The sequence below is a fragment of the Phytohabitans aurantiacus genome, from assembly GCF_027923225.1.
Taxonomy (GTDB): domain Bacteria; phylum Actinomycetota; class Actinomycetes; order Mycobacteriales; family Micromonosporaceae; genus Phytohabitans; species Phytohabitans aurantiacus.
The window spans coordinates 1-56,657 of sequence record NZ_BSDI01000045.1; the positions used below are offsets into that span (position 1 = coordinate 1).

General features: G+C 70.3%; 54 protein-coding genes and 1 pseudogene (1 of these 55 running past the window's edge). 31 read left to right on the top strand and 24 right to left on the bottom strand.

Annotated features, from left to right (window positions below; genetic code table 11):
- Positions 1-217: serine hydrolase (locus tag QMG73_RS33545; protein ID WP_281902485.1), on the bottom strand; the 217-nt coding region annotated here is incomplete at its 3' end.
- Positions 218-269: 52 nt separating this feature from the next.
- Here QMG73_RS33545 and QMG73_RS33550 point away from each other — a divergent pair.
- Complete coding sequence (locus QMG73_RS33550; RefSeq protein ID WP_281902487.1) at positions 270-866, top strand: TetR/AcrR family transcriptional regulator; 597 nt, start codon at positions 270-272, stop codon at positions 864-866.
- Positions 867-872: 6 nt separating this feature from the next.
- Here the strand turns inward: QMG73_RS33550 and QMG73_RS33555 are convergent, their stop codons facing one another.
- Positions 873-1,343 carry a hemerythrin domain-containing protein gene (locus tag QMG73_RS33555; protein ID WP_281902488.1) on the bottom strand — a complete coding sequence of 157 codons (471 nt, stop codon included), beginning with the start codon at positions 1,341-1,343 and terminating at the stop codon, positions 873-875.
- 91 nt (positions 1,344-1,434) lie between these two features.
- Here QMG73_RS33555 and QMG73_RS33560 point away from each other — a divergent pair, with 91 nt between their 5' ends.
- On the top strand, positions 1,435-2,391 hold the full coding sequence (locus QMG73_RS33560; RefSeq protein WP_281902490.1) for a LysR family transcriptional regulator: 957 nt from the start codon (positions 1,435-1,437) through the stop codon (positions 2,389-2,391).
- Between the two features lie 6 nt (positions 2,392-2,397).
- Here the strand turns inward: QMG73_RS33560 and QMG73_RS33565 are convergent, their stop codons facing one another.
- From QMG73_RS33565 to QMG73_RS33575, 3 genes are all read right to left on the bottom strand, one after another.
- Positions 2,398-3,027 (bottom strand): hypothetical protein, encoded by a 630-nt coding sequence (locus tag QMG73_RS33565; RefSeq protein WP_281902491.1) that lies wholly within the window; start codon positions 3,025-3,027, stop codon positions 2,398-2,400.
- 293 nt (positions 3,028-3,320) lie between these two features.
- On the bottom strand, positions 3,321-3,719 hold the full coding sequence (locus QMG73_RS33570) for a hypothetical protein (RefSeq protein ID WP_281902493.1): 399 nt from the start codon (positions 3,717-3,719) through the stop codon (positions 3,321-3,323).
- A gap of 58 nt (positions 3,720-3,777) precedes the next feature.
- Positions 3,778-4,497: an SDR family oxidoreductase gene (locus QMG73_RS33575; RefSeq protein ID WP_281902494.1), complete on the bottom strand. Its 720-nt coding sequence runs from the start codon at positions 4,495-4,497 to the stop codon at positions 3,778-3,780.
- 59 nt (positions 4,498-4,556) lie between these two features.
- Here QMG73_RS33575 and QMG73_RS33580 point away from each other — a divergent pair, with 59 nt between their 5' ends.
- From QMG73_RS33580 to QMG73_RS33610, 7 genes are all read left to right on the top strand, one after another.
- A complete protein-coding gene (locus QMG73_RS33580) occupies positions 4,557-5,144 on the top strand; it encodes a TetR/AcrR family transcriptional regulator (protein ID WP_281902496.1) in 588 nt (195 codons plus the stop codon).
- A 49-nt stretch (positions 5,145-5,193) separates the two neighbouring features.
- Positions 5,194-5,514 (top strand): PadR family transcriptional regulator, encoded by a 321-nt coding sequence (locus QMG73_RS33585; RefSeq protein ID WP_281902630.1) that lies wholly within the window; start codon positions 5,194-5,196, stop codon positions 5,512-5,514.
- A gap of 24 nt (positions 5,515-5,538) precedes the next feature.
- Positions 5,539-6,639: a hypothetical protein gene (locus tag QMG73_RS33590; RefSeq protein WP_281902498.1), complete on the top strand. Its 1,101-nt coding sequence runs from the start codon at positions 5,539-5,541 to the stop codon at positions 6,637-6,639.
- 84 nt (positions 6,640-6,723) lie between these two features.
- On the top strand, positions 6,724-7,449 hold the full coding sequence (locus QMG73_RS33595) for a response regulator transcription factor (RefSeq protein WP_281902500.1): 726 nt from the start codon (positions 6,724-6,726) through the stop codon (positions 7,447-7,449).
- Between the two features lie 71 nt (positions 7,450-7,520).
- On the top strand, positions 7,521-10,355 hold the full coding sequence (locus tag QMG73_RS33600) for an ATP-binding protein (protein WP_281902501.1): 2,835 nt from the start codon (positions 7,521-7,523) through the stop codon (positions 10,353-10,355).
- A 172-nt stretch (positions 10,356-10,527) separates the two neighbouring features.
- A complete protein-coding gene (locus QMG73_RS33605) occupies positions 10,528-12,072 on the top strand; it encodes a discoidin domain-containing protein (protein WP_281902502.1) in 1,545 nt (514 codons plus the stop codon).
- Positions 12,073-12,090: 18 nt separating this feature from the next.
- Positions 12,091-12,711 carry a DUF6928 family protein gene (locus tag QMG73_RS33610; protein ID WP_281902504.1) on the top strand — a complete coding sequence of 207 codons (621 nt, stop codon included), beginning with the start codon at positions 12,091-12,093 and terminating at the stop codon, positions 12,709-12,711.
- On the opposite strand, the gene QMG73_RS33615 is transcribed toward QMG73_RS33610, so the two are convergent.
- Positions 12,708-13,775, bottom strand: coding sequence for a Gfo/Idh/MocA family protein (locus tag QMG73_RS33615; protein ID WP_281902506.1), 1,068 nt, complete (start codon positions 13,773-13,775; stop codon positions 12,708-12,710). The two genes, QMG73_RS33610 and QMG73_RS33615, sit on opposite strands and share 4 nt — an antisense overlap.
- A gap of 417 nt (positions 13,776-14,192) precedes the next feature.
- Here QMG73_RS33615 and QMG73_RS33620 point away from each other — a divergent pair, with 417 nt between their 5' ends.
- Together QMG73_RS33620 and QMG73_RS33625 are read left to right on the top strand one after the other, a co-directional pair.
- Positions 14,193-14,894 (top strand): 4-carboxy-4-hydroxy-2-oxoadipate aldolase/oxaloacetate decarboxylase, encoded by a 702-nt coding sequence (locus QMG73_RS33620; protein WP_281902507.1) that lies wholly within the window; start codon positions 14,193-14,195, stop codon positions 14,892-14,894.
- Entirely contained in the window at positions 14,891-15,916 is a 1,026-nt protein-coding gene (locus tag QMG73_RS33625; RefSeq protein WP_281902509.1) for an amidohydrolase family protein, read from the top strand. Before QMG73_RS33620 ends, QMG73_RS33625 begins: the two co-directional genes overlap by 4 nt.
- On the opposite strand, the gene QMG73_RS33630 is transcribed toward QMG73_RS33625, so the two are convergent.
- The gene (locus QMG73_RS33630) at positions 15,891-16,904 is read right to left on the bottom strand and encodes a Kelch repeat-containing protein (RefSeq protein WP_281902511.1); all 1,014 of its coding nucleotides are present in this window, start codon (positions 16,902-16,904) and stop codon (positions 15,891-15,893) included. The two genes, QMG73_RS33625 and QMG73_RS33630, sit on opposite strands and share 26 nt — an antisense overlap.
- 123 nt (positions 16,905-17,027) lie before the next feature.
- Between QMG73_RS33630 and QMG73_RS33635 the strand changes: the two genes are divergently transcribed.
- The 4 genes from QMG73_RS33635 to QMG73_RS33650 all read left to right on the top strand — a co-directional run bounded on the left by QMG73_RS33635 (position 17,028) and on the right by QMG73_RS33650 (position 20,282).
- Positions 17,028-18,113 carry an S-(hydroxymethyl)mycothiol dehydrogenase gene (locus QMG73_RS33635; RefSeq protein ID WP_281902513.1) on the top strand — a complete coding sequence of 362 codons (1,086 nt, stop codon included), beginning with the start codon at positions 17,028-17,030 and terminating at the stop codon, positions 18,111-18,113.
- Complete coding sequence (locus QMG73_RS33640; protein ID WP_281902514.1) at positions 18,110-18,745, top strand: MBL fold metallo-hydrolase; 636 nt, start codon at positions 18,110-18,112, stop codon at positions 18,743-18,745. Before QMG73_RS33635 ends, QMG73_RS33640 begins: the two co-directional genes overlap by 4 nt.
- Before the next feature lie 228 nt (positions 18,746-18,973).
- The gene (locus tag QMG73_RS33645; protein WP_281902516.1) at positions 18,974-19,588 is read left to right on the top strand and encodes a dihydrofolate reductase family protein; all 615 of its coding nucleotides are present in this window, start codon (positions 18,974-18,976) and stop codon (positions 19,586-19,588) included.
- Between the two features lie 145 nt (positions 19,589-19,733).
- Positions 19,734-20,282, top strand: coding sequence for a SigE family RNA polymerase sigma factor (locus QMG73_RS33650; RefSeq protein ID WP_281902518.1), 549 nt, complete (start codon positions 19,734-19,736; stop codon positions 20,280-20,282).
- A 148-nt stretch (positions 20,283-20,430) separates the two neighbouring features.
- Here QMG73_RS33650 and QMG73_RS33655 read toward each other — a convergent pair whose 3' ends face one another.
- Both QMG73_RS33655 and QMG73_RS33660 read right to left on the bottom strand, forming a co-directional pair.
- Positions 20,431-21,648, bottom strand: coding sequence for a WD40 repeat domain-containing protein (locus tag QMG73_RS33655; protein WP_281902520.1), 1,218 nt, complete (start codon positions 21,646-21,648; stop codon positions 20,431-20,433).
- A gap of 2 nt (positions 21,649-21,650) precedes the next feature.
- Positions 21,651-22,160 carry a SigE family RNA polymerase sigma factor gene (locus tag QMG73_RS33660; RefSeq protein WP_281902522.1) on the bottom strand — a complete coding sequence of 170 codons (510 nt, stop codon included), beginning with the start codon at positions 22,158-22,160 and terminating at the stop codon, positions 21,651-21,653.
- 128 nt (positions 22,161-22,288) lie between these two features.
- Between QMG73_RS33660 and QMG73_RS33665 the strand changes: the two genes are divergently transcribed.
- From QMG73_RS33665 to QMG73_RS33695, 7 genes are all read left to right on the top strand, one after another.
- The gene (locus QMG73_RS33665) at positions 22,289-22,954 is read left to right on the top strand and encodes a Pr6Pr family membrane protein (protein ID WP_281902524.1); all 666 of its coding nucleotides are present in this window, start codon (positions 22,289-22,291) and stop codon (positions 22,952-22,954) included.
- 218 nt (positions 22,955-23,172) lie between these two features.
- Positions 23,173-25,443 (top strand): rhamnogalacturonan lyase family protein, encoded by a 2,271-nt coding sequence (locus tag QMG73_RS33670; protein WP_281902526.1) that lies wholly within the window; start codon positions 23,173-23,175, stop codon positions 25,441-25,443.
- A gap of 67 nt (positions 25,444-25,510) precedes the next feature.
- A complete protein-coding gene (locus QMG73_RS33675; RefSeq protein ID WP_281902528.1) occupies positions 25,511-27,421 on the top strand; it encodes a PQQ-dependent sugar dehydrogenase in 1,911 nt (636 codons plus the stop codon).
- An 84-nt stretch (positions 27,422-27,505) separates the two neighbouring features.
- Complete coding sequence (locus QMG73_RS33680; protein WP_281902530.1) at positions 27,506-29,053, top strand: GDSL-type esterase/lipase family protein; 1,548 nt, start codon at positions 27,506-27,508, stop codon at positions 29,051-29,053.
- Between the two features lie 25 nt (positions 29,054-29,078).
- A complete protein-coding gene (locus QMG73_RS33685) occupies positions 29,079-30,482 on the top strand; it encodes a GDSL-type esterase/lipase family protein (protein ID WP_281902533.1) in 1,404 nt (467 codons plus the stop codon).
- A 25-nt stretch (positions 30,483-30,507) separates the two neighbouring features.
- Complete coding sequence (locus QMG73_RS33690; protein ID WP_281902536.1) at positions 30,508-31,779, top strand: SGNH/GDSL hydrolase family protein; 1,272 nt, start codon at positions 30,508-30,510, stop codon at positions 31,777-31,779.
- A 62-nt stretch (positions 31,780-31,841) separates the two neighbouring features.
- The gene (locus QMG73_RS33695) at positions 31,842-32,801 is read left to right on the top strand and encodes a PaaX family transcriptional regulator (RefSeq protein WP_281902538.1); all 960 of its coding nucleotides are present in this window, start codon (positions 31,842-31,844) and stop codon (positions 32,799-32,801) included.
- 7 nt (positions 32,802-32,808) lie between these two features.
- On the opposite strand, the gene QMG73_RS33700 is transcribed toward QMG73_RS33695, so the two are convergent.
- The 4 genes from QMG73_RS33700 to QMG73_RS33715 form a co-directional block, all read right to left on the bottom strand.
- Positions 32,809-33,261 (bottom strand): nuclear transport factor 2 family protein, encoded by a 453-nt coding sequence (locus QMG73_RS33700; protein ID WP_281902539.1) that lies wholly within the window; start codon positions 33,259-33,261, stop codon positions 32,809-32,811.
- Positions 33,262-33,303: 42 nt separating this feature from the next.
- Positions 33,304-33,918 (bottom strand): FHA domain-containing protein, encoded by a 615-nt coding sequence (locus QMG73_RS33705; RefSeq protein WP_281902542.1) that lies wholly within the window; start codon positions 33,916-33,918, stop codon positions 33,304-33,306.
- Between the two features lie 8 nt (positions 33,919-33,926).
- Positions 33,927-35,438, bottom strand: coding sequence for a serine/threonine-protein kinase (locus tag QMG73_RS33710; RefSeq protein ID WP_281902544.1), 1,512 nt, complete (start codon positions 35,436-35,438; stop codon positions 33,927-33,929).
- Between the two features lie 90 nt (positions 35,439-35,528).
- Entirely contained in the window at positions 35,529-36,461 is a 933-nt protein-coding gene (locus QMG73_RS33715; protein ID WP_281902547.1) for a hypothetical protein, read from the bottom strand.
- Between the two features lie 167 nt (positions 36,462-36,628).
- Here QMG73_RS33715 and QMG73_RS33720 point away from each other — a divergent pair, with 167 nt between their 5' ends.
- Positions 36,629-38,074 (top strand): aldehyde dehydrogenase, encoded by a 1,446-nt coding sequence (locus QMG73_RS33720; RefSeq protein WP_281902550.1) that lies wholly within the window; start codon positions 36,629-36,631, stop codon positions 38,072-38,074.
- Positions 38,075-38,084: 10 nt separating this feature from the next.
- Here the strand turns inward: QMG73_RS33720 and QMG73_RS33725 are convergent, their stop codons facing one another.
- From QMG73_RS33725 to QMG73_RS33750, 6 genes are all read right to left on the bottom strand, one after another.
- Entirely contained in the window at positions 38,085-39,161 is a 1,077-nt protein-coding gene (locus QMG73_RS33725; RefSeq protein ID WP_281902552.1) for an ABC transporter permease, read from the bottom strand.
- Entirely contained in the window at positions 39,158-40,093 is a 936-nt protein-coding gene (locus QMG73_RS33730; protein WP_281902554.1) for an ABC transporter ATP-binding protein, read from the bottom strand. The genes QMG73_RS33725 and QMG73_RS33730 overlap by 4 nt, the downstream gene beginning before the upstream one ends.
- Positions 40,094-40,174: 81 nt before the next feature.
- Positions 40,175-40,831: a response regulator gene (locus QMG73_RS33735; protein WP_281902556.1), complete on the bottom strand. Its 657-nt coding sequence runs from the start codon at positions 40,829-40,831 to the stop codon at positions 40,175-40,177.
- Positions 40,828-42,108 carry a sensor histidine kinase gene (locus tag QMG73_RS33740; RefSeq protein ID WP_281902557.1) on the bottom strand — a complete coding sequence of 427 codons (1,281 nt, stop codon included), beginning with the start codon at positions 42,106-42,108 and terminating at the stop codon, positions 40,828-40,830. Before QMG73_RS33740 ends, QMG73_RS33735 begins: the two co-directional genes overlap by 4 nt.
- Before the next feature lie 46 nt (positions 42,109-42,154).
- Complete coding sequence (locus QMG73_RS33745) at positions 42,155-42,370, bottom strand: hypothetical protein (RefSeq protein ID WP_281902558.1); 216 nt, start codon at positions 42,368-42,370, stop codon at positions 42,155-42,157.
- 179 nt (positions 42,371-42,549) lie between these two features.
- Entirely contained in the window at positions 42,550-42,963 is a 414-nt protein-coding gene (locus QMG73_RS33750; protein WP_281902560.1) for a BP74-related protein, read from the bottom strand.
- Positions 42,964-43,026: 63 nt separating this feature from the next.
- Here QMG73_RS33750 and QMG73_RS33760 point away from each other — a divergent pair.
- A pseudogene (locus QMG73_RS33760) lies at positions 43,027-44,173 on the top strand (FAD-dependent monooxygenase).
- A 15-nt stretch (positions 44,174-44,188) separates the two neighbouring features.
- Positions 44,189-45,823, top strand: coding sequence for a methyltransferase (locus tag QMG73_RS33765; protein WP_281902563.1), 1,635 nt, complete (start codon positions 44,189-44,191; stop codon positions 45,821-45,823).
- Between the two features lies 1 nt (position 45,824).
- Here QMG73_RS33765 and QMG73_RS33770 read toward each other — a convergent pair whose 3' ends face one another.
- The gene (locus QMG73_RS33770) at positions 45,825-48,554 is read right to left on the bottom strand and encodes an exo-rhamnogalacturonan lyase family protein (protein ID WP_281902564.1); all 2,730 of its coding nucleotides are present in this window, start codon (positions 48,552-48,554) and stop codon (positions 45,825-45,827) included.
- A 101-nt stretch (positions 48,555-48,655) separates the two neighbouring features.
- On the opposite strand from QMG73_RS33770, the gene QMG73_RS33775 reads away from it, so the two are divergent.
- On the top strand, positions 48,656-49,660 hold the full coding sequence (locus QMG73_RS33775) for a LacI family DNA-binding transcriptional regulator (protein WP_281902566.1): 1,005 nt from the start codon (positions 48,656-48,658) through the stop codon (positions 49,658-49,660).
- On the opposite strand, the gene vanX is transcribed toward QMG73_RS33775, so the two are convergent.
- Genes vanX through QMG73_RS33790 form a run of 3 tightly spaced genes read right to left on the bottom strand, consistent with a single transcriptional unit; the run spans position 49,653 to position 52,252 of the window.
- Positions 49,653-50,261: a D-Ala-D-Ala dipeptidase VanX gene (gene vanX / locus QMG73_RS33780; RefSeq protein WP_281902569.1), complete on the bottom strand. Its 609-nt coding sequence runs from the start codon at positions 50,259-50,261 to the stop codon at positions 49,653-49,655. The two genes, QMG73_RS33775 and vanX, sit on opposite strands and share 8 nt — an antisense overlap.
- Positions 50,251-51,297 (bottom strand): D-alanine--(R)-lactate ligase, encoded by a 1,047-nt coding sequence (vanA, locus tag QMG73_RS33785; protein ID WP_281902572.1) that lies wholly within the window; start codon positions 51,295-51,297, stop codon positions 50,251-50,253. Before vanA ends, vanX begins: the two co-directional genes overlap by 11 nt.
- Positions 51,290-52,252, bottom strand: a complete 963-nt coding sequence (locus QMG73_RS33790; protein ID WP_281902574.1) for a D-isomer specific 2-hydroxyacid dehydrogenase family protein — start codon at positions 52,250-52,252, stop codon at positions 51,290-51,292. The genes vanA and QMG73_RS33790 overlap by 8 nt, the downstream gene beginning before the upstream one ends.
- A gap of 80 nt (positions 52,253-52,332) precedes the next feature.
- Here QMG73_RS33790 and QMG73_RS33795 point away from each other — a divergent pair, with 80 nt between their 5' ends.
- From QMG73_RS33795 to QMG73_RS33815, 5 genes are all read left to right on the top strand, one after another.
- The gene (locus tag QMG73_RS33795) at positions 52,333-53,163 is read left to right on the top strand and encodes a helix-turn-helix domain-containing protein (RefSeq protein ID WP_281902576.1); all 831 of its coding nucleotides are present in this window, start codon (positions 52,333-52,335) and stop codon (positions 53,161-53,163) included.
- A gap of 52 nt (positions 53,164-53,215) precedes the next feature.
- Positions 53,216-53,359, top strand: a complete 144-nt coding sequence (locus QMG73_RS33800) for a hypothetical protein (RefSeq protein WP_281902578.1) — start codon at positions 53,216-53,218, stop codon at positions 53,357-53,359.
- Positions 53,356-54,276, top strand: a complete 921-nt coding sequence (locus tag QMG73_RS33805; protein ID WP_281902580.1) for an NAD-dependent epimerase/dehydratase family protein — start codon at positions 53,356-53,358, stop codon at positions 54,274-54,276. The genes QMG73_RS33800 and QMG73_RS33805 overlap by 4 nt, the downstream gene beginning before the upstream one ends.
- 341 nt (positions 54,277-54,617) lie before the next feature.
- Positions 54,618-55,856: an HNH endonuclease signature motif containing protein gene (locus tag QMG73_RS33810; RefSeq protein WP_281902581.1), complete on the top strand. Its 1,239-nt coding sequence runs from the start codon at positions 54,618-54,620 to the stop codon at positions 55,854-55,856.
- Between the two features lie 376 nt (positions 55,857-56,232).
- On the top strand, positions 56,233-56,385 hold the full coding sequence (locus tag QMG73_RS33815; RefSeq protein WP_281902583.1) for a hypothetical protein: 153 nt from the start codon (positions 56,233-56,235) through the stop codon (positions 56,383-56,385).
- Between the two features lie 20 nt (positions 56,386-56,405).
- On the opposite strand, the gene QMG73_RS33820 is transcribed toward QMG73_RS33815, so the two are convergent.
- Positions 56,406-56,657, bottom strand: partial view of an alpha/beta fold hydrolase gene (locus QMG73_RS33820; protein WP_281902585.1) — the end only. It continues 624 nt past the right edge of the window; the window shows 252 of its 876 coding nt (coding positions 625-876); its start codon lies off the right edge, out of view — the gene reads right to left on this strand; it ends in the stop codon at positions 56,406-56,408.

Here is a 56,657-nt window from a genome sequence, read left to right on the forward strand (position 1 = left end):
GTTTGGAGGTGGAGGCCATCCGGAAGATGGTGTCGCGGCGCATCGGCGGGCCACCGTCACGGTGCATGGTGCCGAGCGTTTCCACATGTGTCTGACCGTTTCGGCTGACCAAAGCGACCAGGCCGGGGATCGTGCCGGAGTCGACATGCCCAGCCAGCACGTCATGCAGTCTGCGCAGCCCCGCCTCGGAGAAGCCGCTGTTGCCGTGTCCCACCATGAACTCCTTACTGTTAAGACGAGACGTTTCGCCTCGTGTACGATGTGTGACCGTGAGTCGTCGACCGGATCCGAGCCGCCGCAGCGAGCAGTCCCGGCAGGCGATCCTGGCCGCGGCGGCCGACCTCTGCGTCGAGGTCGGCTTCGCCGCCACCACGATCGAGGCCATCGCCGCCCGCGCCGGGGTGGGCAAGCAGACCATCTACCGCTGGTGGCCCTCCAAGGCGGCCGTGCTGCTCGAACAGATGCAACGCGTCCGCGAGGCGTCGGCCGACTTCCCCGACACCGGAGACCTGCGCGCCGACCTGCTCGCCCAGACGACAGCGTTGGAGGGCCTGCTCGCCACGAACGACGGCGCCATCTGGCGCGGGCTGCTCATCGCCGCACAGTCCGACGACGTTGCCGCCGACGGCGTACGGGCACTGCTCGAACGAGCCGTCACCGATGCCAAACAACGCCTGGCGAAGGCGCAGGCAAGCGGTGAACTACGGGCCGACGCCGACCTCGACATGGTCGTCGAGATCATCTACGGGCCGCTGTACCACGCCTGGCTCCTGCGCGTCCGGCCGCTGCCGCCGGGGTACATGAAGGAGATCTTGACCCTGGTCTTCGACGGGCTGAAGCCGGCGACGGGCGGCGACGCTCGGTAGCCGTATTCATCGCTCGACCTCGTGGGCCCGCTCGAAGGCCGCCCACTGAGCCGCTGGAAGCACGCGCTCGATGAGGGGAATCGCCGTCGCCTCCTCGTGCGTGAGGTGCCCGGCCAAGCCGGTGACCAGGGAGTCGGTGAGGTCGCCAAGCCGGAGCGGGTCGGCTTCGGGTTCGTCCAGCAGCTCGTCGATCATCGTGATGAGCTGGTCGATGGCGGCGTGCTCGGCCTCCAGCGCTTCCAGTACCACCGCCTCGTCCGGCTGGTCGGCCAATTGCCGCCGCAGCTCCGGCCAGAGCAGGTCATCCTCGGCCCGCTGATGGGCCCGTAGGGTCTGCTTGAACCGCTCCCAGCCGGGCGCCGTGCGCAGGACATGCCTGGGGTCCTCGTCGATCCGGACGGTGACGCCGGCGATGAGCTCCAGTTCCCGGCGCAGCGCGCGGTGTACGACGTGCATCGCCGCCAACTCCAAGGACATGCTCATACCCTGCTGCGGCGCCGAATCTCGATCAACGATAACTTCGGGCGCCTACCGATAACGCCCGGGTTATCAAGCCGGGTGGGACACCATGATCGCCTCCCGTATCCTGTCGGATGGTTGGCCGACCGAACCGCAGATCGAGGCATGCATGGAGTTACGCGACATCGAGATCTTTCTGGTCCTGGCCGAGGAGCTCCACTTCGGCCGGGCCGCTGAGCGGTTGCACGTCTCACAGGCACGGGTCAGCCAGTCGATCAACCAGCAGGAACGCCGCTTGGGCGGTGCGCTGTTCGACCGCGCCAATCGCCGCCGGATCGTCCTCACGCCACTCGGTCGCCAACTCCACGACGACCTGCGGCCGGTCTACGCCGGCCTGCGCGACAGCCTCGAACGGGCTCGGCTCGCCGCTCAGGGCATCACCCACGTCCTACGCGTCGGCCTGAACCCCATCAACGCCCATGACCTGCGCCCCTACTGGGACACCTTCCGCACCAAACATCCACAGTGGAAGCTCAAGCTCCAGCAGGCGTCCTTTGTCGACCCGTTCGCGGCGCTGCGCAACGGGGAACTCGACATTCTTGTCACCTGGCTTCCGGTCGAGGAGCCCGACCTCACCGTCGGCCCGATCCTGTTCGCCGAGCCCCGCGTACTGGCCGTAGCCGCCGACCACGAGCTGACCCGGCGCACGTCGGTTTCGCTGGAGCAGATCGGCGACTTTCAACATGTGAACCTTCCCGCCGCTCCGGAGTACTGGCTCGACGGCTACCTTCCCTCCCACACGCGCGACGGGCGGGTGATCGAGCGCGGCCCGCTGGTCCGGAGCGTCGAGGAGATCCTCATGCTGACCAGCGTCCGAGAGGTCGTGACCCTGTTCCCGAGTCACATGCGCAGGTACGCGGCCCGGCCGGACATCGCCTACGTACCCGTGCGCGACCTCGGCGCCCTGCCGTACGTGCTGGTCTGGCGCAGCGAGTCGGAAAACGACCTGATCCGGGCTCTCGCCACCACGGCGCGCGATCTCGGCCCGATGCTGACGCCGGACTGACCCCCGTCAGGAACGCCGGTGACGCCCGACGGGACCGGCCGCCGCCGGCACGCGGTGACGGCGTTGCGCGATGAGCAGCGCGAGGCCGCTGAGGACCAGCACGCCGCCGAGGGTCGCGACAGCGTCCGCGGTCGGCCCGGAGCGCGACGAACCAGTCAGCGGAAGGCTTCCACCGGCCGGGCAGGTCTGTGCCAGGTCGAAGGTGCCGCCCGTACCGGTGACCTGCGCGGTCGCGGCGGTGAGGTTGTGCGGGTTCACCAGTTCGCCGGTCGCGGTCGCACCCGCCGAGGTCCTGATCCACGCCTTGTCGCCGGCGATCGCGCGGTCGCCCGCCGCGCTGGTCGTGATGGTCTGCGTCACAGGGCCGCCCTCGGTGGCGAACGTCAGCGTCAACGACGTGAAGCTGCCCTGCCCCGGCGTACGCAACGCGAAGACCCACACGTCGTCGCCCGCGAACGGGCCGCCGCCGAGCGCCGCGACGCACTTCTGGGTCGCGAACGCGGCCGCCGTCGTGCCGGTGTCCGCCGGATCGATCGTCGCCGTCGCGGCGGCCGCGGCCGGCGCGCTGAAGCCCAGGCTCAGGATGGCGGCCACGGCGGCGGCACCGCCAAACCGGGTCGAGGAACGGATGTCCACTGCATCACCTCGATTACCTGCGTCGAGGCCGCGACCATGGCGTGCCCCGACCCTCAGACAAGCACGACCGTCCCTTCCGAACGGCGAGAATCGCGCTCTTCACCCGGAACGGGAAATATCAGCTACGCTGCCGCTCCCATCGACCCCGCGGCCTCGCCCTCCGCGGCTGCGTTTGAGACGACGGGGATTTTGTCGGGATCTTGAGCGTGACTGGACGCGGAGGGTGAGGCCGCGGGAGCGACGGCCTGGAGCGCGACGAGCGTCGCGGTAGCTCAGATCCATGGTTTCCGGGCTTACCCCGCTTGCAGCCCGCGGCGTGGTCGTAGGAAGGCGCCCATCGCGGCGACGCCCGCGGCACCGGCCGCCGAACCGATCGCCACCAACGCCGCGCCGATCGGCCACAGCCCGTCGGCGTCCGCGTCGGTCGCGGCGTCGACGGCGAAGCAAATGGTCAGCACCGCCGAGATCGTCACGGTCGCCACCCACGGGTAGCCCCGCCGACCCGCGCCGAAGGCGAGGCCGGCCAGCAGCACGCCATACCCGACGACCTGCCATGCCTGGTACGGCCCGGACGCGTTTCCGGCGGCGTCGACGTCCTTGTGCTGGTCCCAACCCAGGAAGGCCAGATAGCCCGCCACGACCCCGGCGGCGAGCAGTGCAGCCGCGGTGGCCCGGCGCGATGTGCGATGCATACCGTCCACCCTGCCAGCGGCACGGCGTTCACGCCTGAGTGACGGTACTCATGGATGGTCAGGTCATGGACACCAGGCGTGCGCCGCCGTCGGTTTCGAGGATGGTGCCGGTGATGTTGGGATTGGTCGCCGCCAGCACCACCGCCTCGGCGACGTCGTCGGCCGTGGCGATGCGTCGGGTCGGCAGCGCCTGCGCGGCCTGGGTGAAGTATGCCTGGCGGGCCTGGTCGGGAAGCCCGCTCCACCAGGGCGTGTCGACCAGACCGGGTGAGACGCCGTTGACCCGGATCGGGGCCAGCTCGGCGGCCAGTGGTTTGACGAGGGCCTCGACGGCTGCGTTGATCGCGGCGATACCCGCGGTGCCGGGCATGGCCGCGCGGGCGGTGACCGCGCCGAGCAGCGTGATCGAGCCGGTGGGCGCGAGGTGCGGCAGGGCCGCCTGGATGGTGGTGATGTGACCCCAGAACTTGGCGTCGAAGGCGCGCCGCAGCATGCCGAGGTCGAGATCGGCGATCGGCCCCGGGCCCTCGCTGCCGCTGAGGGTGATGATGAGCCAGTCGATCCGGCCGATCGCTTCGGTCACGGCGGCGATCTGGCGAGGGTCGCTGCCGTCGGCGGCGTGTCCGGTGAGTGCCGGGTCGGTGGCGGCGACGTTTTCCAGGCGCTGCTTGTCGCGGCCGACGATGTGGACGGCCGCTCCAGCGCGGTGAAGCCGGCGGGCGGTGGCCAACCCGATGCCGGAGGTACCCCCGACGACGAGGGCGGTGTGGTCAGTCATTGCTGTCTCCCTAAATCGAACCGAACCGTCTCGGTTCGATTTACGCTAGCATGGGTACCGTGACGGACCAACCCACTCCGGCGCGGCCGGGCCGCAAACGCAGCGAGGCGAGCCGACAGGCGATTCTGGCCGCGGCGACCGAACTCGTCGGCGAGGTCGGCTACGCCGGTCTGACCATCGAGGGAATCGCGACGCGATCGGGAGCCGGCAAACAGACCATCTACCGCTGGTGGCCATCCAAGGCCGACGTCCTGCTCGACGCGCTGGCCGCCAAAGCCGACCTGCACGTGCCGATCCCCGACGAGGGCAGCTACCCGGGCGACCTACGAGCGTTTCTGACCGCCAGCTTCATGCTGGGCCGCAACAGGCACGTCATCGAGGTACTCCGTGCTCTCATGGCCGAAGCGCAGATCAACGCCGAGTTCGGCGAACGGTTTCGCGCCTCGTTTCTGCAGCGCCGCCGAGAGGCGCTCGGCGTCATCGTCGACCGCGCCCACGCCCGAGGCGACCTCCCATCGACGCCGACCTCCGGCACGGTGGCCGACATCGTCTTCGGCGTCGTCTGGTACCGGCTGCTCGCCACCGGCCAGCCCCTCGACCAGCGGCTGGTCGACGAACTCGTCGCCACGCTCGCCAGCCGGAGCTGACCAGCTTCCCATGTATTGATCATTTGACTATGATCGTGCCGTGTCACCGATGCGCGAACCGACGTACCTCATCCTGACCGCCCTGGCCCCCGGGCCTCGATACGGCTACGCGATCATCCAGGACGTCGCGGAGCTGTCCCAGGGCAGCACGTCGCTGCTGCCCGGCACCCTCTACACCGCACTGGACCGGCTCGCCGCCGAAGGACTCGTCGAGCTCGACCGCGAGGAACGGGTCGAGGGCCGGCTGCGGCGCTACTACCGCCTCACCCCTGACGGCGTCACCGCCCTGGAGACCGAGACCGCCCGGATGCGCCGGCTCACCACCGCGGCCGAGGCTCGGCTGCGCACCCTTCGACCCCACACGGCCTGACCGGCCACTTTCGAAAGGCAGACGATGCCGGTGACATCCGACCCGCTGGCGCGCCGCTACCGGCGGCTGCTGGTGTGCTATCCCCGCGCCTACCGTCGCGAGCGCGGCGAGGAGCTCGTCGCCACGCTGCTGGAGGCGGCGCCGCCCACCCGGGTCCGGCCGACCGCGCGCGAGACCACCAACCTGATCGGTCACGGCCTGCGCGCCCGGCTCGGCAGGCCGACCAGCCGCACGGTCGTGGTCTGGGCGGCGCTGGCGGCGGTGGTCTGCGGCCTGTTCACCGCGTCCCTGGCGACCCGGCTGGCGTGGGAGACCTCCCGGCCCATGCCGGACCGGGCCGAGGCGGCGGCGATCCTGGCGGACGTGTTGCCCGGCCATGAGGTCGACGGCATCTACGTCCCTTCTGGACTGTTCGAAATGTACGGTGAGCCGCTGAGCCTGAATCATGTGGACCTGCTGATGTTCGGCGAAGGCAACGAGTACGCGCTGAGCGCGACCACGGCGTCGCGCAACGGACCGCCGCCGGTGCCGGTGGAGCAGGCGGCCGCCGTGGCCCAGCAGCGGCTGCGAGACGGCGGCTGGACGGTGTATCCGGTGACCCACAACGACATGTACAGCTGTGCGGGCCCCCCGTGCGACCCGACCGCGATCCCGCGGGACACCCAGCTGTTCGCCAAGCGCGGCGACACCGTACTCGAGGTGAACCTCTATCCCCAGCAGTACGCCGACAGCACGTACCTGGCCGTCAGCCTGAGCAGGGCGACACCGGCCGCGGTCGCGCCGGCGGCCATCGCCGCCGGGTTGTTCGGAGCGGTCGCGGGCTGGCTGCTGTTCGGCTGGGCGAGCCGCCGCACGCAGGCGCCGCACCCGGCCCGGCGAGCGGTCAACGTATTGTTCGGCGTCACGATGGTGCTGTGGTGGTCGCCGATCGCCTTCACCGCGCCGTTCGCGGTCCCGCACCACCTGGACGCGCCGCACCCCCTGCCGCATCCACTGTGGGAGTGGCTCGGCCAGCCGATATTCTCGCTGTTTCTCTTCACCGGTTGCGCCACCGCGCTGCTCGGCCTCTCGCTCGCGGCGCTGCCCTCACGGAAAGCACAGCCACGACGCGTAGCCGCTGCCTGAAACACGGGACTACCGAAAACGAAACATTGGCGCTGCAGGCTGCCTGGTAGCTGGACTGATCCGGCTGGCCGAAAGGTGGGACGCGTGGAGATTCTGGTACTGACCGCCCAGTCCGCCGGGGAGTCCGCACGACCGGTGCTTCCCGCGCTCGACCTGCTGCCCCACGGCGTACGCGTCGCCGACCTCGACACGTCCGCCCTGGTGTCGGGTTCCAACCCCGGCGCCGTGCTGGTGGACGCCCGGCGCATGCTGGTCGAGGCCCGGGGCGTCTGCCGCCTGCTGCGGGCCACGGGCCTGCGGGTGCCGCTGCTCGCCGTGGTCGACGAGGCCGGCCTGGTCGGGGTGGCCGCGGATTGGGGCCTCGACGACGTGGTGCTCTCCACCGCCGGCCCCGCCGAGGTGGAAGCGCGGCTGCGGCTGTCGACGAGCCGGCTGGCGGGTCTGGCCGGCGGCGCGGGCGGTGCGCTGATCGCCTGCGGTGAGCTCGCCATCGAACCCGACACCTACGCCGCGAGGCTCAAGGGGCGGCCGCTCGACCTGACGTACAAGGAGTTCGAACTGCTGAAGTTCCTCGCCCAGCATCCGGGTCGCGTGTTCACCCGGGATCAGCTGCTGCGAGAGGTGTGGGGATACGACTACTTCGGCGGGCATCGCACGGTCGACGTGCACGTACGGCGGTTGCGCGCGAAGCTTGGCAGCGAGTACGAGTCGATGATCGGCACGGTGCGGCAGGTCGGGTACAAGCTCGTGCTCCCGCCTTCCGCTCAGGCTCAGGCGCTGGCCGAAGACATGGGGGTCCTCACCGCATAGGCGGCCCCGTAAGGGATTCCGGTTCTTCGATAGAGTGGACGGCGAGGACGCCGTGCACCCGAGGAACTGTGGTGGCTGCTTTGCTGAGGGATGGCGTGGTCGGCCGTGAGCGGGAGCTCGGCAGCGTCGACGCGGTGCTGTCCGCGATGGGCCGCGGCGAGTTCCGGGCGCTGGTGGTTCACGGCCAGGCGGGGATCGGCAAGACCAGGCTCCTTTCGGAGCTGGCTCGCCGCGCGTCGACCCTCGATGCCCTCGTGTACTGGGGAAGCGCCACCGAGTTCGAGCGTCATGTGCCTTTCGCCGTCTACCGGGACGCGTTCACGGGCGTGGCCGAGATGTCGGGCGCCGACCCCGCGACGCTCCTGGCGCTGGACGGCAAGGCTGGCGGCCCGTTTCAGGACCTGGACCGGCCCCGGCTCTTCCAGCAGATTCGCGGCCTGCTGAAGGAGCTCGCCGCGGCGCGACCCACGGTGCTGGTCCTCGACGACCTGCACTGGGCGGATCAGTCGGCGGTGGAGTTGACCGGATACCTGCTGCGGCGCCCGCCCGCCGGCGGTCTGCTGATCGCCGTGGCGTACCGGCCGGCGCCGGCACCGGCGGGGGTGGCCGACGCCGCGTTCCACCTGGGGCCGGCCGCGAGCGTGATCGGCCTCGGGCCGCTGACCACGGCCGACGTCGACGCGCTGCTGCCCGGCGAGCCGGAGCGGCGGCGGCGCCTGCTCTACCTCGGCAGCGGCGGCAACCCGCTGTACCTGCGCGCGCTGGCCGGCGCCGGCGACGAGACCCTGGCGCAGCTGGCCGGCACCGGCGACGGCCAAGCCGCGCCCGAACGCGCGCTGCTCGACGTCTTCTTCGCCGAGCTGGACAGCCTCGACCCGGAACTGCAGCACGTCGCGCGGGCGGCCGCCGTCGCCGGCGACCCCGCCGCCCTCGATCTGGTCGCCTGGATCGCGGAGCTGCCGGAGCCGCGGGTGGCCGCCGCGGTCGACGCACTCGACCGGCTCGGCGTGCTGACGACGACCGCCGACTCCGCACTGCGCTTCCAGCATCCGCTGGTCCGCACGGCGGCGTACTGGAAGGCGGGCGGCGGGTGGCGTAACCAGGCCCACGCGCGGGCCGCGGAGTTCCTGCGGACACGGCACGGGCCGCTGCAGGTCGTGGCCCACCACACCGAACGCTCCGCCCACCCCGGCGACGGCCCGGCGGCGAGCACCCTGGCCGAGGCGGGTACGGCCTGCCTGCACACCGCCCCCACGACCGCCGCGCGCCTGCTCCGCGCCGCCTTGCGGATCATGCCGGAGGCGCCCGAGCTGGCCGGCCGGCGGGTCGACCTCCAACTGGCGCTCGGCCGCGCCCTGGGCATGACCGGTCAGCTCGCCGAGAGCCGGTCGCTGCTGCAGGAGGTGATCCGGATCGACGGCCGGCGCCGGGTGGAGGCGGTCACGTTCGCGTCGGTGGTGTGCCGGCTGCTCGGCCAGTTCGACGAGGCCAAGGCGCTGCTCGCCGGCGAGCTGGCCCGATGCCGCGACGACGGCCGGGCTGCGGCGCACGCCTTGGTCGAGCTGGCCGCGGTCGAGCTGGCTCGCGACGACCCGGTGAGCGCCGAGCGGTACGGCCACCGAGCACTGCCGATCACCGCCGCGACCGGCGACCTGGCTCTGGAGGCGGCCGCGTGTGCCCTGCTCGCGTTGGGGCACCTGCAACTCGGGCACATCGTCGACGCCGAGCGGTGTGCGGAGCGCGGCGCCTGGCTGGTCGACGGGTGCGGCGACACGGTCGTGCTGCCGTACATCGAGCTCGTCGCGCCACTGGCGTGGGTGGAGTGGCATCTGCAGCGCTACGACGCGGCCCGCCGTCACCTCGACCGCGGCATGGCGCTGGCGTACCGGCATGGGCGCAGCCACAGCATCCCGTACCTGCTGATCACGGCGGCGGCACTGCACATCCGATGTGGACAGTCGGCGGCGGCGCTCGCTGTGGCGGCCGAGGCGCGCGAGCTGTCCCGGCTGATCCACGGGGTCGAGACGGCCGCCATGGCGACGGCGGTGATGCTCAAACCGGTGCTGTGGCGTGACGGCCCGCGCGCCGCCATCGAACTCGCGCGCGAGATCGCCCGTGGACGCCGCCCCCGCTCGGGCTGGTGGTCCGGGATCGTCAAGCTCGACCTGGCGACGGTCTACCTGGCCGCCGAGGACCCGGCGCGCTGCTTGGCCGAGCTGTCCGAACCGGACAGTGGTGCCTGGCGTGCCGAGGCCGCCGCCTACCGGTCGGCGCTGTGCGCGGTGGCCAACGCCGAGCTGGACCACGTCGGGCCGGCGCGGGAGCTGGCGGATCGGGCGCTGGACCAGGCCCGCGGGCTCGGCCTGTCGCACCAGGTCGCCGCCGCGCGCGACGCCCGCGCACGGGTACTGGCCCGCGCCGGACTGGTCGACGAGGCGGCCGGCGAGGCGGTGGCCGCCGCGACCGGTTACGCGGACGCCGGTGCTCCGGCCGACGAGGGCAGGGCCCGTCACCTGGCGGCCGAGCTGCTCGCCCAGGCCGGCCGGCCGGACCGTGCCCGCGGCGAGCTGGGCCAGGCCAAGAACCTGTTCGCGGCGTGCGACGCCGACTGGCTCAACGCCCGCCTCGCCCGCACCGAACGGCGGCTCGCCGCGATGGGGCCGCGCCGCGCCGGTCCGGCGCGCCCGTTGGCCGCCAGTGGCATCGACCTGCTCACCGGCCGGGAGCGCGAGGTGGTCGAGCTCGCCGCCGCCGGCATGACCAACCGGGAGATCGCCACGCGGCTGTACCTGAGCCAGAAGACGGTCGAGGCGCACATCTCCCGGTCGTTCGCCAAGCTCGGCGTGCGGTCCAGGGTCGCGCTGGCGCGCCGCGTGTTCGGCACGGAGACCGGCGAGGCGGTCTGAGGGTTTGCGGGTGGGCGTTGCGGGTGTCTCCCGATGCTGCCCGGGCGGCGGTCCGACATTCTGCTGACGGCCGTGCCTCAGGACCCCGAAAGGACCGCCCGTGAGTCTCCTCCCCGGTTCCCCACCCCCACACCGTCGCGGTCGCCGACCGCGATCCATCTGGCGGATCGCCATGGCCGCGATCGTCGGCGCGCCACTGCTGGCGGTCGCGGTCAGCGGCCCGGTGGCGGCCGCGCCGGCCGCCGCACCCGCGCCGATACCGGCGCTGGAGCTCGAGATCGAGAGCCGGCTCCAGGAGCTGCTGTACACCACGGGGCGCGTCAGCGCCGACGCCAACCTGCGCTGGTTGATACGCAACGTGGCCGCCCGCCAGGTCGACGGCGACACCGAGGCCCTGCTGTCCAGCGTCATCGCCGAGGCCGAGGCGAGCGGCCTGGTCAACACGGGCGAGTGGTGGTGGATCGAGTTCAAGAACCAGGTGGCCAACTTCGTGGTCGACGGGTTCCAGTACGAGCCGCAGATCTACATCCCCAACCAGGACGACGGGGTCTACACCACGGACCGGGTCGAGATGGCCGTCCGGCCGGCCGACCAGTCGGTCCAGAGCGTGCAGAGCTACTGGTTCGACACCGACCTCAGCATCGCGCCGCTGAACATCATCGACGAGGCGTACGTGGAGACCTACGAGGTCTGGGTGCTGTCCGTCCATGAGCGGATCGATTACGGCGGCGGCGGCAGCACCGTGGTCGGGTCCGCCGATACCGCCGCCGGCCCGGCCGCGCAATCCGGCCCGAGACTCATGTCCCTCGCCTGCAACCCCACCGGCATCCGCAACAACCGGGGCGAGGAGTACATGCACGTCTGGAAGACGGACGACCGCAGCACGTTCGGCACGTTCCTGGGCGGAAAGCGGGAGATGCGGCTGGTCGTGATCAGCAAGTCGGGCCAGGTCGCCAACGTCTACTTCCCGAAGGTGAAGCGCAAGCACATGACCACGTGGCAGATCGTCGACCGGTTCCTGACGACCTGGGACAAGAACGTGTGGGGTGACGCGCTGGGATTCCAGTGGTACGAGGTGAACGGCGGTAAGACGAGAACCACCGAGATCAGCTACACGGTGCCGAACGGCGGCCCCACGCTCAAGACCACCGTCACGTACCAGGAACGCGACTCCGACGGCGGGATGATGCACGTCCTGCACACCGATTCGACCTACAAGGAGTACAACACCGGGAAGGTGCAGTTCCAGATGTGCAGCGTGGGCGGCGACGGCGGCACCGGGATCGACAACCTGGCCTGCGGTGCGCTCGCGGCGGCGTCCAGCACCTTCGCGCGGGAGGGCTACGCGCCTAGCCGGGCGAGCGACTGCGACAACAACACCGCACTCGGCGGCTCGCACAGCTGGGCCAACTCCGCCGGCGTGTACCCGCCGACCAACCCGCAGTGGCTGCAGCTCGACATGGGCGTCAACAAGACGTTCAGGCGCATGGTCCTGTACACGAGCCAGGGTTATCCGATCCGGGACTTCGACGTACAGGTCTGGAACGGCGTCACGTTCCTGACGGTCGGCGGCATACGAGGCAACGTCAACACCTCGGTCGAGATCCGCTTCGGCAGCGCGCAGACGACCCGGCTCGTGCGCGTCATCGGCATCCACGGCCCCGACCATCAGCCCGGCTTCGTCCGGGTCAACGAGGTGGAGCTGTACGCCTCGTAACGCCCTAGGCTGTGGCGGGTGGGCCGGCCGGCCACCCGCCACGGTAGGCGGTTCGACGGTGAGGCGGGTGGCGATGGGCGAGAAGGCGGGCGGGCGCTGCGGTACGCCACCTACCCGCCGGACGACGTGGTCTTCGCGTCGAGCTCCGCCGGCCTGGACATCGTCTGCGACCAGCGGCTCACGTTCGATCGCCCGTCGACGCTGCCCGACCACCTGCGCCGGATCGGCGACGGCCAGCGGGGCGCGACGCTCGGCACGCACTCCGTCGTCGACTGGCTCTCCTACGCCACGTGGTCGGACGGCACGCTGGTCCGCTCACTCACCCTCTCTCCGGGCAGCGGCATCGTCGAGAACATCGGCGAGCCGCTGCCGTTCGAGGTGGCGTACTGGGCCGGCCAGCATCCCGTCGAGTCCGAAGACCCCTATCCGCTGCCGTTTCACCCGCTCGACCTCGCGCAAGCGGCGCTGCGTCACCTCTTCGGCTTCGCCACCGATGGCCCGCCCGGCGCTGGCGACGTACCGGCCGACGCGGTCGACCTGCTCGGCTACCGGGTGACCGATCCGACCGGCGGCGAACAGGCCAACCGTGAGGCCATGCTCCAGCTGCTCCGCGAAGCCATGGGACAACCACCGAACTAGAGCGGCACCGCCACGCCGTCGCGGGCCGAACGGCGGGCCGCCTCGATCACGTCGAGGGCGGCGGCCGCCTCCAGCGCGGTCACCGGGTTTGGCCCGTCGCCGCGCAGAGCCTTGGCCACGGCCGCGTAGTACGCGGGATAGTCGCCCGGCAGCGTCGGCACGAGCGTGCCGCCGCCGGTCGACGGGGACTCGCCGGAGCCGAGACGCCCCCACGCCGACTCGGGCTCGCGTCCCCACTCGGGCCCCGGCCGCTCGCCGGCGCGCAGGGCCTGCTCCTGCGGATCGAGCCCGTACTTGACGTAGCCGGCCCGCGAGCCCAGCACCCGGAAACGCGGGCCGAGCTGGGCGGCCGTCGCCGAGACGTACAGGTGCGAGCGCACACCGCTGGCGTGCGTGAGCGCGACGAAGGTGTCGTCGTCGGTCTCGGCACCCGGCCGGCGGTTGTCGGACTCGGCGTAGACCCGCGTCGCCGGGCCGAACAACACGAGCGCCTGGTCGACGACGTGGCTGCCGAGGTCGTACAGCAGACCGCCGACCTGCGCCGGGTCACCGGACTCGCGCCAGCCGCCCTTGAGCCGCGGCCGCCACCGCTCGTACCGCGACTCGAACCGCCACACGTCACCCAGTTCGCCGTCGTCGATGAGCCGGCGGACGGTGAGGAAGTCGTTGTCCCACCGGCGGTTCTGGAAAACGGACAGGAGAAGCCCGCTTTTGTCCGCGAGGGCGGCGAGGTCGCGGGCCTCCCCCGCGGTGCCCGCGACCGGCTTGTCGACGACGACGGAAAGGCCGGCCTTGAGCGCGGTCGTGGCGAGCGGGACGTGCGTGTTGTTCGGCGAGGCGATGACGACCAGGTCGAGGTCGCCGGCCCGCTCGAAGAGCTCGTCGGCGCTCGCGGCGACGCGGATGCCCGCGTGCTCGGCGCGCGCCTGCTCCTGCCGTTCCGGGTTCGCCGTGACCACGGTGTCGAGGGCAAGGCCCTCGGTGGCGGCGATCAGCGGCGCGTGGAAGACCGAGCCGGCGAGGCCGTAACCGATCAACCCGGTGCGCAGGGCGGTGCCAGTCATGATCCTAGCTTTCCAGATTCGAGCTACCGCGACGCCCGTCGCGCGCAGGACCGCTGCTCCCGCAGCCTCACCCTCCGCGCCCAGTCACGCTCAAGATCCTGACAAAAACCCTGATTTTGTCGCCTCAACCGCCCTCGGAGGCAGCAATATCCGGGATGTTGCTGCCTCCGTCCGGTCGGGTCGTGTTGCCGCGGCCTCTTGCTCCAGGAAGTCCAGCTCCTGCTGGCGCCTGGCGGCGATCTCGCGTGCTTCCGACTCCGGTCTGTTGGCCATCGCTCCACTCCTTCGCGATGAGACTGTGCAGGATGGACCCCGCACGGGCGCACTATTGTTGACAATGCTGAAGACAATCTTGACGACGAACCTCATCGGGCGTAGACGTGTGTGGAGCAAGGGGCCACCTGCCGAGGAGGAACGTTGTCGCACTATGTCGTCCGGTCGGTGGACCGAGCCGACGCGGAGACCATCGCCGCACTACGCGAGGCAGGGGTCGCGACCGCTCATGAGGCGGCGGGCCGCGGCGGGCTGCTCGGCCCGAGCATCCAGGCCCGCCAGATCGGCGTCGCGATCGGCGGCTCCGCGATCACGGTGTCCTGCCACCCCGGCGACAACCTTATGATCCACGCGGCGGTCGAGGTCTGCCGGCCGGGCGACGTACTCGTGGTCACCACGACATCGCCGTCGACGGACGGCATGTTCGGCGACCTGCTGGCCACCTCGCTGATGGCGCGCGGCGTCGTCGGGCTCGTGATCGACGCCGGGGTCCGCGACATCGCCAGCCTGCGCGAGATGGGCTTCCCGGTCTGGTCCCGGGCGGTGCACGCGCAGGGCACCGTCAAGGCCAGCCCCGGCTCGGTGAACGTGCCGGTGGTCGCGGCGGGCCAGCTCGTGTCGCCCGGCGACATCATCGTCGCCGACGACGACGGCGTCATCGCGCTGCCCGCCGCGACCGGCCGCACCGTCGCCGAGGCGGCGGCCAAGCGGCTCGACAACGAGGCGGCCAAGCGCGAAAAACTGGCCGCCGGCACCCTCGGCGTCGACATGTACGACCTCCGCCCGCTGCTGGCCAGCCTCGGCGTGCGGTACGTGGACCGGCTGCCGGAAGACGGTCTGGCATGATCATCGACTGTCACGGTCACTACACGACCGCGCCCGACGCTCACACGGCCTGGCGCGAGGCACAGCAGGCCGCCTTCCGGGCCGGGCAGCAGCAGCCGCCGTACCCGCGGATCTCCGACGACGAGATCCGCCAGTCCATTGAGGACAGCCAGCTGCGGCTCATGCGCGAACGCGGCGTCGACCTCACGATCTTCTCGCCTCGCGCCTCCGCGATGGGCCACCACTTCGGCGACGAAGCCGTGAGCGGCGCCTGGACCCAGGCATGCAACGATCTCATCGCCCGCGTGGTGTCGCTCTACCCCGACCGGTTCATCGGGGTGTGCCAGCTGCCGCAGTCGCCCGGCGTGCCGATCGCCCGCGCGGTGACCGAGCTGCGCCGCTGCGTCGAGGAGCTCGGTTTCGTCGGCTGCAACCTCAATCCCGACCCCAGCGGCGGGCACTGGACCTCTCCCCCGCTGACCGACCCGAGCTGGTACCCGTTCTACGAGGCCATGGTGGAGCTGGACGTACCGGCGATGGTGCACGTCTCGGCGGTGACCAACCCGAACTTCCACGCCACCGGCTCGCACTACCTCAACGCCGACACGACCGCGTTCATGCAGTTCCTGGGCTCCGACCTGTTCACCGTCTTTCCCGACCTGCGGTTCGTCATCCCGCACGGCGGCGGCGCGGTGCCGTACCACTGGGGCCGCTTCCGCGGGCTGGCCGACATGCTCGACCGGCCCCCGCTGGCCGAATCGGTGATGCGCAACGTCTTCTTCGACACCTGCGTCTACCACCAGCCCGGCATCGACCTGCTCTTCGAGGTATGCGACGTGGACAACCTGCTGTTCGGCTCCGAGATGGTCGGCGCCGTGCGCGGCATCGACCCGCGGACCGGCCACTACTTCGACGATACCCGCCGCTACGTCGAGGCGCTCACCCTCACCCCGGAGGACCGGCACAAGGTGTACGAGGCGAACGCCCGCCGGGTCTACCCGCGCCTGGACAAGGCCCTCAACGCGGCCGGTAGGAGTCGTTGACGTCCACCGGGGCGCCGCCACCCTCGACGCCGCCGCCCGCGATATAGATGGCGCCGTCCACCGCGACCGCGGCGGTGCCGTGGCGTGGCACCGGCATCGGTGCGAGCCGCCGCCAGCGGTCGTGGACGGTGTCGTATGCCTCGGTCTCGGCGAAGACAGCGTCTGGACCGGTGCCGTCATGGTCGCCCTCGCCACCGAAGACGTAGACGCTGGCACCGACGGCCGCGGCGGCGACACCGCCACGCGCGGTCGGCATCGGCGACCGCTGCGTCCACCGGCGCGAGCGCAGGTCGTACGCGTAGACGGTGTCCCGCACGTTCACCTGCCCCCGATCCCGCCCACCGACCACGTAGAACACCGTGCCGACGATGGCGCCGCCGACGTGGTCACGCGCCTGCGGCAGGTGGGGCAGCGCCTCCCACCGCCCGGTCACGACGTCATACGACGACACGGTGTCCACTGTGTCCTGAACACCGCCGGGAGCCGGCGTCAGCGTGCGCATGCCGCCGGCGAGGTAGATCCTGGCGCCTCGGGTGCCCACCGCGGCGCTGCCCCGCGCCATGTCCAGCGGCATCGAGGGCAGTCGCGTCCACCGGTCCGCACGCGGGTCGTAGACGAAGCAGTCGGGCAGTGCCTGCCACGAGGCCCCGCCGGAAAGACCGCCGAGGACGTAGAGCCGGCCACCGGCCACCGCCACGTTGGGGTGGTTCATCGCGACGGGCAGCGGTGCGGCGTCCGACCACGTATCGCGCCGGACGTCGTACACCTCCACCCGGTCGGTGGTGACGAAGCCACCGGCGGAGTCGCCGACGATGCCGCCGACGACGTAGATCCGGTCGCCTACCGCGGCGGCGCTGTGCTCCTGCCGGGGACCGCCCGCGATCGGTGCGAGCGGCCGCCACCCGTCGCCGCCCGGTCGTGCGTGCGCCGGACCGGGCGCGATCGGCACCAGGACAGCGCCGAGGAACATCGCGATCCACCGTTTCATCGCAACCTCCTCGACTGATCCACTGATGTCGATACACAGGCTACCCCGTCGGCGGGGCGGCCAAGGAGATCCACAAACGCGTAGGGTGAAGGTCCGCACACCATGAGGAGGAGCCGGATACCCATGGCGCAGCACGTACGCGGCGTGATCGCACGCACCAAGAACGCCCCCGTTGAGCTGACCACCGTGGTGGTGCCCGATCCCGGTCCGGGCGAGGCGGTCGTCAAGGTCCAGGCGTGCGGGGTGTGCCATACCGACCTGCACTACCGGCAGGGCGGCATCAACGACGAGTTCCCGTTCCTGCTCGGCCACGAGGCGGCCGGCATCGTCGAGGCGGTCGGGGAAAACGTCACCGACGTGGCACCCGGCGACTTCGTGATCCTGAACTGGCGAGCGGTGTGCGGCCAGTGCCGCGCCTGCCTGCGCGGGCGCCCCTGGTACTGCTTCAACACCCACAACGCCACGCAGAAGATGACACTCGAAGACGGCACCGCCCTGTCACCCGCGCTCGGCATCGGCGCGTTCGTCGAGAAGACGCTGGTCGCGGCCGGTCAGTGTACGAAGGTCGACCCGGCGGCGTCCGCGGCCGCCGCCGGCCTGCTCGGCTGCGGCGTGATGGCCGGCCTCGGCGCGGCCATCAACACCGGCGGCGTCGGTCGCGGTGACTCGGTCGCCGTCATCGGCTGCGGCGGCGTCGGCAACGCCGCGGTCGTGGGCGCCCGGCTGGCGGGCGCAGCCCGGATCGTCGCGGTCGACATCGACGACCGCAAGCTGGAGACCGCGAAGAAGCTGGGCGCCACGCACACCGTCAACTCCGCCAGCACCGACGCGGTCGAGGCCATCCGGGAGCTGACCGGCGGGTTCGGCGCCGACGTGGTCATCGAGGCGGTCGGCCGCCCGGAGACGTACCAGCAGGCGTTCTACGCGCGCGACCTGGCCGGCACGGTGGTACTGGTCGGCGTGCCGACGCCGGAGATGCGGCTGGACCTGCCGCTGCTCGACGTGTTCGGGCGGGGCGGCGCGCTCAAGTCCTCGTGGTACGGCGACTGCCTGCCCAGCCGCGACTTCCCGATGCTGATCGACCTGTACCTGCAGGGGCGGCTCGACCTGGACGCGTTCGTCACCGAGACCATCGCGCTGGACGAGGTCGAGCAGGCGTTCGAACGCATGCACGCCGGCGACGTACTGCGCTCGGTGGTGCTGCTGTGAGCGGCGGCGCGCGCATCGAACGCCTAGTGACGTCGGGAACGTTCGCGCTCGACGGCGGCGTGTGGGAGGTCGACAACAACGTCTGGATCGTCGGTGACGACCACGAGGTCGTCGTGATCGACGCCGCGCACGAGGCCGACGCCATCATCGCCCAGGTGGGCGACCGGGCGGTCCGGGCCATCGTGTGCACCCACGCGCACAACGACCACGTCAACGCGGCGCCGGCGGTGGCCGCAGCGACCGGCGCGCCGATCCTGCTGCACCCCGACGACCTTCCACTGTGGAAACTGACCCATCCCGAGCACTCGCCCCACGGGGAGCTGGCCGACGGGCAGACCATCGAGGTCGCCGGCACCGCCCTCACCGTGCTGCACACCCCGGGACACGCACCGGGCGCCGTGTGCCTGTACGCCCCGGCGCTCGGCACGGTCTTCACCGGAGACACGCTGTTCGCGGGCGGCCCCGGCGCGACCGGCCGGTCGTACTCGGACTTCCCGACGATCATCCGGTCGATCAGCGACCGGCTGCTCGGCCTGCCGCCGGAGACCACGGTCCGCACCGGCCACGGCGACCCCACGACCATCGGAGCCGAGTCACCCCACCTGCAAACCTGGGTCGACCGCGGCCACTGACGGTCCTGATTTCGCACGCGGGCACGCCGGCATCCAGCCGGCGACCTGTTCCAAATGATGTTGGGCTACCGCGACGTGCGTCGTGGTGGAGGCCGCTGCTCCCGCAGCCTCGCCCTCCGCGGCTTCACAACCCGCGCGGGCGTGGCGGCACCCCGGGGCAGACCGATGAGTTTGGGAGCCTGCGCCGGTCTACCTACCGACAGCACCTGACTGAGAGGGAGTACTCCGATGGCAAAGGTCATCTCCACCCTGTTCATCTCGGCCGACGGCGTGGCCGAGATCGACCCGGACTGGCACTTCCCGTACTTCGACGAGAACATGGGCCGCGCCGTCAGCGAGGACTACGACACCGCTGACGTGCTGCTCATCGGCCGTGGCACCTACGAAAGCTTCGCCGGCGCCTGGCCCGACCGGGAGACCGCCGGCGAGGAGGACGCGGCGCTCGCCAAGCAACTGGGCGACATGCGCAAGGTGGTCGTCTCGCGCCAGCCGCTGGAGTTCACGTGGCGCAACTCCGAGCTGATCAGCGGGGACCTCCTCGAAGCGGTCGCCGCGCTCAAGGCCGATGCCGGCGTCAAAGGCGTCCTCATCCCCGGTTCGATCACCGTGGTGCGGCAACTGCTCGCCGCTGGGCTGCTCGACGAGCTGCGCCTGCTGGTACATCCGGTGGCGGCGCGCAAGGGCGAGAAGCTGTTCGACGACGGTACGGCGCCGTACCACCTGCGCGTACTGGCCACCGAGGCGTTCCCGACCGGCGTGATCCGCGTGATCTACGCGCCGACCGCGGCACCGGCCAAGGTCGGGTACGACGACGTCAAGGACCTCGTACCCGAAGGGCGGTAGCCGCTCCGCGCCCAAGGGACAAAGCGGTCGCATAGGTTCTTCACAACTTCTTCTCAGGGCCCGGATGGTGATCGTCGACTATCAACGTCGGCGCCCCTCGCGCCGATACGGAACACCCACATTCGTGGGCTGGGGAGGAGTCTGGGTGCGCGGTGACGCCATGCCGAAAGGCGACCGGGATACGCAGGAGTACGTCGATTACGTGTCGGCGCGGCTCGCCCAGTGGCACCGTGCGGCGTACCTGCTGTGCGGCGACGAACACCGCGCCGACGACCTGGTGCAGACGACGGTGACAAAGCTCTACGTGCACTGGGCCCGCGCCCGTGCCGCCGACAAGATCGACTCCTACGTGCACCGCATGCTGGTGCGCACGTTCATCGACGAGCGGCGGCTGGCCTGGTCGAAGGTGTGGCTGATGTCGGCCACACCCGAGCGCGGCACGGCGGGCGACAGCTCGGTGGAGGACCGTGACCTGGTGATGCGCGCCCTGGCGGAATTGCCGAAGGGGCAGCGCACGGTACTGGTCATGCGCTTTCTGTGTGACATGCCGGTCGAAGAGGTGGCGGCCGCGATGCGGTGCTCCGCGGGCAACGTGAAGGCGCAGACGTTCCGCGGGCTCGCGGTGCTGCGGGAGCGGCTGGGAGGCGAGTTCGCGGGGGCGCTGGCCGGCCGGGGCACAGCGGTCTCCGTCTGACGGCACCGGCTAGCCGCGCCCGCGGAGGTTGGTCGCGCGCGGTGACGGGAGCAGAGCCGGGACCCGGCGCATGTGGTCGGCGTACGCCGGGCGGCGCTCCAGCGACCTGCGATCCATCATCGGCACGCTGACCACCGCGCTTCGTTCGCTACATCATCTGCCAGCTCACGGTGCCGGGCAGGAGGACGCGACAGTCGGCCGGTGCCGTGGCGACCACTTGGCGCTCGCCGCTGTCCGGATCGAGCAACTCCACGGTGAGTACACCGGCCCGATGGGCCGCGAGCAGTACACCCTCCTGGCGGACCGCGAGGAGCCGGCGCTCACCGGCGTCGCGTCCGGCCGGCAGCCGGTACCGCTCCAGGACCTCGCCCTTGGTCGACAGCGCCAGCAGGTCGCCGGCGATCGGGCTGGAGCCGTCGCGAATGAGCTGGTAGTACAGCGTCCGGCCGGCCGGGTCGATGACGAGGGGCATCGCCGGACCCGTGCTGATCTGCTCGCCCTCGGCGAGCGCGTCGCCGGTCAACGGCACGTCGAGACCTCGCTGCTCGCCGGTGACGCCGTCGGCGACGGCCAGGAAGAAGCCGGGATCCCCGCCGCTCCGATCCGGACCGGTCAGCGACGGCATCGGCGTGCCGTCGTTGCCGCCACGGTCGTAGTCGCGGCGCGGAACCAGCAGGAGGTCGCCGGACGGGAAGACGTCCCGCACCGCCCAGTCGTCAGGGTCGTGGATCGGCACCTGCCTGCTCTGCCCGGACGCCAGCGTCATGACGGTCACGCTCGCGGGGTTGACGCCGGGCGCGTTCGGCTCGAGTACGAGCAGGCCGCCGTCCGGGGACCAGGCGGCCACCGTCACGTCGCCCAACGGCCGGCTGCCAGTGCCGGTCAGGTCGCGGAGGGTGCGGGCGCCCTCCGGCCCGGACACCAGCCAGCGGCCGTCCGGCGACAGGCCGGCGAGCTCGCCGGGAAGCTTGTACTGCTCGCCGGAGCGGGTCAGCAGGAAGTTGTCCGGGCACCGTTCCCGCGTCGCGGGGCAGGGCGCGTAGACCAGCGCACCGGCGCCGACCGGCCGATCGGCGGGCAATGGGAGCGCCGACGTGGGCACCGTCCACTTGTCGGGTATCCAGTCCACGACCGCGCGCCCGGCCGGCCCGGCGGCGTCGACGCCGGTGACCGAGTCGCCCCCGGACCTGCCGGTGAGCGGTACCCAGACCGCCGCCACCGCCAGCGCGGCCGCCGCCGCCACAGCGACCGGCGCCAGCCGGACCATCCGCTGGCGCCGGCGCGCGACCCGGATGACGGAGTTCCCGACGTCGTAGTGCTTGGCCTCGTCGGCGATCGCGGCGAAGTGCTCGTGCAGGTCGGTCATCGCTATACCTCCTCGGTGATGAGTTCGGCCAGATGTGGCGCGAGCGTGCGCAGGCGGCCCAGCGCATGGGCCGTCTGGCTCTTCACGGTCCCCTCCGAGCACCCCAGGATCTGGGCGGCCTCGGCGACCGGGCGGTCCTCGTAGAAGCGGAGCACCAGCACGGCCCGCTGCCGTGGCGTCAGCCGCGCCAACGCCTGCTGAAGCGCGACGCGGCGCACGGTGCCGTCGGCCTCGTGGCCCACCGGCCTCTCCGGCAGCCGCTCCACCGGCAACTCGTCGTACCGCTGCCGGCGCCGCCACAGCGAGATCGCCTCGTGGTACATCACCTTGCGTACGAATGCCTCCGGCTGGTCGTACCCGGAGATGGTGCGCCACCGGCGCGCGGCCTTCAGCAGGGCGTTCTGCAACAGGTCCTCGGCGGCGGCATGACTGCCGGCCAGGACGTACGCCAGCCGCGACCACGTCTCCGTATGTGCGGCGAGAAAGTCCCGAAATCCGTCGAACCGGTCCAATGGCCCCCACTCCCCTCAATGCCTCTGGACGTAACACGACCGGGGCGTGGGCGCGGTTGGAAGGCGATGCGCTCCGAAGGGCCGGGTACGGTACGGGTGCTCTGCGATCGTGACGGCGGATGGTGGACATGTCGATCTGGGTACGGCCGGCGCTCTGGTGGCGGGTGGGCATCGTGCTGGCCGCGTGCTTCGGGCTGACCTTCCACTCAAGTTCGCTGGTCTACTTCACGGTGCAGAGCAACCTGATCGTGCTGGGTTACTTCGGCGCGAGCGTCTACTGGATGGTCCGCCGGGGTGATCCGGCGCCGGCGGCACCCCGGTTGCGCGGCGCGGTCACGCTTTGGATCATGATCACCGGCCTGGTGGCGCACATCCTGCTCAACCATGGTGCGAACCCGCTGCCCGGCCTGGTCGAGAGCGGGAACCTGTTCGCGAACTGGTCCACCTTCGCCCTGCACTATCTCGTGCCCGGCATGGTGCTGCTGGACTGGCTGGTGTTTGCGCCGCACCGCGTGGTGCCCTACACCGACCTGCCGCTGTGGCTGCTGTACCCGTTGGGGTACGCCCTGGTGGCGCTCGGCCGGGCGGCGGTCTATCCGGGCTTCGACACCCCGTACCCGTACTACTTCCTGGACCCCACCGAGCGGGGCTACGACTGGGTGTTCGGCCAGTTCGCGATCCTGACCGTCGAGTTCACCGTACTCGGGATGATCCTGCTTGGTCTTGACCGGCTGGCGGCCGGCATTGGCCGGCGTGCCCGCCGGGATGTCTCGTCCCTTCCGGCCCGAGGTTGAGCCGCCCTCGACACCACCGCGGCTGAGGCCGTCGATAATCATCGATTGACAGCTCGTTGCTCGACGGCAACACTGTCTGATGCACAACCTGATCAGGTTGGAGCGCTCACAACCGGCCACTGCGATGGTCGAGCAGTTCAACAGGGCACACAGATCCATGCTCGCCCTGATCGGCAGTGATCGACTGTGAGCGCTCCCAGTATCGTTTGGAGATAACCATGTCTTTGCGTAGACGGCGCGTCGCGCTGCTGTCCGCGTGCGCGGCCACGGCGGTCGGTGCCGCGGTCGCGGTGGTGACCGTGGCCTCCGCCGCGGCGACGCGTTACGAGGCCGAGACGGCACCGGCGACGTGTGCGGGCACGATCGATTCCAACCATGCCGGGTTTTCCGGCACCGGCTTCTGCAACAGCAGCAATGTGGTCGGCGCGGCTGCGCAGTTCACGGTGTCGGCGTCGGCGGCCAGCACGGCGACGGTCGGGATCCGGTACGCCAACGGCACCTCCGACAACCGGGCGGCCGACATCGTGGTCAACGGGACGGTCGTGCAGCCGGGCGCCGCGTTCAACGGCACCGGCGCGTGGACGACCTGGACGACGGCGACCGTCAGCGTGCCGGTCAACGCGGGCAGCAACACGATCCGGTTGTCCGCGACCACGGCGCTGGGCCTGGCCAACATCGACTACCTGGATGTCGAGGTCGGTGGCGGCGAACCCACCACACCGCCGCCCAGCTCACCGCCGCCGACTGGGTCGGGTAAGCAGATGGAGGATCTGAACCGGGGCCTGGTCAGCGTGCGCTCGGGCAGCGGCAACCTCGTCTCGTGGCGGCTGCTCGGGTACGAGTCGATGTCGACCGGGTTCAACGTGTACCGCGGCTCGACGAAGGTGAACTCGGCGCCGGTCACCAACTCCACGAACTACCTGGACTCCGGCGCCGCGGCCGACGCCTCGTACACCGTGCGCGCGGTCGTGGACGGCGTCGAGCAGGCGGCCTCGGAGCAGTCGCTGCGTTTCACCGGCGGCAACTACCTGGACGTGCCGATCTCCCGGCCCGGCAGCAACTACACCGCCGGTGACGCCAGCGTCGGTGACGCGGACGGCGACGGCCAGTACGAGATCTTCCTCAAGTGGGACCCGAGCGACCAGAAGGACAACTCGCAGTCCGGGGTGACCAGCAACGTCTACATCGACGCCTACCGGCTCAACGGTACCCGGCTGTGGCGCATCGACCTGGGCCGCAACATCCGGGCCGGCGCGCACTACACCCAGTTCCAGGTGTACGACTACGACGGTGACGGCCGCGCCGAACTGGCCGTCAAAACCGGTGACGGCAGCATCTCCGGCACCGGGCAGACGATCGGCAACGGCAGCGCCCTGCACCGTAACTCCGACGGATACATCATCACCGGCCCGGAGTACCTGACGATGTTCAACGGTCTCACCGGCGCCGTGCTGTCCACAGTGGCCTTCCAGCCCGCCCGTGGAAACATCAACGACTGGGGTGACAACTACGGCAACCGCGGCGACCGGTTCCTGGCCGGCACGGCGTACCTGGACGGCCAGCGGCCTTCGCTGATCATGGGGCGCGGCTACTACGCCAAGAGCGCGATCGCCGCCTACGACTTCCGCAACGGCCAGCTGACGATGCGGTGGAAGTTCGACTCCAGCAGCGCCGGCAGTTCGTGGACGGGTCGCGGCACGCACTCACTGTCCATCGCGGACGTCGACGGCAACGGCACCGACGAGGTCATCTACGGCGGCATGACCATCAACGCCAACGGCACCGGCCGGTACACGACCAGCTTCTACGCCCACGGTGACGCCCTGCACGTCGGTGACTTCGTGACAAGCCGCGCCGGCAAGGAGATCTGGCAGATCCACGAGCAGAGCTCCGGCGCGTCCGCCACCCTGCGGGACGCCAACAACGGCTCGATCATCATGCAGAAGAACAACAGCTGCGGCTGCGAGGGCCCGGCCCGCGGTGTGGCCGGCGACGTGTACGCCGGAAACGCCGGCGCCGAGTTCTGGGGCACCGGCACCGGACTGGGCAACCTGTTCAACTCCTCCGGCGGCAGCGTCGGGCGCAACCCGGGCAGCTACAACTTCCTCGCCTGGTGGGACGGCGACCCGGTTCGCGAACTGCTGGACGGCAACCACGTCGACAAGTACGGCACCGGCGGCGACACCCGCCTGCTCACCGGCTCCGGCGCGCACTCGGTCAACGGCACCAAGTCGACCCCGTCGCTGTCCGGTGACCTGTTCGGCGACTGGCGCGAGGAGATCATCCTGCCTCGGGACGACAACAACGCGCTGCGCGTCTACAGCACACCCACCCAGACCGACCGGCGGATCTGGACGCTGATGCACGACGCCCAGTACCGGGTCGCGATCGCCTGGCAGAACACCGCGTACAACCAGCCGCCGCACCCCAGTTTCTTCCTCGGCAACGGCATGAGCACCCCGCCGCAGCCCAACATCCACGTCCGCTGACACCCCCAACCGTCGAGCGCGCCGGCCGCCCGCCCGGCCGGCGCGCCCGACCTGTCCTGGAGGCACGATGAACCCGTCGGTCCGCACATCGGTCGGGATAGGCGTGGTGGCAGTCGCGCTGGTCGCCCTCGTGGCGGCCCCTGACCACCATCAGGCCGCGGCCGCCGAGGTGCGGTACGAGGCGGAGCAGGCAAGGATCGTCGACGGCATCGTCGAAAACGCCTACGCGGGCTTCACCGGCACCGGCTACGTCGACAGCGCCGCCGCGGTCGGCGCCGCCGTCGAGTTCGACGTTCGCACGCCGGCCGCCGGAACGCGGACACTGGTCATCCGGTACGCCAACGGCTCCCGCGTCAACCGCCCGGCGACTGTCGCGGGAAACGGCACCGTGCGGGCGACCCTGCAGTTTCCCCCGACCGGCCGCTGGACGACCTGGCGCACGCAGACGGTGAGCGCTCCCCTGACGGCGGGCGCCAACCTGGTGCGGCTCGCGGCCACGACAGCGCGCGGCCTGGCCAACATCGACTCACTGTCCTATGACGACGGTCTGCCGGGCTCGCCGTCTCCCACCGTTTCTCCGACCGTCTCCCCCACCGGGTCGGTGCCGCCCCGCACACCGATCTCCGACCCGATCCCGCAGGCACCGATCCAGGCCCAGCTGGGTCTGGTCCTGACCGAGTTCGCGCGGTTCCCGCAGTCGAACCCGGTGCCCGCGCCGACCGACCCGCGGATGATGCGCACCGCCCGCATCAACTATCTCGGGCAGGTTCCCGGCTCCAGCCTGCTGTTCACGCCCGACCTCAACGGCCGGCTGTACACGCTGCCGCCGACCGGCGGCACGCCGAGCGTCTACCTCGACGTGGCCGCGACCGTGGGTGCGAACTTCTTCTCCGGCAAGGGTTTGGGCAGCGGCTTTGGTTTCGTGGCCTTCCACCCCGAGTTCGCCACCAACGGCCGCTTCTACACCACGCACACCGAGGCGCTCGGCGCGCTCGGCTCGATCGCCCCGGACTGGACCCAATCCGGTGCGGTCATCCACAGTGTCCTGACAGAGTGGACGGCCACGAATCCAGCGGCCCTGTCGTTCAGCGGCACCCGCCGCACGCTGCTGCGAATCGGGTTCGCCAGCTACATACACGCCATCCAGCAAATCGACTTCAACCCCAACGCGGCACCCGGCGGCACCGACTACGGCCTGCTGTACGTCGCGGTCGGCGACGGCGGCCGCGGTAGCAGCACGACGGTGCCGCAACAGCTCAATGTCCCGCACGGCAAGATCCTGCGCATCGACCCGCGGGGCACGAACAGCACCAACGGCCGGTACGGCGTACCGGCGGTGAATCCCTTCGCCGGCACCAGCGGCGCGCTGGGCGAGATCTACGCGCTGGGCATGCGCGACCCGCACCGGTTCAGCTGGGACACCGGCGGCACGCGACGGATGTTCCTCGGCCACATCGGCGAGCACGACATCGAGGGCGTCTACGACCTGCGAGCCGGCGACAACCTCGGCTGGAGCGAACGGGAAGGCTCCTGGGTCTTCGACCGGCGCGAGCCGTGCAACCTGTACCCGCTGCCCGCCGACGACGCGCGGTTCGGCTACGACTACCCGGTCGCGGCGTACGACCACAACGCGGCCACCATCCCGTGCGGCGACGACGCCGGCAAGGCCATCGTGGGCGGCTTCGTCTACCGCGGCACCGCCCTGCCGGCACTGCGCGGCAAGTACGTGTTCGGCGACATCGTCGACGGCCGCGTCTTCTACACCGACGAGGCCCGGATGGTCCGCGGCGGCGGACTCGCACCGCTGTACCAACTGCGCGTCGTCACTGCCACGGGTACCCCGACCACGATGGCCTCGCTGGCCGGCGACGCGCGCGTCGACCTGCGGCTCGGCACCGACCGGGCCGGTGAGCTGTACCTGCTCGCCAAGGCGAACGGCCGGATCTGGAAGGTCACCGGCGTGGACGCCGGAAACTAGAAGTTTAGATACATCGATTGACAGTTGCCCGCTTGATCGCGACACTGTTTGACGCACAGCCCGAGTCGACGGGAGCAGCTACAGATGATCAAGGCACCGACCACGCCGGACGCGTTGATGAAACGATTCACGTCAGGGCGGCGCACACGTAGGCGGCGCGCCGCTCTGCTCTCCGCCTGCGCGGCGGTGGCCGTCGCCGCCGCGGTCGCCACCGTCAACGTCGCCTCGGCGGCGGCGACCCGCTACGAGGCCGAGACGGCACCGGCCACATGCGACGGTTGGGTCGAGTCCAACCACACCGGGTACTCCGGCACCGGCTTCTGCAACAGCAACAACGCGGTCGGCGCGGCCGCGCAGTTCACCGTGTCCGCGTCGGCGGCCGGCACCGCCACCGTCGGGATCCGGTACGCCAACGGCACCGCCGACAACCGCGCGGCCGACATCCTCGTCAACGGCGCGACCGCCCGGTCCGCTGTCGCGTTCGGCGGCACGGGCGCCTGGACGACCTGGACGACGATGACCGTCAGCGTGCCGGTCAACGCCGGCAGCAACACGATCCGGCTGAGCGCGACCACGGCACTCGGCCTGGCGAACATCGACTACGTCGACTTCGAAGTCGGCGGCACACCGCCCACGTCGTCGCCCTCGGCGACCGCGTCTCCGCCTGGCCGGCCACCCCAGTGCACCGGCACGTCGCCGATCACCTGCCGCTTCCCCGTCTCGCCCGGCAACTACACGGTGACCGCGTGGATCGGCGACCCCGCCTCGGCCGGTAACACCTCGATGTCCGTGGAGGCCCGCCGCCGGATCCTGCCGGCCATCTCCACCGCGTCCGGCACGGTCACGCCGTACACGTTCACGATCAACGTGCGGCAGCCGGAAGGCCAGCCGACCGGACAGGGCGGCACCGGCAACGCCGGCCTGGACATCACGTTCGCCGGATCGGCACCCCGACTGTCCGGCCTGACCGTGCAGCCGGCCAGCAACCCGCTCGTGGTGTACCTGGCGGGCGACTCCACGGTCTGCGACCAGGCGACCGCCCCGTACACCGGGTGGGGGCAGCTCCTGACCACGCGCGTGTCGGGCCGCGCGGTCATCGCCAACTACGGCGACTCGGGAGAGAGCTCGGGCAGCTTCCTGAGCAACTCGGCGCTGTTCCCCAGGATGCGACCGCTGATCAAAACCAACGACCTGGTGCTGATCCAGTTTGGACACAACGACAAGACCACGAGCGCGTCGGCGTTCCGGAGCAACCTCACCACGATGGTCAACCAGGTGCGTGCCAGCGGTGGCGTCCCCGTCCTGGTCACCCCGCCGGTACGGCGGCTGTTCGACGGCAACCAGCTCAACGGCACCGCCCTGCACATCAACGGCGCCGGCGCCAACCTGCCCGCCGAGATGCGCAGCCTCGGCTCCTCGATGAGCGTGCCGGTGATCGACCTGACGGCCAAGAGCGAGGCGCTGGTCGAGTCGATGGGCCCGACCAACTCGGCCCAGCTCTTCCTGCGCCAGTCACCCGACGGCGTCACCGACAACACCCACTTCTCCGAGTACGGCGCCGGCCGGATGGCCGACCTCGTCGTCGAGGGCATCCGCGAACGCAACCTGTCCCTGGTCGGCTACCTGCGTTGACGCGGGTGAGGTATCGGAGAACGCCATGAGACTCAGGTCATCGCTCATCGCCTGCACCCTGCTCGCCGCCGGCGTCACGGTCCTGTCCGGAAGCGCCGCGGTGGCGGCGCCGACGCGGTACGAGGCCGAGACGGCACCGGCGACCTGTGCCGGCACCATCGACTCCAACCACACCGGCTTCTCCGGGAGCGGGTTCTGCAACGCCGACAACGCGATCGGGGCCGCCGCACAGTTCACCGTCACCGCCTCAGCGGCCGGGACGGCGACACTCGGCATCCGGTACGCCAACGGCACCACCACCGCCCGACCCGCCGACGTCCTCGTCAACGGCACCCGCGCCACCGGAGCGTCCTTCGACGGCACCGGCGCCTGGACCACCTGGACGACGCTCACGCTGACCGCACCCGTCAACGCCGGCACCAACACCATCCGGCTCAACCCGACCACCGCGAGCGGCCTGGCGAACGTCGACGCCCTCGACTTCGAGGTGGGTAGCGGCCCGGTCGGCGGGAACGGCCAGCCGAACGACGCGAACATCCAGTACTACGGCCGCTGGAACAAGTCCAACTCCGCGTACTACGCGATGGGCTGGGCCGGCGGCTACCTCGATGCCCGCTTCACCGGAAACTCCATCGGGGTACGCCAACGAAACGCCATCGACCTGCACTACTCCATCGACGGTGCGCCGACGCAGTGGCGCCGCAACGTCTCCGGCAACGTCACCCTCGCCAGTGGACTGTCGAGCGGCTCACACACCGTCCGGATCGGTTATCGGGAACGGGCCGGCTCGTACACCGGCGACCCGGTCTTCGGCGGCCTCATCCTCGCCAGCGGCGGGCAGACCACAGCGATCAGCAGGCCGGCGAACCTGGTCGAGTTCATCGGCGACTCCATCACCGTCGGCCAGCCCAACGCCAACCGGCCCTTCAGCGCGTACCCGTGGCTCGCGGCCGAAGGGCTCGGCGCGGCGCACACCCAGGTCGCCCAGGGCGGCGCCTGCCTGGTCAGCCAGGACTGCTACGGGATGATGGACTGGTTCCGCCGCTCGTCGGCCTCGGCGACCACCGACGACTGGAACTTCGCGACCTACCAGGCGACCGCCGTCGTGATCAACCTCGGCACCAACGACATCGGCCACAACGTGTCGACCACGCAGTTCCAGCAGGGCTACGTCACCATGCTCCAGCGGCTCCGCCAGGCGTACCCCAACGCGGAGATCTTCGCCATGGGCGTGTTCCGCAACCGGTACGTGACCGAGACCCGCAACGCCGTGGCGGCGCGCAACGCGGCCGGCGACAGCAGGGTCCGCTTCGTCGACACGACCGGCTGGATCGTGGCCGGCGACACGACCGACAACGTCCACCCGTCCGACGCCGGTCACGTGAAGATCGCACAGCGGCTGCGGCCGATCCTCGACCAGTACATCTGAGTGGCAGCGGCACAGAGGGAGAGCCATGAGAACACGACCGATCGTCTTCTGTGCCGCCGCGCTGGCGAGCGCCACCGCACTGGTGACCGCGGCGACGGTGGTATCCACCACCGTCGCCGCGGCGGCGTCGACCCGGTACGAGGCTGAGGCCGCGCCGGCGACCTGTGCCGGCACCATCGACTCCAACCACACCGGCTTCTCCGGTACCGGATTCTGTAACGCCGACAACGCGATCGGGGCCGCCGCGCAGTTCACCGTCAACGCCTCAGCGGCCGGGACGGCGACGCTCGGGATCCGTTTCGCCAACGGCACCACAACCGTCCGGCCCGCCGATGTCGTCGTCAACGGCTCGCGCGTCGCGGGGGTGTCCTTCGAAGGCACCGGCGCCTGGACCACCTGGGTGACGAAGACGCTGACGCTCTCGGTGAACTCCGGCAGCAACACCATCCGGTTCAGCCCGACCGCGGCCGACGGACTGGCCAACATCGACTATCTCGAAGTGACCACCGCGGACGGGCCGACGCCGAATCCGACACCGTGCGCACCCCCGACGACAAGTGCGCCTCCCTCGTCCTCCCCGATCACGGTCTGGCTGGCGGGAGACTCCACAATGGCCGATCCATCGGGCGGCGCGGTATGCCCGGCCGGCTGGGGCAACCAGTTCGCCCAGTACTTCAAAAGCAACGTCACCGTGCGAAACAGCGCCATCGGCGGGCGGAGCATCCAGACGTGGCTGTACGACCCCAACGTCACCAGCACCAAGAACTCCGCCGGTGAGTGCGTCGTCAATCCGAATACGTACTCCACGCGCTGGCAGGCGATGCTCAATGCCACCAGCGGCATGAAGGCCGGCGACTACCTGCTCATCCAGTTCGGAATCAACGACGGCACCAGCGCCTGCCCGCGGCACGTCGGTTCCGCGCGGTACCAGCAACTGCTCGGCGTGATGGCCAGCGCGGCGAAGGCGCGCGGCGCCCGCCCCGTCTTCCTGACTCCGGTGGCCGCGATCAGCTGCTCGGGCAGTACGGCGGTCGGCAACCGCGGGTTCATCACCGAGACGAACTCCGCCGCCAGCGCCAACGGCGTACCCGTCATCGACCTGCACCGGCTGAGCTACACGCTCTACAACCGCCTCGGGTTCTGCCCGTTCAACGGCGACTACAACGCCGGCCCGGTGGGCGCCTTCTTCTGCCAGGATCACACCCACTTCGAGGCCGCCGGGGCCCGGCAGATCGCCGGAGTCGTCGCCAAGGCGCTGAGCGACCAGCAGATCCCCCTTGCCGCGTACCTGAAGTAGCGACGTCGGGGAGCCGTTACAGTCGTAACGGCTCCCACCCCGACGCGCACCGGAAGTGGATCATGGTACGCCCCTTCAACATCGAGGAGATCTTTCCCGAGGCCGATTCGGCGCGGCTGCCGCGCCGGCAGGCCGGCAGTTCCTCGCAGGGCCTGGCGGTGACGCTGCTCGCCGACTACACCATGCCCGCCCGCGCCTGGCTCCCGTCAGCGGCGATCGCCGCCCTGCTCGAAGAGTTCGGCGTCACCAGCGGCGCGGCGCGCACGACGATCAGCAGGCTGGCCCGGCGCGGGGTACTGGAGGGCAGCCGCCAGGGCCGGCACAGCTCGTACCGGCTGACCGAGCCCGCCGCGATCGACCTGTCCAACGGCGGCGGCGCGATCGCCGCCTTCGGCGTGTCTCCGGAGCCGTGGGACGGGCTGTGGACGCTGGTCTCGTTCTCCATACCGGAGCAGGAGAGCACGCAGCGGCGCGCGTTGCGCACCTACCTGCGGTGGTGGGGGTTCGCGCCCCTGCACGACGGGGTGTGGGTGTGGCCGCACCCGCTGCCGGAGAAGGCACACGCCGAGCTCGCGCAGCTGGCGCTGGGGTCGATGAGCCTGTTCCGCGCGGGCCACATCGACCTGCCGACCGACGCGAACCGCAGTCCGATAGCCGCCTGGGACCTGCCGGCGATCGCCCAGCAGTACGAGGAGTTCCTCCGCCTCTGGAACGGGTGGCTGCCACGGATAGCCGCCGGCGACGTCACCGGAGTCGACGCGGTGCGGACCCGCACCGAGGTGATGGACATGTACCGCCGCTTCCCCGTGCTCGACCCGATGCTGCCCATCGAGCTCATGCCGCCGGGCTGGCCACGCGCACGCGCCCGCGAGGTGTTCGTCGCGGTGTACGACGGGCTCGCCAAACCGGCTCAGCAGTACGTGCAGGATCTCGTGCTGCGGGTCGCCGCTGAGCCCTATCCCGATCTTCGGGCGCACACCGTGGCCGAGATGACCGCCGGGATGTCTCCCGAAGAGCCCTGACGCCGCGTCAGGCCGGGCGGAACGACGCCATCGTCCGGTTGGGCTCCCAGTACGCCTTCATCGAGGTCACCAACCCGTCGCGGTCGACGACGTACACCATGATCAGGTGGGTGGTGGCGTGGCTGCCGTCGGCGAGGATCGCTTTGATCGTGCCGATGTTGGCGCAGGTGTCGCTGCCCGGGTTGGCGAACGAGTCGGTGATGGTGAACTCGAACCTCGCCACCGGGGCGATCGCCGATTTCCAGAACGCCGACAGGCCCTCGTGCCCGTGGTGGCCCTTGCCCTCCGGGTCGAACATGGACGGTCCGACCGGGTCCTCCAGGATCGCGTCCTCGGCGTACACCGACAGCCATCCGTCGAGGTCACCGCGCGCGACAGCGGAGTAGGAGCGCTGCGCGGCGGCGCGGGCCGGATGAGGGTCGTCAGGGGCGTTCCAGATCACCGCGTCGGACGCAATCATGCGCACATCGTACGGCGGAAATAGAACGCGTTCCAGTTTTAGTTACGCCGGCCCGCCCGACGAGCCGCGCAGGTCGGCGAGCGTGACCGACAGCCGCGCCATGGCCTCGTTGGCGAGCCGGACCCGCCGCCGGTCGCCGTCACCGTCGATGCCGAACTTCTCGTACAGGCGCAGCAGGTGCTGCTTGACCGCGGCTTCGGTCACCACCAGCGCCGCGGCGATCTCGCGACTGGAGGCCGGCTCGGTGAACAACTGCTGGGTCAGCAGCGGGCGGCACAGCTGGATCAGCACGTCCCGTTCCCGGGCGGTCAGCGCCGGCCCGGACGCCGCCCCCTCGGTGGCCGGGCCGGCGATCGCGGCACCGGCGCCGGCCCGGTACACGAAACGCGACGAGCCGGCGCGGATCTCGTCGCCGTCGGCCAGCGCCCGATCCTGCCAGATGCGTTGGCCGTTGACAAAGGTTCCGTTTCGGGAGCCGAGGTCTCGCACGCACCACCCGGCCGGGTACCGCTGCAGGACCGCGTGCAACCGGGACAGCCTGCGGTCGACGGGTACCGCGAGATCGTTGGAGTCGGCGCTGCCGAGCGTCAGCCGGTCGCCGTCCAGCGGCACGACCTGCGGGCCGGCCGGCGTCCACGCCTCCAGGTGATGTCTCATCGGTAGCCCTACGCCCGGATCAGCCGAAACGCATAGTGGCCTTCGACGCCCGGCCCGCCGATCCGCAGCTCGTACCGGCCGGCGTCGAGCTGGAGCGGCCCGTACCGCGCGCACGTCAGGTTGTCGCTGGCGACGGTGCCGCCGCCGCGGCGGGTCAGCGTCCACGGCAGCTGGTGGGCGGCGCAATCCTCGGCGACACCCTGCAGGTACACCCGGCCGCCGCTGGTCAGTACGAGGTCGTAGGTGTCCACCTCACCGATGCCGAGGGTGGCCGTGCCTTTCTCCGGCACGCGGACGTCGAGGTTGATGCCGCGACCGGTGGAGGCGGTGGGGCTCTTGTCGGGGCTGGCGGGGCCGTTGTCGGAGGTGGCGGGGCTCGCATCGGAGCTGGCGCTGGGGGCCAGCGTGTCCTTCGCGACGGTCCCGTTTACGGTCGGCGTGCTGCTGGGCTGGGCGCCGTCGCCTTCGCCCTCGGGCTTGCCCAGGCCCGGAAGGAGCACCACGGCCGTGACCACGGCCGCGAGGGCGAGCGCGACCAGGGCCAGCATCCGGTACGGGATCCGGCGCCGCTCGCCGCGCGCTGGCGCCTCCGTGTCCACAAGGGTCCAGTCGGTCGCGCCGAGAATCTTGGTCGTCGCCAGTACCGGGTCGCCCGCGTCACCCACGAGGGCCAGCAGCAGCTCCCGGGCGGTGGGCCGCTGCTCCGGCTTCTTGCGCAGGGCACGACCGACCAGGTCGCGCAGCCGAGGCTCCAAACCGGACAGATCCGGTTCGTCGGCGATCACCCGCCGCATCAGCTCGTACGGCGTTCCGGTGCCGAACGGCGTCCGGCCCGTCGCCGCGTACGTGATCACGCAACCCCACGCGAAGATGTCGGAGGCCGCGGTGATCTTCCCGTCGAACTGCTCCGGCGCCATGTAGGCGGGCGTGCCGATCAGCGGGCCGGAATCGGTGCGGGCGACCGCGTGGTCCGTGGTGCGGGCGATCCCGAAGTCGATCACCTTCGGGCCCAGCCGGGACAGCAGCACGTTGCCGGCCTTCAGGTCGCGGTGCACGATGCCGGCGGCGTGGATGCCGTTGAGCGCGGCGACCACCCCGGTCGCCAAACTGTCCAACATGGACCCGCGAAGCGGGCCGTCCTGCGCTATCCAGGCGGCCAGCGTCGGGCCCTCGATGAACTCGGTCACCAGGTACGCCACGTCGCCGTCGAGCACGACGTCGAGCACCTGCGCGGTGCAGAACCGGGCTACCCGCCGGGCCGCCTCCGCCTCCCGGCGGAACCGCGCGCGGTACGTCTCGTCGCGGGCGTATTCGGCGCGGATCACCTTGATCGCCACCGGTGCGCCACCGGCGGCGGCGACGTCACGGCCGAGGAAGACCGTGCCCATACCGCCCTCGCCCAGGCGGCCGACGAGCTGGTACGGACCGAGGCGGCGCGGGTCGCCCGGCAGCAGCGGCCCAGCGGGGGAAGGCCCGGCGGGCGCGCCGCCCGCCGAGCCTGTCAACGTGCCGGTAGGCACGTGTGGGTCCACCCCACCTCGCGTCATCGATGTCCTCACGGTCGCTCCGTCCGGCGAATTGTAAGCGCGGGCGACCGCCGGTCAGATCCGTCAATCGATGGAGAACCGCAGACCTTCGCTCTCCTTGTTGAGCCAGACGAACCGGTACGCGCCGGCAGCCGGAGCGGTGACCTCGAAGCACGCCTGCCCATCCGGCTTCACCGTCGAGTTTGGCTGGACGTACACCTGCGCCCGGCTGCAGGAACCAGCGTTGCCGGCCTTGGTGCCGTCGGGCTTCACGAGGGTCAGGTCCCGGTCGAACACGTACGTCATTCCGGCGGCGCCCTCGTTGGTGGCCGTGAACGAGATCAAGACGTACTCCTGACCGCTGGGCGCCTGCGCGAGATTCGCCCAGTCGTCGGCGCGTACCTCACCGCCGGTGACGGTGATGAAGACCTCCTTGCTGCTGCCCCTCGGATACACCCGGCCCTCGACCTTGATCGGCCGTGGCTCCAGCAGGATCGCACCGTCCGGTCGGGCCAGCGGCACGACAGCCTGCCGAAACCGTGGCTCGCCGACCGTCAGCACCGCCTGCGTCAGGTCGAACTTGTCGTCCACCTCGATCGCGATCACTCCGGTCTTGCTGCGCTGCGCCGGCACCTCGGGCAGTTCCGCGTGCGGCTCCGACAGCTCGCCATAGCTGTCGGAGCCGCTGGTCAGGAGCAGGTCCTCGGTCGGCGTGGCGTCGTCGCGGTCCCGGCTGAGGTTCTGGAATGTCGCGTCGATGGCCACCACCGGTGGCCCGTCGCCGCCGGTCGCGGCCGGCGACAGCCGGGCCGTTCCAAGGGTCACCTTGAAGCCGCCGTACCAGTAGGAGCGGTTGACCTGCACCTCCGTGGGCTTCGCCGCGGCCGTCGTCGCCGCGGGCGGCCCGCTGTCGGCGACCGTCTCGGTGCCGTCCCGCTCCGCCGCCCCACAGCCGGACACCGCCATCGCCCCGACCAGCACGGCGGCGATACCGCCGCCTTTCCGCATCGCGTTCATGTTGATGACTGTCGCAGCCGGCGCACACCCGGCGACATGGCCGCGCAGATACAAAGACGCGCTCCCCCGCGACATTCGCCTTACCTTTTGGACAGTGCCTGTCTCGGGGGTGACCTGACGGTATACAGTAACGAGAACACGTTCTAGTTTAGCCTCGAGGAGCGGCGATGCTGGAGTACAAGGAGCTCTACGTCGGCGGCAACTGGGCGCCACCGGCCACGGACCGCCGGATCCACATCGTCTCGCCACATTCCACAGAACCCGTCGGCAGCACGCCCGAGGCCACCGAGCAGGATGTGGACCGGGCCGTCGAGGCCGCCCGCCGCGCGTTCGACACCGGGCCCTGGCCGCGCACCGAACCGGCCGAGCGGATCGCCGCGGTACGCCGGTTCGCCACCGCGTACCTGGCCCGCCAGGAGGAGCTCGCGGAGCTGATCAGCACCGAGATGGGCGCGCCCATCTGGTTCTCGCACGTCGGGCAGGTCGGCGCGACCCTGATGGCGCTGGACGCGTTTCTGTCCGTCGCGGAGGGCTACGCGTGGGAGGAGCAGCGGCTCGGCTCGCTGGGCAACCCGATGGTCGTGCGCCGCGAGCCGGTGGGCGTCGTCGGCGTGATCACGCCGTGGAACGTCCCGCATTTCGTCACCGTGGCCAAGCTCGTGCCCGCCCTGCTGGCGGGCTGCGCCGTGGTGCTGAAACCGGCTCCGGAAGCGCCCGCGTCCGGGCTGGTACTCGCCGAGATCCTGCACGAGGCGGGCCTGCCCGAGGGTGTCGTCAGCGTGCTGCCCGCCGGTCGGGAGGTCGGTGAGCACCTGGTCCGCCACCCGGGCGTCGACAAGATCGCGTTCACCGGGTCGACGGCCGTCGGGCGGCGGATCGCCGCGCTGTGCGGGCAGGACCTGCGCCGGGTCACCCTGGAGCTGGGCGGCAAGTCGGCCGCGATCGTGCTGGACGACGCCGACCCGTCGCAGGTCGCGCAGGGCCTGCAGATGGCCTCGCTGATGAACAGCGGCCAGGCGTGCATCGCGCAGACCCGCATCCTCGCGCCCCGCCACCGGTACGACGAGTACCTCGACGCGGTCGCCGAGATGGTGGGCGGGCTCACCGTCGGCGACCCGCTGGACATGGCGAACTACATCGGGCCGATGGTGGCCCGCCGCCAGCAGGAGCGCGTCGAGTCGTACATCCACGTGGGACAGCAGGAGGGCGCGCGGCTGGTCGTGGGCGGCCCGGGCATGCCGGACGGGCTCGACACGGGGTGGTACGTGCGGCCCACACTGTTCGCCTCGGTCGACAACGGCATGCGGATCGCCCGCGAGGAGATCTTCGGCCCGGTGCTGTGCGTCATCCCGTACGAGGACGAAGACGACGCGGTACGCATCGCCAACGACTCGGACTACGGGCTGGCGGGCACCGTGTGGACAGCCGACGTCGACCACGGACTGGACGTCGCCCGGCGGGTGCGCACCGGCACGCTGGGCATCAACCAGTACATGCTGGACTTCGGCTCCCCGTTCGGCGGGTTCAAGGCCAGCGGCATCGGCCGGGAGTTCGGCCCCGAGGGCATCGACGCGTACGTCGAACTCAAGTCCATCGCCCTACCCTTCGGCTGAAACACAGGCCCTAGCCCACCAGGCGGGCCGCCTCGCGGTCGCGCCAGGCGGTCGCCATCTTCGTGCGGCCGTTGGTGCGCAGCAGCGAACCTTCGTAGATCCGCGCCCCCACGAACACCATCGCCACCGCGGTCAGCGCCAGGATCCCGAGGGACAGCACCGGCTCCCAGGCGGCCGCGTCGTCGGCGAACAGCCGGGCCGGCATGGCGGTCGGCGCCGACACCGGCAGGTACGACATGATCGTCATCGCCGTCTGGTTGTCCTGCAGGACGATCACCGCGATGAAGGGCAGCATCACCGCGATCTGGATGGGCATCGACGCGCCGGCGAGATCTTCCTGGCGGTTGCCCAGCGCGCCGGCGGCGGCCCACAGCGCCGCCAGCATCACGAAGCCGAGCACGAAGAACGGGATGAACCACCCGATCGCCGGGGCGAGCAGCGACAGCACATTGTCCGGCGCGTCGGCCAGCCGGGCGCCGACCATGCCCACGAGCGTGATCAGGGCGAGCTGCCCGAACGCGAGCACGGTGCCGCCGATCACCTTGCCGGCCAGGAGCACGCGCACCGGAATCGTCGCGATGAGGATCTCCACGACACGGGTCTGCTTCTCCTCGGTGACGCTCTGGGCGATCTGCAGGCCGAACGTGAGCGAGGTGGCGAAGAAGACGAACCCGAACGCGTACGGGATCAGGAACGCCAGCACGGGGTCGACCGCGTTCGGGTCGAGCAGTTGCACAGCCGGCTGCTGGCTGAGCGCTTCGACCACGTCGTCGGGCTCGTCGTCCATCGCGAGTACCCGCGGGCCGGCGACCACGGCCGCGTCGACGTCGCCGTCGCGGACCAGCCGCTCGGCCGCCGCGTCGTCGGCGACGGTACGCACATCGAGGCCGGCGTCGGTCAGCGCGGTCGCGGTCGGTCCGGCGACCACGGCCACCGACTGCGGCCCACCGGCGAAGATGCCGGGCAGGACGGTCCCGGCGATCGCGATCAGCAGGAAGATGCCGGTACTCCACAGGAACGCCTTGTCGCGCAGCTTAACCCGGATCTCCCGGGCGGCGACGAGGCGGACGGTGTCGAACGTGGTCATCGGGCGACCTCTCGGAAGATCTCGGCAAGGGACGGGGCGACCGGGCCGAAGGCGCGCACCGGCCCGCGGGCGAGCGCTTCCCGCAGTACGGCCTGGTCCTCGGTCCCGGCGGCTTCGTTCTCGCGTCCGGCGGCTTCGTTCTCGCGTCCGGCGGCAAGGTCGAACACCGCGCGCGGCCCGTCGAGGTCGACCACGGTCACGCCGGGCTGGTCGCGCAGCCAACCGGCGTCGCCGTCGACCCTTATCTCGTACCTGGGCAGGGTGAACGCCGCGCGGAGTTCGTCGCGGCGGCCGGCGGCGAGGATGGCGCCGTCGCCGATGACGACCAGGTCGTCGCAGAGCCGCTCGACCACGTCGAGCTGGTGGCTGGAGAACAGCACCGGTACGCCGCGGGCAGTCTGCTCGCGCAGCACGGCCATGACGGTGTCCACGGCGATCGGATCGAGGCCGGAGAACGGCTCGTCGAGGACCAGCAGCTCCGGCTCGTGTACCAGCGCGGCCGCGATCTGGGCGCGCTGCTGGTTGCCCAGCGACAGCTTCTCGAGCTGCTCGTCCGCCCGCTCGCCGATTCCGAGCCGGTCGACCAGCCCGGTGATGTTCCGCGCGACCGCGCCGGCGGTCAGACCGTGCAGCCGGCCGAGGTACGTCAGCTGGTCCCGGATGGTCATCTTCGGGTAGAGCCCGCGCTCCTCCGGCATGTAGCCGAACCGCCGCCGATGCTCCCGGGTCAGGTGGGCGCCGCCCCAGGTCACCGAGCCGGAGTCGGCGGCGAGCACGCCGAGGATGATCCGCATGGCGGTGGTCTTGCCGGCGCCGTTGGCGCCGACGAACCCGGTCAGCCGTCCGGGCGCCACGTCGAACGTGACGTCCTTGAGCGCCTGCCGCCCGCCGAAGGCCCGGTTCAGCCCGTCGAGACGGAGCAACTGTGTCATGGCTCGACGCTATGCGGGCCCACACGGCGCCGCGTCCGGCGCCGGATGGATCACCGGGGTCCGTCGCGCGACGGACCCGCCTCATCCGCCGGGCGTGACCACCTTGTGCTCGTACGCGAACACGACCGCCTGGGTGCGGTCGCGCAGGCCCAGCTTGGCCAGTACCCGGCTGACGTGGGTCTTGACCGTGGCCTCGCCGAGGTAGAGCGCGGCGGCGATCTCGGCGTTGGTCGCGCCGCTGGCCAGCAGCACCAGTACCTCGTGCTCGCGCGGGGTCAGCTCGGACAGGCGCGCGCCGTCGGTGCGGGTGGCCCCGCCCGGCCTGGTGAACGTCGCGATGACCCGGCGGGTGATCTCGGGTGCCAGCAGCGCGTCGCCCCGGGCCACCACGCGGATGGCGTCGACGAGGGCCTCCGGCGTGCCGTTCTTGAGCAGGAATCCGCTGGCGCCGGCCTGCAACGCGGAGAACAGGTAGTCGTCGCGGTCGAACGTGGTGAGGATCAGCACCGCGGGACCGGCGTCGGCGGCCACGATCCGGCGGGTTGCCTCCAGCCCGTCGACGCCCGGCATCTCCACGTCCATCAGCACCACGTCGGGGCCGGTGCGGGCCGCGAGGTCGACCGCCTGCGCCCCGTCGGCCGCCTCACCGACCACCTCGACGTCGTCTTCCGCCTCCAGGATCACCCGGAACCCGGTCCGCACCAGGTGGTGGTCGTCGGCCAGCAGTACCCGGATCACGCCGGCACCGCCTCGGCGTGGGCGAGCGGGAAGCGGGCCCGTACCCGATAGCCGCCGTCGGCCCGGGACCCGGCCTCCAGCGTGCCGTCGTGCGCGGTGACACGCTCCCGCATGCCGATGAGGCCCAGCCCGACCCCGGCGGTCGCGCCCGGTGGCGCGCCTCGACCGTCGTCCGTGACGTCGATCTCCAGCTCGGCGGTGTGGTACCGCACGCGCACGTCGAGGGCGGACGCGTTCGCGTGCTTGAGCGCGTTCGTGACCGCCTCCTGCACGATCCGGTACGCCGCCTGGGACAGCGACTCGGGCAGCGGGACCGGCTCACCGTACACGCCGAGCGTCGCCGCGAGCCCGGCGTCCCGGGCGTTGCTCACCAACTCGTCGACGCGGTCCACGCCGGAGCCGGTGGGCCGCTCGTCCGGTGTGCCACCGGTCGCCCGCAGCAGGCTGAGCATGCGGCGCAGCTCCTCGACCGCGGTGCGGGCGCCCTGCTCGACCGCGGCGAGGGCGGTGCGGGCCTTGCCCAGGTCCTTTTCCATCACCCGGCGTGCGGCCGCGGCCTGCACACCCATCACCGACACGTGGTGCGCGACCACGTCGTGCAGCTCACGGGCGATACGTACCCTTTCGCCCATGATCGCGCGCTCGCCGGCCTCCGCCGCCAGCCGTCGCAGCTCCTCCGCCTGTACCTCCAGCAGGTGCTGGCGGCGGGCGGAGATCCAGGCAGCCTCACCGAAGAAGATGGCGAACCCGAAGAACAGCGCGTTCAGCAGTACCCCGTTGATGATGGTCGCGAGCAGCGGCTCCAGCGGGCCGGCGGCGTCCTCGAAGGCGTCGGCGGGCAGGTCGGCCGCCGTCTGGGCGATCGCGATGCCAAGCCAGGTGAACATCGCGGCGACGATGCCGATCTGCGCCCATCGGGCCCGCGCCCGGTCGCGATCCCACGCGCCGAGCGTGTAGATGGCGGCGGAGAGGGCACCGTTGGCGATCTGCTGCTCCGGCGAGTGGCGGACCTGCGCGCCGATGAAGGCGATGGAGATCACGATCGCGGCGGCGGCCGGCCACCGCCGGCGCACCGCCAGCGGCAGCGTGACCGCGAGCGTCCACAGGACCTGCTCCGGGCGGCTCGGCACGTCGTCACCGAAGAACATGCCGGCGCTCGTGGACAGCACGAGGTTGAACAGGGCGACGGCCGCGACCGCCACCCCGATGACGACGTCGTTGCGCAGCTGTCTGGCGGTCGGCCCGGGCCGGCGCCACGCCGTCGGTTCCACACTCATGCCCGCGACGATGGCACACACCGCCCACCGGCCGCGAACCCCTTACCTAGAAGGTGCCCTTGCCCGCGTTCGGGTTCTTCGGGTCTTCCGCGTTCGATGTGTTGCCGCCCTTGTTGACGCAGTCCCAGCCGCCCGCGGTCTTGGTGGCCACCTGGCCGCCGGGGCAGTTGATCGGTGCCGCCGACGCCGGGCTGACGCTCACGAGCGTGGCGGCGAGAAACGCCAGGAAGGCGAGGACGATGAACAGGATGCGCTTGCGCATGGCTCCCCCAATCGACTCTTCCCCACTTGCAGACTGCAGCCGTCAGGAAGCAACGACAACATCCTGACGACTACGGTCCGTCACCAAACGGCAGCAAACTGCGCGCCAACGTCTGGGTTTACCCGCAAATGGGCCGATCTCAGGTCATGCGAACGGGTTCACCGCTCCCCGAGGGCGCGCTACGGGAGCGGGGTCATGGCGACCACGCGGCCGCTCCATGGGCAGTACCGGTCACTGGTCAGGGTGCCGTTCTCGACGTCGGACGGCAGCCCGTCGCACAGCTCGATGGTGAAGTCGGCGAACTCGACGTCGTTCGGGTCGATGTGCCAGCTGTAGCCCACGTTGTACTCAGGACCTGAGCGGTCGATCAGGCCGTTCGGGAACTGGTCGCTCGCACCCGACAGGCTGTCGAACGCGGCCGCGATGTCGGCCGCCTCGACGAGGTGGATGCGGTAGTTCTCGCTGCCCGCGCCTCCGGTGACTTTCACCGTCGCCACATACTCCGTGGCGGCCGCCATCGCCGCCGACGGAGCGAAGAGCGTGCTCGCCGTCAGCGCGAGAATCGACAGGGCAATGGTGATTCGTGCTCGCATGGCGCCTCCCCAGGACCAAAGCTCGATTCGCTTCAATGTACCCCTGATCACTCCTTGGAGTGAATGGCGTCCGCGTGTCTCCCGCCACAATCAGTACAGTCGCCGCTACTTAGTGCAACGTGTCGTGAACAGTCTGACCGAAGCGACCGGCAAAGGGAGCACGCGATCACCAAGATCGACCAGGCATCGGTACTCATCGTGGGTGCCGGGCCAGCGGGGCTAGTGCTGGGCAACCTGTTGCGAGCGGCCGGGATCGACACCCTCATCGTGGAACGCGCCAGCCGCGAGCAGGCCCAGACCAGAGCCAGAGCCGGCTTCCTCGGCGCGCACAGTGCCCGCGTACTGGCCGAGCACGGGCTCGCCGCCTGTTTGCTCCACAACGGACGTCCACATGGGACCTGTGCCTTTCGAGGCGACCGTCACCGATGTGGACGCCGGGACCGCCACGGTGCGCTATCGCGACGCGAACGGAATCCACGATGCCCGCGGACGGTTCCTCGCCGGCTGCGACGGCAGCCACGGCGCGACCCGCGGGGCCATCCCCGCTGCGCTGTCCCGCCGTCACGCCCGCGACCATGGCGTGGCCTGGCTGGCCGTCCTCGCCGAGGCGGCGCAGAGCATGCCAGCGGTCACGTACGCCATCCACGACAACGGGTTCGCCGGCCACATGGCGCGCAGCCCTGAGGTGACCCGCTACTACCTCCAGGTACCGGCCGGCGACGACCCCGCGTCCTGGACCGACGACCGGATCTGGACCGAGCTGGCCGTCCGGATGCGGGTGGAACGGTTCGGGGCGCTGAAGCAGGGCCGGATCACGGAGCGGCGGATCGTGCGCCTGCGTTCCGAGGTCGTCGACCCCATCCAGTACGAGCGGCTGTTTCTCGTGGGCGACGCCGCCAGCCTGATCAGCCCATCGGCGGCCAAGGGCGCCAACCTGGCGATTCTGGAGGCCAAGGTACTGGCCAACGCCCTCGTGGACGCCATCGTGCGCGCCGACGAGCGCGCACTGACCGGCTACTCAGGCACCTGCCTGCCCCGCATCTGGCGGGCGCAGGAGTTCTCGCACTGGATGATCGATCTCCTGCACGGCCCCGCCGACGGCGCCCCGGACGCAGGCTTCCAGCGCGCACTGCGCCGCGCCCGGCTCGACAGCCTGCGCGACTCCCGCGCCCACCAGAACCTTTTCGCCGAGCACTACGTGGGAATCTGACCAATGGAAACAGACATGACCTCGCCGGCCGACGACCTCGCCCGCGTCACCTCCCTCGCGGCGCTCATCGGCGCCAACGACACCGAATCCGTCATCGCCGCGACCATGCCGTCGCTCAGTGACGGCGAACGCGCGGCCCTGGCCAGGTACACGAGCTTCACGCACGCCGCGGTCCTCATCTTCCCCACGAGCCTCGACGGGCTGCCCGAAACGCTGGCCGAGCACGGCATCAAGGTCGGCGCCATGACCCCCAGCGTGGTGGTTCGGGGACGGCTGGCCGCCCGGTACGCGGTACCCGCCGCGCGGTTGGAGGTCGGCATCCTGCGCGCCCGCGTCACCGACCGGACCGGCCAGCCGTGCGAGCTGGAGATCTTCGCCATGGCCACACCGGCGGAGCTGGCGCACATCGCGGCGGACGAACGGCTGCGCGGCTGGGAGAATCACTTCGCGCTCGCCGTCACGCCACCCGATCCGGTACTGCTCGGCGGGCTCCGCGCCACGATCGCCGCCCATCTGGAACCCGACGGTGGCGGCTACAACGGCCACGAGGACACGTCTGTCTTCTACTTCCGCGCTCGGCGCCGGGCCGGCTCGCCCTTCCGCCGGCTGGAACTGACCTGTACTGGCCGGTTCGCGCACCCGCTCGCCGCTCACCACCGCGAATCCGTGCCCGGCACCGGGCTGTTGCGCCTGCTGACCGGCGCGTGGGCCACGCAGGCCATCGCGACCGCCGCCGAACTGCGCCTCCCCGACCACCTCGCCACCACCACCGACCTGCCGGGTCTGGCCGCGGCGACCGGCACCGACCAGGAAAGCCTCGGCAGGCTCCTGCGCTACCTGACCGCCCTGGGCCTCGTCCAACCGTCAGCGGCCCACCACGAACTCACCCCGATGGGAGCACTGCTGCGCTCCGATGTGGAGGGTTCCATGCGGTCTCTCGCGTTGATGTACGGGGGCCCGTTCTACCACGCGTTCGCCGCGCTCACCGAGGCCATCCGCACCGGCGAGGAGTCCTACGCGAAGGTCTTCGGCGCCCACCACTTCGCCCACCTCGCCGCCGATCCCGACCTCGCCGGCCTGTTCCACCAGTCCATGGCTGCCAGCAACATCATGTTCAGCGAGGTCGCCCGTACCGTCGACTTCTCCACCGCGCGCGTGGTCGTCGACGTGGCCGGCGGCAACGGCGACCTGCTCTCCCGCGTACTGGCCGCCAACCCGGGCGTGCGGGGGGCTCTGCTGGAACGCCCGCACGCCTTGACCGCCGCCGAGTCGACCCTGGCCCCGGTCGCCGATCGCTGCACCCTCATCGCCGGTGACTTCACCCAGGCCGTCCCCACCGACGGCGACGTGTACCTGCTCTCCCGGGTCCTGCACGACTGGGACGACGCGCAGTGCCGCACGATTCTCGCCACCTGCGCCCGCGACATGCCCGCGCACGCCGAGTTGCTCATCATCGAGCGCCTGCTCCCGGAAGCCCGCGAGACCGATTCCCTGGCCGTGCCGTGGGACATCCACATGCTGTGCAACACCGGTGGCCGTGAGCGCACCGAGTCGCACTACCGCGCCCTGCTGGCCGAGGCCGGATTCGCGCTTGTCGCCGTGCAGCCGCTCCCGCTGGACGCGTATGTCCTATGTGCACGCCGCACGTAGGTCAGGACAGGTGGTCGCCGACGAGGGCCAGCGTCTGGATCGCCGCCAGGCCGTACTGCGCCGTGGCGTTCGTGCTGACCCAGGTGAGCTCCTCCACCGGGTTGAGCGCGTGCGGCGGCTCGATGCGCCAGGTGTTCCAGTCCATTGTGTCGGGATAGCCGGCCGCGCCGGTCTTGAACTCGGCCCAGGCACGCTGGGCCAGCCGCTCGTCGTCCAGTTGAGCGGCGGCGTAGGCGGTGAGCCGGCTGTGTGCCTGGCGAAGGTCGAGGCTGCCCAGTGACCGCCCGAGCTCGGCCTGCTGCTCCGCGCCCGTGGCGTTGTAGAGGCGGCAGTACTGCAGCCATGCCTGCTTGAACGCCGGCATGTCGACGAGCTGGATGAGCTCGCTGCAGATCTCGGCCTTGCCGAAGACGGCCCACAGGTGCGAGATGCCGACGGTCGGCGCGGCCGCGTGGTACTCCCCCGTGTCGAGGTCGTAGAGGGCGCCCGACGTGAAGTGGCCGTACGGCAGGGCCCCGATGCTGCGCATGCTGTTGAGCAGCTTGGTCTTCGCGATCGGGTCGCCGCCGCGCTCCCATTCGGTCAGCCACGCCGAGGCCATCGCACCCCAGTCGTTGCCCAGGCCCAACGAGAGCGCGTGCGGGTCCGGCTCGTACGGCCCGGTGCGCACCTTGCGGGACGGGTCGATGGTCAGGAACGTCCTGTCGGTGTAGACCTGGTTGTGCAGCAGGTCGCCGGTCCGCTCGTCGGCCGTCAGGAAGTAGAAGAACCGGCGGTACGCGGCCGTGCTGATCCGCGCCTGTTTCGCGCTGTCTCCCCAGTGCTGCACGCCGTGCCGGGTGCCGAGGTCCTTGAACCTGCCGAGGTGGTATACGTCGACCTCACCGGTGTGCCGGGTCATCGCCTCGGCCATCCGGTAGACGTCGGCGCGACCGGTGCGCAGGAAGCTGTACCAGAGCCACAGGTCGGGCGAGAGCTCGGAGTTGTCCCACGCGTAGCCGCCGACGTCGTACCGCCACTGGTGGCGGAAGAAGTCGTAGCCGTGCATGACGTCGCCGTAGTTCCAGAATCCGTACCAGCGATGCTGGTCGATCTGCTTCTGGTAGAAGCCGAGCAGCAGGTCGAGCCGGTCCTCGATGACGGTTCGCGCGGGCGTGGAGCGGTCGACCGGGCTCCAGTCGCCGAACACGCCCGCGGCGTGCAGATGCGCTGGGGGCGCCATCAGCAGCGGTGGCGTCCGCGCCACCTTCGCCAGCTCGGCGAGGTGCTCGGTCGACGGGGTCGCGTCGAGCGCCCAGATGGCCAGCTCGGTGGTGCGGGCGATCCCGACCGGCGTATCCCACCCGGGCTCGTAGTCCTCGTACGTGATCTCCAGACCTTCGAGCTGCTCCGCGTACGTGTCCTGGCCCATGCCGTCGTGATAGAACCGCAGATCCATGGGGCGAGCCTCGGGCGACCACAGCCAGATGGTGGCTTCGGCCTCGTCGGAGTCGGCGTGTCGAATGTCCAATTGGGACGGATGGCGCTCCCAGAAGTCACGCATCCCAAAGGCGAGACCCCCGGTGATCCCGCCGACGTATCCGAATCCGTCGGCCCGGCCGCCCGCGCCGACGTCGATCCAGCCATGGCCGGCCTTGGTGCGCTTGCGAATGTGGAACCCGTCGGCGGACAGCTGACTGAGCGAATAGTCACCCCAGCTCGGGATCAGGTGGAGGCGGCTGCTCACCCGGGTGTCCCAGGTGGCTACCGGCGGCGTCGGCTGACCGGCCACCTGCGCCGTCTTGACGGCGTCGCCGGGGTTTCGGCGCAACCCGCTGATGCCCTTGACGGCGTCGGCGAGCATCCCGCCGCCCTCCCCCGCCAGCCGGACATGCCGGTCGTACAGCTCGTCGCGCATCGGCACGTGGAATCGCACGCCGAGCCCGCAGATGAAGTCACGCTCGGGCTTGCCATCGAATACGAAGGTGTGCACGAGCCGGACGCTCTCGGCGCCCGCGTAGAAGTAGAGCCTCACGGTGAACGGGAGCCAGGCCCGGCCGTTCTTGCCGCGGTGCTTACCGTCCACACGCACCACGGCGCGCACCGGACCGGACTGCTCGACCGTGACGCTGTCGATGTCGCCGGTGAAGCGCTTCCGGCGCACCGACGACTCCTCGCCCTCCGGGATGGAGTCCTGCGCCAGGCAGATCAGCTGGCCCCTGCGGACGATCTCGCGACCGTCGGCGCGGGTGATGGACTGGATCAGCGAGCCACCCCTGGTGCCGACGCGGCACCGGATCACTCCCGTGTCGACCTCGACGAAGGCTTTGCCGCTGCGGACGCTGACGGTGTTTTTGACGGTCGCCGTGGGCGCTCCGGTGGCGAGCACATACGTCTCGGCGCTCGGCAAGCCACCGCCCACGGCGTGTGCGCTCCACTTCAGTGAGCCATCCGGCCAGTACCCGATCGGCCATGTCTGTATCGGAATGGCCTCGCCGCCCTCGGTGCGCAAGGTGAACGCCTGATCGGGCGGCAGCTTGCCGGCCGGCCACGGCACCCCCCACGTCACGCCGAGCGTCTCTGCGTGCGCGCCGCCGCCCAGCCAATGGACGTTCACGCTCTCCTGCGCCGCGGCCGTCTCGACGGCCGTGGCGGGCCTCGCCTTGCCGGCCGCCGGCTGGGCGGCCACGGCGGCGCCGGTGACCGTGCCGAGGGTTCCTGCGATGAAGGCGCGTCGCGACAGATTGCTCATCTTCGCTCTCCTTGATCCGCAAGTGAACGGTCACTTTGATCTTGCATCGGTCACTGGGATCGAAGTTAGTGAACGGTCACTTCGCATGTCAAGATGTTCGGATGCGATCGCGACCGCGACCGACCATCCGGGAAGTGGCTCGGCTGGCCGGCGTCTCACATCAGACGGTCTCCCGCTACCTCAAGACCGACGACACGATCAGCAAGGCCCTGCAGCAGCGCATCGCCACGGCCATCGCCCAGCTGGACTACCGGCCGAACCTCGTCGCCAGGGCGATGCGCAGCCGCAAGACCGGCCGGCTCGCGTTCCTGCTACCCCCGGGCACAGCCATCAGCTCACTGGAGATGCTGACCGGCGCCAAGACCGAAGCCCACAGCGCGGGTTACGTCGTCGAGGTCGTCACGCTGGACGGGTCGCCCGACACCCGTACCGACCGGGTGCTCGAGCTGGCCGATTCCGGGCTCTTCGAAGGGCTCGTGTCGCTCACCGCACTGCCCGACGTGTCCAGCCGCCGCGACCCGCAGGGCCCACCCATCATCGTCGCGCCGCACTACGACGAGCACATGCGCAGCGTCGGCGAACTCGCCGACGCCCCGGCCGTCGAGGAGTTCATCACCCGCCTGGCCGATCAGGGCCACCGCAGGTTCGTGCATCTCGCCGGCGACTACGTGCACATGTCGGCGCGGCGGCGCCGCGAGGTCTACATCGAAACGATCGAGCGTCTCGGGCTCGATTCCTACGGGGTGATCGACTGCGACTGGCTCGCCCAGCGCGCCCGGCAGGCGATCCTCGACCTGCCCGAGGGCAGCGGAGTCACCGCGGTGATCGCCGCCAACGACGTGCTCGCCGTCGGCGCGATCAGCGGCGCGTACCTGCGCGGATGGCTGGTACCCGGCGACCTGAGCGTGACCGGCTGGGACGACAACCCCGTGGCGGCGGCGATGACACCGGCCGTCACGACGGTAAGCGTCGACTACCAGAGCCTCGGGCGCCGGGCCGTGTCACGACTGCTGGCGACGCTGCGCGGCGAAGAAGCCCCGGAGAGCCGCGAGCCCGTCTCCGCCGCCATCTGGCGCGAGTCGACCGGACCCGCCCCCACTACCTGATGGGAAAGTCGAAATACGTGTCCGGGTAGGGCTCGTCGCTCAGTGTGTAATGCCACCACTCGCAGTCGTACGCGTTGAAGCCGCACGCCTCCATGATGGAACGCAGGCACTGACGGTTTCCCGCTTCGACGTGCGTGATTCCCGTCGCTCCGTGATGCGAGATCGGATCCATCAGGTCGTAGTCGCCGCCCATGGGAACGAGCTCGCCCGTGCCCAAATGAAAGAGCGTCAGGTCGACGGTGCCGCCCCGGCTGTGACCCGACCTGGCGGCGACGTACCCCTTGTCGAACATCTCGGCCCTGTCGATATTCGGGTAGTGCCTCGGCTTCGTCCGGCCGTCTTCCGGCTGTTTCGACCAGCGCAGAAAGCAGTCGACGGCGCGCTGCGGGCGATACCCGTCCCAGAGCAGCAGGCCGAAGCCACGGCTGGCGGCCTTTTCCCGAACCTCTTCCAGGGCCGCGCATAGGGCCCTCGTGCCGACGATCCGATTCGCCAGGTATCCGTCGACCGGCCGGCCGGTGAAGTTGTCCCAGGTGGCGTACTTGGCGTCCCACCGTATTCCGGGTACCTGCTCGTCGACGAAGACGAAGTCATTTCTCATCGTCGGTCGCCTTCAGCGCCAACGACACCAGCCGGTCGATCACCTCGGCGAGCGGCAGCCCCGCGGCCGCCATCATCCGGGGATAGCGGCTGTACGAGGTCATGCCGGGCAGGGTGTTGACCTCGTTGAGGACCACCTTTCCGTCCGCCTTGAGAAACAGGTCCACCCGCGCCAGTCCCCTGCATCCCAGGGCGCGATATACGGCCTTCGCTGTCTCCTGGACGAGCGAACGTGACTCCGGGGAGATGTCGGCGGGCACGATCGCCGTCGAGTTCTCGGAGCCGGTTTCGGGCGCTGCCTCCTGATGGATCCTGAAGAAGCCGTGAGACAGCGCGATCCGATCCACCTCGCCCGCGATCAGGTCCGGATCGTTTCCCAGGATCGCGCATCCGACCTCGCTGCCGGCGACGGCCTCTTCGATCAGCACCTTCGAGTCGTACCGTCGCGCGGCGCGCACCGCATCCGGCAGGTCTTCCCTTCGAGACACCATGGTGACGCCGAAGGACGAACCCGAGCGGGCCGGCTTCACGAAGACGGGATAGGTAAGCCGGTCGGGATCGACACTCCCGCCCGCCATGACGGTCCAGAAATTCGGTGTGGCGATACCGGCGTTTCTGGCGACGAGGTAGGCCAGTGACTTGTCCATGCACAGCGTCGAGCTTTGGATGTCGCAGCCGGCGTACGGAATGCCGGAAAGCTCGAGCAGGCCCTGTATCGCGCCGTCTTCGCCGAGCTTGCCGTGCAGGACGGGCAGCACCAGGTCCAGACCGATCGCCTCGTACTGCCCCTTCTCCAGAACGAGCAGCCCGGGGGCGCTCCGGTCCGGTGACAGCACGGCTGTGCGACAGTCGCCGTTCTCCCAGCCCACGTCGGGACCGTCACACAGTTTCCAGGCACCACTCGTCGTGATCCCGACGTAGAACGGCTCATACTTCCCGGTATCGAGGTGCTTGGCGACCTCTCGCGCCGACTTGACGGACACGGGATGCTCCTCGGAACAGCCCCCGAACAGAACCGCGATCTTCAACCTACCCACGCTGACCCCCGTTGACGAACCTCAGGCAACTGACGACGGAATTCTCGACGGTGTCACGCAGCGCGTGATCCGTGTAATAGGCGGTGTGCGGGCTGATGACGACGTTCGGCAGTTGCTGCAGCCGCAGCAGCGGTTTGCAGTCAACGGGGTTGGTCCGGCGGTCGGCGTAGAATATGCCTTCCTCACCTTCGATGACGTCCAACGCCGCCCCTCCCAGCCTGCCGCTTTCCAGCGCCGAGATGAGCGCCTCGGTGTCCACAAGCGACCCACGCCCGGTGTTGACGACGAACGCTCCACGTTTCATCCGACCGATACGCTGACGATCCAGCAGATGGTGTGTTTCCGCGTTGAGTGGCGTATGCAGCGTGACAATGTCACTGCGCCGCAGCAACTCGTCGAGAGAAACGTCATCGTCATTGGCGTTTTTACCGTGGGCCAGTACGCGGCAGCCAAAGCCGCGCAGCCTGTCCATCACCGCCGAGCCGATGCGCCCCGTGCCGACCACCCCAACGGTCAGGTCGCGCAGTTCTCTTCCGCGTACGTCGTTCAACCGGAAGTCATGAGCGTCGGCCCGACTAATGATCGACTTCGCGTCTCGCACCACCATCAGCATCAACATCAACGTGTAGTCGGCGACGCCGTCGGGCGAGTAGGTGATGTTTTCGACGCGGATACCCACGCTCTCCGCGTACTCCACGTTGATGTGGTCGTAGCCGATGCTTCGCGTCGAGATGTACCTCACGCCGGCCTGGCTCAGCGCGAGAAGCGTGGAATCCGTGACCCGGGTCTTGTGACCGACGCTGACACACCGATTCCCGAACGCCAGGTCGACGTTCGCTTCGGAAACCGGGGCGCGGGTGATCGTCGGGATGACGCCGAAACGAGGTGCGACCTCCCGGAACAAGTCGGCCTCGTCCTGGGCGCACCCGTAAATCGTCATCACCATTCTGGTCATGCGCACAGTCAAGGCGGCGCCGTGTTGCCAGCACGTATGTGGTTTTCGATACGCGGACGATATGCGCGAGGATGGCGGGTGTGGAGTCCTACATCGAGCGTCCGCCCCTGCCGGCACTGGTCGGCGTGGTGCGGACGGTCTGGATCCAGCGCACCGGTGGCGTGGCGTACGTGCAACGACACCTGCCCACGGGCGGGGTCGAGATGCACTTTCCGATCGGTGGCGCTCCGCAGCTCGTCGGTCCGCTGACCGGTCCGGAGATCGAGGTCATTCCGCCGCACACCACGGTGGTGGGTGTCCGGTTCCAACCAGGGACCGCGCCGCCGCTTCCGACCGGGCTCGACGACCTGGTGGACCAGCGCCTGAGCCTCGCGGAGCTATGGGGCGGCTCGGTGGACCGCCTCGTGGAGGCGATGGCCGGAGCCGGCACGGCTGAGCGGGCGCTCAAGGCGCTGCAGGCCCACCTCCTGCTGGAGTTCCGGAGCGTGGGCGTGGATCCGCTGGTACGCGAGGCCGCCAAGGCACTCATGCCATGGCACCCGGTCAACATCGACGCTGTGGCCGCCCACCTGGCACTCTCCGCCAGCCAGTTGCGCCGCCGCTGCCTGCACGCCGTGGGGCTGAGTCCGAAGGTCCTCCAGCGGACCTTGCGGTTCCAGGGCTTCCTCGCGCTGGCTCAGGCCGGCGCCACCGCCTCCGGCCGGCGCGGTGCGGACGGCATGGCGGGGCTCGCGGTCGACGTGGGGTACGCCGACCAGGCACACCTGAGCCGGGAATGCCTTCGCCTGACCGGTCTCACCCCGCGCCGGCTGCTCGGCGGCGACCTCGACCGGTGCGCCTGCGGCCACGAGCACTCCGCCTCCTACCGGCCCTTCCTCGCCTCCCGCGGCCGGCCACCACTGCGCGCCTGAGCCCGCGCGATTCGTTCAAGACCGGTCGCCGCGCCGCCCATAGCTTCGAGGCATGAAGGTACTCAGCGCCCACGCCGTATCGGTCGACGGCTACATCGGTGGCCGCACTCCCGACGGCGTCGAGGAGTTCGGACGCGGATCCGGTGACGCCATCGCCGCGGCCCGCGAAGCGGCCGGCGACAAGGTGGTCCGATGATCCTCGTCACCGGAGGGCTGGGCATGATCGGCGCGCACACCGCCCGCGCGCTCGTCGACCTCGGCCACGATGTCGTCGTCACCTCCCACCGCAGGGCGGAGGTCCCGTCGTTTCTCGCCGGCATGGTCAGCGTGGAGAACCTCGACGTCACCGACCGGGACGCCTTCCTCGCCCTCGCCGATCGCTACGACATCAGCGACATCGTCCACCTCGCCGGCACCATCCCCGGCGAGAACCCGGTCGACTTCTTCCGCGCGGACACGACCGGTCTGCTCAACGCGCTGGACGCCGCGCGCAGCTGGGGTGTACGCAGGTTCGCCGTCGCCAGCAGCATCGGTGTCTACATTGGCCGGAGCGAGATCCCCTGGCACGAGGAGCTCGCACTGCCCACCGCGGACCTGCCGCACCTGATCGTCGCCTTCAAGAAGGCCGTCGAGCCGCTCACCACCCACAGCCTCCAGGGCACCGGCGTCCAGCCGGTGATACTTCGGATCGGAAGCACCTGGGGACCGCTGATGGACCCGGAATCACCGTTCAACCCCATCCCGCCGTACATCAGCGCGATGCTCCGCGGCGATGGGCCGAAGCCGTTCTACGCCGACGACGGTGGCGACAGCTGCTACGCACCCGACGCCGGACGCGCGATCGCCCTGCTGACCACCGCGGAAACCCTGCGGCACGACACCTACAACGTCTCCAGCGGCCGGCCGTTCAGCAACCGTGACCTCGCGGAGGCCCTTCGGGCGATCACCCCCGACGCGCGGCTCGCCATCCTCCCTGGACGCCAGAACGGTCCCGGCGACGACCCCTACCTCGACATCAGCCGCCTCACCCACGACACCGGCTTCGCGCCGGCCTTCGACGTCGCCGCGGCGGTCGCCCACTACGTCGCCTGGCGCGCCGACAACCCGCGCTAAGAGCCTGGTAAATAACCCGCTGGCCGGCTACGGCGGGCCCAGACGACGACCGGCGGCGTTGCCGTTCCGTCCGGATACAACACCGGTATCCGAACAAAACGGCGCCTTGCCGGATCGCCGCCTGGACTCCGCCTCGCTCGGCCGGGGGTTATTTACCAGGCTCTAAACCCCGTGCATTCACCCTCGATCGATGCGGATCTCCTTGATCGACGGCCGGGGCACATCACCGCGGAACAGCCCCAGCCCGACCAAGCAGGCCAACTTTTTCGGCGACCGGCGTGTCGGCCGGCGTGTCGCCTGGCGGGGCAACGATCACCGCACAAACGTACGAGAATCAATGTGTGCGGGAAACGTTGGAGCAGCTCAGGGAGATCGCCGGCCACTGCGCCGGCACCCCAGTGTGGTCGCTGCCCGACACCGACCTCATCGACGCGGTCCACACAGTGCACGACGCCGAACAGATGCTCGCCGCGATCAAACTCCACCTGATCCGCGAGATCGACGGCCGCAACCTACCCATCACGCAGCAGGCCGCCAGCACCGCCGTCTGGCTCCGCGAACGCCTCCATGTCAGCATCCACACCGCCCGCCGCACCGTCGACCTGGCCCAGGCGTTGGATAGGCGGCCGGTGCTGGACACGGCACTGTCAAGCGGCACTATCAACGTCGAACAAGCCCACATCGTCGCCAAGACCATTCACGACCTGGCCGACGAGAATCCGGCGGATGTGGTGGACCTCGCCGAGAAAACGTTGATCGCGGACTTCGCAGACTGGGAGCCGGCCACCTTCCGCAAGGCCGCGGAGCGAATCCTGGCACATGTGGCACCGGAAGCGGCCGACGAAGCCGACCGACGCGCGGCCGAACGAGACGAGAAACGCGCCCAACGGACACGGGCGTTCACCCTGACCAACAACGGCGACGGCCGCTACCGAGTCACCGGCTGGCTCGACGCCGAAGCCGCCGCCATCGTCAACGCCGCCCTCGACCCACTATGCAAACCCGACCTCGAACGCACACCGGCCCAACGCCGCGCCGACGCACTCGTCGAGGTATGCCGGCTAGCGCTACACACCGAGCAGCTACCGGACAACGGCGGAGACCGGCCACAGGTCGCGGTCACCGTGCCGTACGACGTGGTGCGTAAAGAACTGGGCGTCGGGCAGCTCGACACCGGCGAACGACTCACCGCGGAGCAGGTGCGACGGCTGGCCTGCGACGCCCACATCCTGCCCATCGTGCTCGGTGGGCAGGGACAGATCCTCGACGTCGGACAGCAACGACGGCTGTTCACCGGACCACTGCGACGGGCGCTGGTTGTGCGGGATGGTGGATGTGCCTTCCCCGGCTGCGACCGACCACCACAGTGGTGCGACGGCCACCACATTCGGCACTGGACAGACGGCGGCGACACCGCGCTGAACAACGGCGTGTTGTTGTGTGGATACCATCACCGGCTCATCCACCGCGGAGAGTGGGAAGTGCGGATGGCCGACGATGGTCGACCCGAGTTCATTCCACCACCCTATGTGGACAGCGAGCGGCGACCCCGCCGCAACATCTACCACCGGCGGACGTGACGTCAACACCCACCCTTTGCGGCCACGCCGGTTGGCCAAACGCGTCCGGCAGATACGGCAGCGCCACCACGGCGTGCCGCCGCGCAAAGTCACCACAGGCTAGGCGATCCGCGGAGCGCGGTCGAGCAGCCATGTATGGGTGCCGCTGAAGGCTCCGGCTTGCGTGGCCGCGGTGCCCTCGCCGCGCCAGGACCTGGCGAGGGCCGAGTGTGGCTACCGCTCTACCGTCGTCAAACGCCCGGGTGTGCGCTCCAGAGGGCATCGGTCGACGTGTGGGTGCGGGCATGAGGCTGCGCGACGCCTCTGGGCGGCTGGTAGCAAGGGTGCGCATGCTGGCCGCCGCCGGACTGGCGCTGGAGGTACTGCGCAGCGACCGATGAGGCCGCCGCCCCTAGGCGACACGAGATTCCTGTGCGACGAAGTCATCACGGCGCTGCGGCAGGATGGCGACGGCGTCGAGGGCATCTTTGAGCACGCCACCCCGCGCCAGCTCGGGCTGGTCGTCGACGCGGACGGGCTGGCCAGGTAGGCCGACCGCGACAGAAACCCTTAGAGGCCGTGTACTCGACCGAGGAAGTCGCGCATCAGGGCGACCACCTCGTCGAGATGCGTCTCCAGCAGCCAGTGCCCGCCGTCGAGCAGATGCAGTTCGGCGTCGGGCAGGTCGCGCAGGTAGGCATGAGCGGCGCCCGCGGGCATGTACCCGTCGTGCGGACCCCAGACGATCAGCGTGGGCGGCCGATGCTCCCGCAGGTACTTCTGCTGGCGCGGAAACCAGTCGACCGTGGAGCGCTGGTCGGC

Excerpts from the sequence above, each read along its gene's own strand:
- QMG73_RS33605 (WP_281902502.1), top strand. The coding sequence starts at position 10,528 with ATGGCCGCGATCGTCGGCGCGCCACTGCTGGCGGTCGCGGTCAGCGGC.
- QMG73_RS33655 (WP_281902520.1), bottom strand. The coding sequence starts at position 21,648 with ATGACCGACCTGCACGAGCACTTCGCCGCGATCGCCGACGAGGCCAAG.
- QMG73_RS33635 (WP_281902513.1), top strand. The coding sequence starts at position 17,028 with ATGGCGCAGCACGTACGCGGCGTGATCGCACGCACCAAGAACGCCCCC.
- QMG73_RS33805 (WP_281902580.1), top strand. The coding sequence starts at position 53,356 with ATGATCCTCGTCACCGGAGGGCTGGGCATGATCGGCGCGCACACCGCC.
- QMG73_RS33725 (WP_281902552.1), bottom strand. The coding sequence starts at position 39,161 with ATGACCACGTTCGACACCGTCCGCCTCGTCGCCGCCCGGGAGATCCGG.
- QMG73_RS33740 (WP_281902557.1), bottom strand. The coding sequence starts at position 42,108 with ATGAGTGTGGAACCGACGGCGTGGCGCCGGCCCGGGCCGACCGCCAGA.
- QMG73_RS33665 (WP_281902524.1), top strand. The coding sequence starts at position 22,289 with ATGTCGATCTGGGTACGGCCGGCGCTCTGGTGGCGGGTGGGCATCGTG.
- QMG73_RS33625 (WP_281902509.1), top strand. The coding sequence starts at position 14,891 with ATGATCATCGACTGTCACGGTCACTACACGACCGCGCCCGACGCTCAC.
- QMG73_RS33645 (WP_281902516.1), top strand. The coding sequence starts at position 18,974 with ATGGCAAAGGTCATCTCCACCCTGTTCATCTCGGCCGACGGCGTGGCC.
- QMG73_RS33745 (WP_281902558.1), bottom strand. The coding sequence starts at position 42,370 with ATGCGCAAGCGCATCCTGTTCATCGTCCTCGCCTTCCTGGCGTTTCTC.
- QMG73_RS33690 (WP_281902536.1), top strand. The coding sequence starts at position 30,508 with ATGAGAACACGACCGATCGTCTTCTGTGCCGCCGCGCTGGCGAGCGCC.
- QMG73_RS33815 (WP_281902583.1), top strand. The coding sequence starts at position 56,233 with ATGAGGCCGCCGCCCCTAGGCGACACGAGATTCCTGTGCGACGAAGTC.
- QMG73_RS33560 (WP_281902490.1), top strand. The coding sequence starts at position 1,435 with ATGATCGCCTCCCGTATCCTGTCGGATGGTTGGCCGACCGAACCGCAG.
- QMG73_RS33700 (WP_281902539.1), bottom strand. The coding sequence starts at position 33,261 with ATGATTGCGTCCGACGCGGTGATCTGGAACGCCCCTGACGACCCTCAT.
- QMG73_RS33715 (WP_281902547.1), bottom strand. The coding sequence starts at position 36,461 with ATGAACGCGATGCGGAAAGGCGGCGGTATCGCCGCCGTGCTGGTCGGG.
- QMG73_RS33800 (WP_281902578.1), top strand. The coding sequence starts at position 53,216 with ATGAAGGTACTCAGCGCCCACGCCGTATCGGTCGACGGCTACATCGGT.
- QMG73_RS33615 (WP_281902506.1), bottom strand. The coding sequence starts at position 13,775 with ATGACTGGCACCGCCCTGCGCACCGGGTTGATCGGTTACGGCCTCGCC.
- QMG73_RS33590 (WP_281902498.1), top strand. The coding sequence starts at position 5,539 with ATGCCGGTGACATCCGACCCGCTGGCGCGCCGCTACCGGCGGCTGCTG.
- QMG73_RS33790 (WP_281902574.1), bottom strand. The coding sequence starts at position 52,252 with ATGACCAGAATGGTGATGACGATTTACGGGTGCGCCCAGGACGAGGCC.
- QMG73_RS33680 (WP_281902530.1), top strand. The coding sequence starts at position 27,506 with ATGATCAAGGCACCGACCACGCCGGACGCGTTGATGAAACGATTCACG.
- QMG73_RS33720 (WP_281902550.1), top strand. The coding sequence starts at position 36,629 with ATGCTGGAGTACAAGGAGCTCTACGTCGGCGGCAACTGGGCGCCACCG.
- QMG73_RS33765 (WP_281902563.1), top strand. The coding sequence starts at position 44,189 with ATGACCTCGCCGGCCGACGACCTCGCCCGCGTCACCTCCCTCGCGGCG.
- QMG73_RS33575 (WP_281902494.1), bottom strand. The coding sequence starts at position 4,497 with ATGACTGACCACACCGCCCTCGTCGTCGGGGGTACCTCCGGCATCGGG.
- QMG73_RS33730 (WP_281902554.1), bottom strand. The coding sequence starts at position 40,093 with ATGACACAGTTGCTCCGTCTCGACGGGCTGAACCGGGCCTTCGGCGGG.
- QMG73_RS33705 (WP_281902542.1), bottom strand. The coding sequence starts at position 33,918 with ATGAGACATCACCTGGAGGCGTGGACGCCGGCCGGCCCGCAGGTCGTG.
- QMG73_RS33695 (WP_281902538.1), top strand. The coding sequence starts at position 31,842 with ATGGTACGCCCCTTCAACATCGAGGAGATCTTTCCCGAGGCCGATTCG.
- vanX (WP_281902569.1), bottom strand. The coding sequence starts at position 50,261 with ATGAGAAATGACTTCGTCTTCGTCGACGAGCAGGTACCCGGAATACGG.
- QMG73_RS33685 (WP_281902533.1), top strand. The coding sequence starts at position 29,079 with ATGAGACTCAGGTCATCGCTCATCGCCTGCACCCTGCTCGCCGCCGGC.
- QMG73_RS33670 (WP_281902526.1), top strand. The coding sequence starts at position 23,173 with ATGTCTTTGCGTAGACGGCGCGTCGCGCTGCTGTCCGCGTGCGCGGCC.
- QMG73_RS33570 (WP_281902493.1), bottom strand. The coding sequence starts at position 3,719 with ATGCATCGCACATCGCGCCGGGCCACCGCGGCTGCACTGCTCGCCGCC.
- QMG73_RS33675 (WP_281902528.1), top strand. The coding sequence starts at position 25,511 with ATGAACCCGTCGGTCCGCACATCGGTCGGGATAGGCGTGGTGGCAGTC.
- QMG73_RS33775 (WP_281902566.1), top strand. The coding sequence starts at position 48,656 with ATGCGATCGCGACCGCGACCGACCATCCGGGAAGTGGCTCGGCTGGCC.
- QMG73_RS33555 (WP_281902488.1), bottom strand. The coding sequence starts at position 1,343 with ATGTCCTTGGAGTTGGCGGCGATGCACGTCGTACACCGCGCGCTGCGC.
- QMG73_RS33630 (WP_281902511.1), bottom strand. The coding sequence starts at position 16,904 with ATGAAACGGTGGATCGCGATGTTCCTCGGCGCTGTCCTGGTGCCGATC.
- QMG73_RS33750 (WP_281902560.1), bottom strand. The coding sequence starts at position 42,963 with ATGCGAGCACGAATCACCATTGCCCTGTCGATTCTCGCGCTGACGGCG.
- QMG73_RS33770 (WP_281902564.1), bottom strand. The coding sequence starts at position 48,554 with ATGAGCAATCTGTCGCGACGCGCCTTCATCGCAGGAACCCTCGGCACG.
- QMG73_RS33585 (WP_281902630.1), top strand. The coding sequence starts at position 5,194 with ATGCGCGAACCGACGTACCTCATCCTGACCGCCCTGGCCCCCGGGCCT.